56 protein-coding genes and 1 other RNA gene (1 of these 57 running past the window's edge) are annotated in these 56,173 nt (G+C 61.8%); 43 read left to right on the forward strand and 14 right to left on the reverse strand.

The features are described 5' to 3' along the window. Positions 1-240: 240 nt before the first annotated feature. Positions 241-1,020: a peroxide stress protein YaaA gene (gene yaaA, locus H620_RS0122295; protein WP_023378784.1), complete on the reverse strand. Its 780-nt coding sequence runs from the start codon at positions 1,018-1,020 to the stop codon at positions 241-243. Between the two features lie 136 nt (positions 1,021-1,156). On the opposite strand from yaaA, the gene H620_RS0122300 reads away from it, so the two are divergent. The 5 genes from H620_RS0122300 (at position 1,157) to moaE (ending at position 5,312) form a co-directional block, all read left to right on the forward strand. Further along, positions 1,157-2,293 (forward strand): polysaccharide deacetylase family protein, encoded by a 1,137-nt coding sequence (locus H620_RS0122300; protein ID WP_027908073.1) that lies wholly within the window; start codon positions 1,157-1,159, stop codon positions 2,291-2,293. 272 nt (positions 2,294-2,565) lie between these two features. Next, the gene (locus H620_RS0122305; protein WP_023378786.1) at positions 2,566-3,960 is read left to right on the forward strand and encodes a PhoH family protein; all 1,395 of its coding nucleotides are present in this window, start codon (positions 2,566-2,568) and stop codon (positions 3,958-3,960) included. A 187-nt stretch (positions 3,961-4,147) separates the two neighbouring features. Then, positions 4,148-4,618 (forward strand): cyclic pyranopterin monophosphate synthase MoaC, encoded by a 471-nt coding sequence (gene moaC / locus H620_RS0122310; RefSeq protein WP_023378787.1) that lies wholly within the window; start codon positions 4,148-4,150, stop codon positions 4,616-4,618. Further along, on the forward strand, positions 4,618-4,863 hold the full coding sequence (moaD, locus tag H620_RS0122315; RefSeq protein ID WP_023378788.1) for a molybdopterin converting factor subunit 1: 246 nt from the start codon (positions 4,618-4,620) through the stop codon (positions 4,861-4,863). Before moaC ends, moaD begins: the two co-directional genes overlap by 1 nt. 2 nt (positions 4,864-4,865) lie before the next feature. Next, positions 4,866-5,312, forward strand: coding sequence for a molybdopterin synthase catalytic subunit MoaE (gene moaE / locus H620_RS0122320; protein ID WP_023378789.1), 447 nt, complete (start codon positions 4,866-4,868; stop codon positions 5,310-5,312). Between the two features lie 108 nt (positions 5,313-5,420). Here moaE and rhlB read toward each other — a convergent pair whose 3' ends face one another. Together rhlB and H620_RS0122330 are read right to left on the reverse strand one after the other, a co-directional pair. Further along, positions 5,421-6,854, reverse strand: a complete 1,434-nt coding sequence (gene rhlB, locus H620_RS0122325) for an ATP-dependent RNA helicase RhlB (RefSeq protein WP_023378790.1) — start codon at positions 6,852-6,854, stop codon at positions 5,421-5,423. A 97-nt stretch (positions 6,855-6,951) separates the two neighbouring features. Continuing rightward, complete coding sequence (locus H620_RS0122330; RefSeq protein WP_027908074.1) at positions 6,952-7,608, reverse strand: alpha/beta hydrolase; 657 nt, start codon at positions 7,606-7,608, stop codon at positions 6,952-6,954. Positions 7,609-7,941: 333 nt separating this feature from the next. On the opposite strand from H620_RS0122330, the gene H620_RS0122335 reads away from it, so the two are divergent. The 4 genes from H620_RS0122335 (at position 7,942) to H620_RS0122350 (ending at position 12,099) form a co-directional block, all read left to right on the forward strand. Beyond that, positions 7,942-8,970: an amino acid ABC transporter substrate-binding protein gene (locus tag H620_RS0122335; RefSeq protein WP_023378793.1), complete on the forward strand. Its 1,029-nt coding sequence runs from the start codon at positions 7,942-7,944 to the stop codon at positions 8,968-8,970. Positions 8,971-9,037: 67 nt separating this feature from the next. After that, positions 9,038-10,216: an amino acid ABC transporter permease gene (locus tag H620_RS0122340; protein WP_023378795.1), complete on the forward strand. Its 1,179-nt coding sequence runs from the start codon at positions 9,038-9,040 to the stop codon at positions 10,214-10,216. Positions 10,217-10,226: 10 nt separating this feature from the next. Continuing rightward, positions 10,227-11,324 carry an amino acid ABC transporter permease gene (locus H620_RS0122345; protein ID WP_027908075.1) on the forward strand — a complete coding sequence of 366 codons (1,098 nt, stop codon included), beginning with the start codon at positions 10,227-10,229 and terminating at the stop codon, positions 11,322-11,324. A 10-nt stretch (positions 11,325-11,334) separates the two neighbouring features. Continuing rightward, positions 11,335-12,099 carry an amino acid ABC transporter ATP-binding protein gene (locus tag H620_RS0122350; protein ID WP_003251792.1) on the forward strand — a complete coding sequence of 255 codons (765 nt, stop codon included), beginning with the start codon at positions 11,335-11,337 and terminating at the stop codon, positions 12,097-12,099. A gap of 56 nt (positions 12,100-12,155) precedes the next feature. Here H620_RS0122350 and algW read toward each other — a convergent pair whose 3' ends face one another. Further along, positions 12,156-13,316, reverse strand: coding sequence for a Do family serine endopeptidase AlgW (gene algW / locus H620_RS0122355; RefSeq protein ID WP_023378797.1), 1,161 nt, complete (start codon positions 13,314-13,316; stop codon positions 12,156-12,158). 305 nt (positions 13,317-13,621) lie between these two features. On the opposite strand from algW, the gene H620_RS0122360 reads away from it, so the two are divergent. The 3 genes from H620_RS0122360 to cysN all read left to right on the forward strand — a co-directional run bounded on the left by H620_RS0122360 (position 13,622) and on the right by cysN (position 17,433). Then, a complete protein-coding gene (locus H620_RS0122360) occupies positions 13,622-14,380 on the forward strand; it encodes a Nif3-like dinuclear metal center hexameric protein (RefSeq protein ID WP_027908076.1) in 759 nt (252 codons plus the stop codon). Between the two features lie 218 nt (positions 14,381-14,598). Next, positions 14,599-15,516, forward strand: a complete 918-nt coding sequence (cysD, locus tag H620_RS0122365; protein ID WP_023378799.1) for a sulfate adenylyltransferase subunit CysD — start codon at positions 14,599-14,601, stop codon at positions 15,514-15,516. A gap of 15 nt (positions 15,517-15,531) precedes the next feature. Next, positions 15,532-17,433 (forward strand): sulfate adenylyltransferase subunit CysN, encoded by a 1,902-nt coding sequence (gene cysN / locus H620_RS0122370; RefSeq protein ID WP_023378800.1) that lies wholly within the window; start codon positions 15,532-15,534, stop codon positions 17,431-17,433. Between the two features lie 435 nt (positions 17,434-17,868). On the opposite strand, the gene H620_RS0122375 is transcribed toward cysN, so the two are convergent. Beyond that, positions 17,869-18,348, reverse strand: coding sequence for an Lrp/AsnC family transcriptional regulator (locus H620_RS0122375; protein ID WP_023378801.1), 480 nt, complete (start codon positions 18,346-18,348; stop codon positions 17,869-17,871). Positions 18,349-18,475: 127 nt separating this feature from the next. On the opposite strand from H620_RS0122375, the gene H620_RS0122380 reads away from it, so the two are divergent. Together H620_RS0122380 and H620_RS0122385 are read left to right on the forward strand one after the other, a co-directional pair. Then, complete coding sequence (locus H620_RS0122380; protein WP_023378802.1) at positions 18,476-19,672, forward strand: methionine gamma-lyase; 1,197 nt, start codon at positions 18,476-18,478, stop codon at positions 19,670-19,672. A 150-nt stretch (positions 19,673-19,822) separates the two neighbouring features. Beyond that, a complete protein-coding gene (locus H620_RS0122385) occupies positions 19,823-20,206 on the forward strand; it encodes a tail fiber domain-containing protein (protein WP_023378803.1) in 384 nt (127 codons plus the stop codon). 70 nt (positions 20,207-20,276) lie between these two features. Here the strand turns inward: H620_RS0122385 and H620_RS0122390 are convergent, their stop codons facing one another. Continuing rightward, positions 20,277-20,714 carry a Z-ring associated ZapG family protein gene (locus H620_RS0122390; protein WP_023378804.1) on the reverse strand — a complete coding sequence of 146 codons (438 nt, stop codon included), beginning with the start codon at positions 20,712-20,714 and terminating at the stop codon, positions 20,277-20,279. A 135-nt stretch (positions 20,715-20,849) separates the two neighbouring features. Here H620_RS0122390 and H620_RS0122395 point away from each other — a divergent pair, with 135 nt between their 5' ends. The 3 genes from H620_RS0122395 to zapE all read left to right on the forward strand — a co-directional run bounded on the left by H620_RS0122395 (position 20,850) and on the right by zapE (position 24,131). Then, positions 20,850-21,485, forward strand: a complete 636-nt coding sequence (locus H620_RS0122395; RefSeq protein ID WP_023378805.1) for an alpha/beta hydrolase — start codon at positions 20,850-20,852, stop codon at positions 21,483-21,485. Positions 21,486-21,510: 25 nt separating this feature from the next. Continuing rightward, positions 21,511-22,854, forward strand: coding sequence for a tryptophan--tRNA ligase (locus H620_RS0122400; RefSeq protein ID WP_023378806.1), 1,344 nt, complete (start codon positions 21,511-21,513; stop codon positions 22,852-22,854). A gap of 182 nt (positions 22,855-23,036) precedes the next feature. Then, entirely contained in the window at positions 23,037-24,131 is a 1,095-nt protein-coding gene (gene zapE, locus H620_RS0122405; RefSeq protein WP_023378807.1) for a cell division protein ZapE, read from the forward strand. Between the two features lie 38 nt (positions 24,132-24,169). On the opposite strand, the gene H620_RS0122410 is transcribed toward zapE, so the two are convergent. Together H620_RS0122410 and H620_RS0122415 are read right to left on the reverse strand one after the other, a co-directional pair. Continuing rightward, positions 24,170-25,066, reverse strand: coding sequence for a GlxA family transcriptional regulator (locus H620_RS0122410; protein WP_167332805.1), 897 nt, complete (start codon positions 25,064-25,066; stop codon positions 24,170-24,172). A 281-nt stretch (positions 25,067-25,347) separates the two neighbouring features. Continuing rightward, positions 25,348-26,388, reverse strand: a complete 1,041-nt coding sequence (locus H620_RS0122415) for an NADP(H)-dependent aldo-keto reductase (RefSeq protein ID WP_027908078.1) — start codon at positions 26,386-26,388, stop codon at positions 25,348-25,350. Positions 26,389-26,645: 257 nt separating this feature from the next. Here H620_RS0122415 and rplM point away from each other — a divergent pair, with 257 nt between their 5' ends. The 7 genes from rplM to H620_RS0122450 all read left to right on the forward strand — a co-directional run bounded on the left by rplM (position 26,646) and on the right by H620_RS0122450 (position 31,518). Continuing rightward, positions 26,646-27,074 (forward strand): 50S ribosomal protein L13, encoded by a 429-nt coding sequence (rplM, locus tag H620_RS0122420; RefSeq protein ID WP_023378810.1) that lies wholly within the window; start codon positions 26,646-26,648, stop codon positions 27,072-27,074. A 15-nt stretch (positions 27,075-27,089) separates the two neighbouring features. After that, complete coding sequence (gene rpsI, locus H620_RS0122425; protein WP_003260797.1) at positions 27,090-27,482, forward strand: 30S ribosomal protein S9; 393 nt, start codon at positions 27,090-27,092, stop codon at positions 27,480-27,482. A 263-nt stretch (positions 27,483-27,745) separates the two neighbouring features. After that, positions 27,746-28,339, forward strand: a complete 594-nt coding sequence (gene petA / locus H620_RS0122430; protein WP_023378811.1) for a ubiquinol-cytochrome c reductase iron-sulfur subunit — start codon at positions 27,746-27,748, stop codon at positions 28,337-28,339. After that, positions 28,339-29,550, forward strand: a complete 1,212-nt coding sequence (locus H620_RS0122435; protein WP_023378812.1) for a cytochrome b — start codon at positions 28,339-28,341, stop codon at positions 29,548-29,550. The genes petA and H620_RS0122435 overlap by 1 nt, the downstream gene beginning before the upstream one ends. Then, positions 29,550-30,329: a cytochrome c1 gene (locus H620_RS0122440; protein ID WP_023378814.1), complete on the forward strand. Its 780-nt coding sequence runs from the start codon at positions 29,550-29,552 to the stop codon at positions 30,327-30,329. Before H620_RS0122435 ends, H620_RS0122440 begins: the two co-directional genes overlap by 1 nt. A gap of 120 nt (positions 30,330-30,449) precedes the next feature. Then, entirely contained in the window at positions 30,450-31,073 is a 624-nt protein-coding gene (locus H620_RS0122445; protein WP_027908079.1) for a glutathione S-transferase N-terminal domain-containing protein, read from the forward strand. Positions 31,074-31,083: 10 nt separating this feature from the next. Then, positions 31,084-31,518, forward strand: coding sequence for a ClpXP protease specificity-enhancing factor (locus H620_RS0122450; RefSeq protein WP_023378817.1), 435 nt, complete (start codon positions 31,084-31,086; stop codon positions 31,516-31,518). A gap of 53 nt (positions 31,519-31,571) precedes the next feature. Here the strand turns inward: H620_RS0122450 and H620_RS0122455 are convergent, their stop codons facing one another. The 5 genes from H620_RS0122455 to H620_RS0122475 form a co-directional block, all read right to left on the reverse strand. Continuing rightward, a complete protein-coding gene (locus H620_RS0122455; RefSeq protein ID WP_023378819.1) occupies positions 31,572-31,790 on the reverse strand; it encodes a YgdI/YgdR family lipoprotein in 219 nt (72 codons plus the stop codon). 122 nt (positions 31,791-31,912) lie between these two features. Continuing rightward, positions 31,913-32,491: a BON domain-containing protein gene (locus tag H620_RS0122460; protein WP_023378820.1), complete on the reverse strand. Its 579-nt coding sequence runs from the start codon at positions 32,489-32,491 to the stop codon at positions 31,913-31,915. After that, entirely contained in the window at positions 32,488-33,081 is a 594-nt protein-coding gene (locus tag H620_RS0122465) for a phosphoheptose isomerase (protein ID WP_012274070.1), read from the reverse strand. The genes H620_RS0122460 and H620_RS0122465 overlap by 4 nt, the downstream gene beginning before the upstream one ends. Positions 33,082-33,167: 86 nt before the next feature. After that, the gene (locus H620_RS0122470; protein WP_027908080.1) at positions 33,168-33,539 is read right to left on the reverse strand and encodes a YraN family protein; all 372 of its coding nucleotides are present in this window, start codon (positions 33,537-33,539) and stop codon (positions 33,168-33,170) included. Beyond that, positions 33,539-35,356 carry a penicillin-binding protein activator gene (locus H620_RS0122475; protein WP_027908081.1) on the reverse strand — a complete coding sequence of 606 codons (1,818 nt, stop codon included), beginning with the start codon at positions 35,354-35,356 and terminating at the stop codon, positions 33,539-33,541. Before H620_RS0122475 ends, H620_RS0122470 begins: the two co-directional genes overlap by 1 nt. A gap of 187 nt (positions 35,357-35,543) precedes the next feature. Between H620_RS0122475 and rsmI the strand changes: the two genes are divergently transcribed. The 18 genes from rsmI (at position 35,544) to lpxC (ending at position 54,974) form a co-directional block, all read left to right on the forward strand. Next, positions 35,544-36,419, forward strand: a complete 876-nt coding sequence (rsmI, locus tag H620_RS0122480) for a 16S rRNA (cytidine(1402)-2'-O)-methyltransferase (protein ID WP_027908082.1) — start codon at positions 35,544-35,546, stop codon at positions 36,417-36,419. Between the two features lie 67 nt (positions 36,420-36,486). Further along, an RNA gene (gene rnpB / locus H620_RS26105) (RNase P RNA component class A) lies at positions 36,487-36,860 on the forward strand. Between the two features lie 307 nt (positions 36,861-37,167). Continuing rightward, positions 37,168-37,623 (forward strand): division/cell wall cluster transcriptional repressor MraZ, encoded by a 456-nt coding sequence (gene mraZ / locus H620_RS0122485; RefSeq protein WP_016395508.1) that lies wholly within the window; start codon positions 37,168-37,170, stop codon positions 37,621-37,623. Then, on the forward strand, positions 37,620-38,567 hold the full coding sequence (rsmH, locus tag H620_RS0122490) for a 16S rRNA (cytosine(1402)-N(4))-methyltransferase RsmH (protein WP_023378825.1): 948 nt from the start codon (positions 37,620-37,622) through the stop codon (positions 38,565-38,567). The genes mraZ and rsmH overlap by 4 nt, the downstream gene beginning before the upstream one ends. Then, a complete protein-coding gene (gene ftsL, locus H620_RS0122495) occupies positions 38,564-38,857 on the forward strand; it encodes a cell division protein FtsL (RefSeq protein ID WP_023378826.1) in 294 nt (97 codons plus the stop codon). Before rsmH ends, ftsL begins: the two co-directional genes overlap by 4 nt. Beyond that, positions 38,857-40,596, forward strand: coding sequence for a peptidoglycan D,D-transpeptidase FtsI family protein (locus H620_RS0122500; protein ID WP_162144468.1), 1,740 nt, complete (start codon positions 38,857-38,859; stop codon positions 40,594-40,596). The genes ftsL and H620_RS0122500 overlap by 1 nt, the downstream gene beginning before the upstream one ends. Then, positions 40,593-42,083: a UDP-N-acetylmuramoyl-L-alanyl-D-glutamate--2,6-diaminopimelate ligase gene (locus H620_RS0122505; protein ID WP_027908083.1), complete on the forward strand. Its 1,491-nt coding sequence runs from the start codon at positions 40,593-40,595 to the stop codon at positions 42,081-42,083. The genes H620_RS0122500 and H620_RS0122505 overlap by 4 nt, the downstream gene beginning before the upstream one ends. Beyond that, positions 42,076-43,443: a UDP-N-acetylmuramoyl-tripeptide--D-alanyl-D-alanine ligase gene (locus H620_RS0122510; RefSeq protein ID WP_023378829.1), complete on the forward strand. Its 1,368-nt coding sequence runs from the start codon at positions 42,076-42,078 to the stop codon at positions 43,441-43,443. The genes H620_RS0122505 and H620_RS0122510 overlap by 8 nt, the downstream gene beginning before the upstream one ends. Next, positions 43,443-44,525 (forward strand): phospho-N-acetylmuramoyl-pentapeptide-transferase, encoded by a 1,083-nt coding sequence (mraY, locus tag H620_RS0122515; RefSeq protein ID WP_023378830.1) that lies wholly within the window; start codon positions 43,443-43,445, stop codon positions 44,523-44,525. The genes H620_RS0122510 and mraY overlap by 1 nt, the downstream gene beginning before the upstream one ends. A 6-nt stretch (positions 44,526-44,531) precedes the next feature. Further along, positions 44,532-45,878, forward strand: coding sequence for a UDP-N-acetylmuramoyl-L-alanine--D-glutamate ligase (gene murD / locus H620_RS0122520; RefSeq protein WP_023378831.1), 1,347 nt, complete (start codon positions 44,532-44,534; stop codon positions 45,876-45,878). Then, positions 45,875-47,089, forward strand: a complete 1,215-nt coding sequence (gene ftsW / locus H620_RS0122525) for a putative lipid II flippase FtsW (RefSeq protein WP_023378832.1) — start codon at positions 45,875-45,877, stop codon at positions 47,087-47,089. The genes murD and ftsW overlap by 4 nt, the downstream gene beginning before the upstream one ends. Next, a complete protein-coding gene (gene murG, locus H620_RS0122530; RefSeq protein WP_023378833.1) occupies positions 47,079-48,158 on the forward strand; it encodes an undecaprenyldiphospho-muramoylpentapeptide beta-N-acetylglucosaminyltransferase in 1,080 nt (359 codons plus the stop codon). The genes ftsW and murG overlap by 11 nt, the downstream gene beginning before the upstream one ends. Next, positions 48,151-49,599 carry a UDP-N-acetylmuramate--L-alanine ligase gene (murC, locus tag H620_RS0122535; protein ID WP_023378834.1) on the forward strand — a complete coding sequence of 483 codons (1,449 nt, stop codon included), beginning with the start codon at positions 48,151-48,153 and terminating at the stop codon, positions 49,597-49,599. The genes murG and murC overlap by 8 nt, the downstream gene beginning before the upstream one ends. Further along, the gene (locus tag H620_RS0122540) at positions 49,596-50,552 is read left to right on the forward strand and encodes a D-alanine--D-alanine ligase (RefSeq protein ID WP_023378835.1); all 957 of its coding nucleotides are present in this window, start codon (positions 49,596-49,598) and stop codon (positions 50,550-50,552) included. The genes murC and H620_RS0122540 overlap by 4 nt, the downstream gene beginning before the upstream one ends. Before the next feature lie 5 nt (positions 50,553-50,557). Then, positions 50,558-51,427 carry a cell division protein FtsQ/DivIB gene (locus H620_RS0122545; RefSeq protein ID WP_023378836.1) on the forward strand — a complete coding sequence of 290 codons (870 nt, stop codon included), beginning with the start codon at positions 50,558-50,560 and terminating at the stop codon, positions 51,425-51,427. Positions 51,428-51,441: 14 nt separating this feature from the next. After that, on the forward strand, positions 51,442-52,698 hold the full coding sequence (ftsA, locus tag H620_RS0122550) for a cell division protein FtsA (RefSeq protein WP_023378837.1): 1,257 nt from the start codon (positions 51,442-51,444) through the stop codon (positions 52,696-52,698). Between the two features lie 55 nt (positions 52,699-52,753). Continuing rightward, positions 52,754-53,950 carry a cell division protein FtsZ gene (gene ftsZ, locus H620_RS0122555; protein WP_023378838.1) on the forward strand — a complete coding sequence of 399 codons (1,197 nt, stop codon included), beginning with the start codon at positions 52,754-52,756 and terminating at the stop codon, positions 53,948-53,950. 112 nt (positions 53,951-54,062) lie between these two features. After that, a complete protein-coding gene (gene lpxC / locus H620_RS0122560) occupies positions 54,063-54,974 on the forward strand; it encodes a UDP-3-O-acyl-N-acetylglucosamine deacetylase (protein WP_023378839.1) in 912 nt (303 codons plus the stop codon). Positions 54,975-55,173: 199 nt separating this feature from the next. Here the strand turns inward: lpxC and H620_RS0122565 are convergent, their stop codons facing one another. After that, a complete protein-coding gene (locus tag H620_RS0122565; RefSeq protein ID WP_023378840.1) occupies positions 55,174-55,626 on the reverse strand; it encodes a DUF721 domain-containing protein in 453 nt (150 codons plus the stop codon). A gap of 327 nt (positions 55,627-55,953) precedes the next feature. Here H620_RS0122565 and secA point away from each other — a divergent pair, with 327 nt between their 5' ends. Continuing rightward, positions 55,954-56,173: the 5' portion of a preprotein translocase subunit SecA gene (gene secA, locus H620_RS0122570; protein WP_027908084.1), read on the forward strand. Its footprint extends 2,516 nt past the window's final position; the window shows 220 of its 2,736 coding nt (coding positions 1-220); the start codon lies at positions 55,954-55,956; its stop codon lies off the right edge, out of view.

Below are 56,173 nucleotides of genomic sequence, written 5' to 3' on the forward strand. Positions count from 1 at the left end.
GGCGTAGGTCGATAGCGTTGTTGTGGTCTTGAGATCGAGCGCCGCCCGCGCGGCGCATCGCGAGCAAGGCTCGCTCCTACGTTTGTTTCGGGCCAGTGGGTTGTGTGGGATTTGCGCGCGACCGCTTTGGTGAAGGCCTCATTGGCCGTAAACGACCGTAGGAGCGAGCCTTGCTCGCGATGCGCCGCGTGGGCGGCGCTCGATTTCAAAACCACACGCCAACCAAAACAGGGCCGACACTCATTCCCCCGGATGATCCCGCAAGAACACGAGGTGATCCGCCTTCGACTGCTCCGCGCTGTAGTAATACCCCTGCACATCGAACTGCTTGAGCTGTGCCGGGTCGTTGACCTGCTCCTGGATCACGAAGCGGCTCATCATCCCGCGGGCCTTCTTGGCATAGAAGCTGATGATCTTGTACTGGCCGTTCTTCAGGTCCTTGAAGTCCACGTCGATCACCCGCGCCTTGAGCGCCGAGCGCTTCACCGCGCTGAAGTACTCGTTACTGGCCAGGTTCAGCAGCAGGTCATCGCCTTGGTCGGCCAGGGCCTGGTTCAGCCATTCGCTGATACGTGTCCCCCAGAAGGCATACAGGTCCTTGCCCCGGGCGTTGGCCAGTTTGGTGCCCATTTCCAGGCGGTAGGGCTGCATCAGGTCCAACGGGCGCAGCAGACCGTACAGGCCGGAGAGCATGCGCAGGTGATCCTGGGCATAGCTGAAGTCGTCCTCGCTGAGGGTCTGGGCATCCAGGCCGGTGTAGACGTCGCCCTTGAAGGCCAACAGCGCCTGCTTGGCGTTGGCGGGGGTGAAGTCCGGGGTCCAGCTGCCGAAGCGGGCGGCATTGAGACCGGCAAGCTTGTCGGAAAGGTGCATCAGTTCGCTGATCTGGGCTGGCGACAGGTCGCGCAGTTGCTGGATCAGCACCTGGGAGTCGTCCAGATACTGGGGCAGGGTGAACCGCTCGGTCACCGGCGGGGTTTCGTAGTCGAGGGTCTTGGCGGGGGAAATCACCGTCAGCATCGGTTCGGCTCCTGGAATCGTTGCCGCGAATTCTACGGATAGATGGAGATAAGTCCAAACTATGGCGACGATAGCCACAGACCATCGCCTCATCAGGCGCTATAGTGCGCGTTTCGCCGCTGCGGAGAGTCTGAACGTGCGCATCGCTGGTGCCTTCCTGGTCATGCTGTTAAGCCTGGCTACCCAGGCCGCCCCCCTTCCACCGGCCAGCCTGGACCGCCGCGTGTGGCCAGAAGCGCTGAACAGTCCGGCGCTGTTCGATGTCGCTTCGCGCGCCGAGATTCTCTCGTTTGCCCAGGTGCTGCACGAGAGCGAGCTGCTGGACGACGCGGCACTGGCCAAGCGCCTGGGCCTGCGCCAGATCAACCTGCAAAAGATTCGCGCGGTGCGGGCACGGATGTGGCAACGCGTGTTCCAGGGTTACCAGCAAGCCCAACGCAGTTGCGAGCAGGACGCCTCGTTCTGCTATCCGGTCGACTCGATGGCCGACTTACGTGCTCAAGCGGCGACGTTCGCAGGCGATGTTGGCACGTTCTACACCGGTTGGATCGAGCCGAGCCACCAGTTCCATGTGCTGTACCTGGATGAGCAGTTGCGCAAGGCGGCGCTGTTGCCGCAGACCACCAGCGAGGTCGAGCGTCTGTCGAGTCGTGAGCGCAATGGCGATGAGCTCAATGACCGTATGTTCCTGCTCACCTTCGTGGGCGGCCCGGGGCCGGAGGAGGGCAGCACCGATGCATTGAGCCGTTACCTACGTAGGCAGAAGATGCAAGGCACGTTCTTCGTGCTGGGTAACCGGCTGCAACAACGGCGCGACGGCGGCAAGGCCAATGCGCTGGCCGAGCTTTATCGGGGTCAATGCGTGGGTATCCAGGGCTGGGAGTACCGTTCCCATGCCCAGTGGCAGGACTGGCAGGATTCGCTCAAGCGCAGCCAGGCCAGGGTGCAGGCCGACCTGCCAGAGCAGTATGTGCCCCTGTTCCGTCCACCTTACGGCCAGCGGCGGGCCGATGGCGAGGCGTTCATGGCCCGTCAGCAGTTGCAGGTTTCGCTATGGGATATCGATGCCCAGGACGCTAGCGCCCTGAGCGCCGAGGCCTCGGCACAGCGTGTGCTGACCTTGATGTTGCTTTGGCGCAAGGGTGTGATCCAGCTGCATGACAGCCTGCCCAAGGCGCAGCCGGTGGTGGAGTGGCTGTTGCACAACACGGCGCAGAGCGGAATCGGCTGGGAAGGCTGCCGCGATTACGGGTATCGCGAAACGGGGGTATGACTTTTGACTGTAGTCCTCGCGAGCCTGGTCGCCAACCCCTGTTCGTCAATCGGAAAAATAAACTTCATTGACGCGTAAAAATACTTTTTTTAGTCATGGTTTTTGCGGTATGAAGAAACCAGACAGCCGATTCCTGCAGCACAGGTGGCGTCATCCAGGCCCTCCTTGCCAGGTGCGCTCCCCGCCCGTAACAACGCGGATACGGGGAGAACGGCAGTCACTCTGCGGCGCAGCGGTACGCGTCGTGTGGCTTTCACATAAGGTGACCGAGTATGGATGACCAAGGACGCAACCCTTCCTCCAACCAGCCTATCCTGTATGTGCTCGATACCAACGTCCTGATTCACGACCCCAATGCTTTGCTGAACTTCGAGGAGCACCACGTCGCGATCCCGATGACCGTGCTGGAGGAACTCGACAAGCTCAAGACAGGCAAACATACCATCGCCGCCGAATGCCGCCAGGCCATCCGCCTCATCGACCAGACCCTCGCAGACGCATCCCCCAGCGATGTCGAGCAGGGTGTGCCGATCCAGCGTGGCAAGAGCGGTCCCAAAGGGTTCCTGTCGATCCTGATGAGCCCACGCAGTGAACCCAACCGGCTGTTGCCGGAGAACCTGGCCGACAACATCATCATCAACCAACTGCTGGAGCTGCGTTCACGCCGCGCCGACCTGGACGTGGTGCTGGTGACCAAGGACATCAACATGCGGCTGAAGGCGCGTGCCTGTGGCATTGCCGCCGAGGATTACAGCACCGACCAGTTGGTCGACGACGTGTCGTTGCTGTCCAAGGGTTACCATTCGGTCACTGGTTCGTTCTGGGACCGGGTCAGCAAGGTCGATACCCGCCAGGAGCGCGGCCGCACCTGGCATCGGGTGCAATTGATCGACAACCTGCCCGCTGTGCACGTCAATGAATTCATCATCGACGAGCAAGGCTTCGTTGGCTGGATCAAGGGCATTCGCAACGATGAACTGCTGCTGCTCGACCTGCACCAGGAGCCGCTGCTGCACCAGGAGGCCTGGGGCCTGAAGCCACGTGACATCCATCAGAGCCTGGCGTTGTTCGCATTGCTCGACCCCGATATCCACCTGGTCAACCTGACGGGGGCCGCCGGCTCCGGCAAGACCATCCTGGCGCTGGCCGCAGCCATCGAGCAAACCATGGTCAGCAAGCGTTACCGGCGCATCATCGCTACCCGCAGCGTGCAGGGGCTGGACCAGGAGATCGGCTTCCTGCCGGGCACCGAGGCCGAGAAAATGGAGCCTTGGCTGGGTGCCATCACCGACAACCTCGAAGCCTTGCACATGGATGACGAAAGCACCCATGGCAGCGTCGAGTACATCCTCGAGCGGGTTCCGTTGCAGTTCAAGTCGCTGAACTACATCCGTGGTCGCAGCTTCCAGCAGAGTCTGATCCTGATCGACGAGTGCCAGAACCTGACGCCGCACCAGATGAAAACCATCATCACCCGTGCCGGCTCGGGGTCCAAGGTGGTCTGCCTGGGCAACCTGGCGCAGATCGACACCCCCTACCTGTCCGCGACCAGCTCGGGCCTGACCTACCTGACCGAGCGCTTCAAGGACTTCCCTCATGGTGTGCACATCACCCTGCAAGGGGTACCGCGGTCGGTGCTGGCCGAGTACGCCGAGTCCCATCTGTAACCTTTGCAGCCGGGCGGCCCGCCGCCCGGCTTTTTTGCCGCCACACAGACCTGTCACTGGATTGAGTGCCGGGGGTGCCTGCATGGGAGTAGGTTGACCGCGACGAGGCCAGGGCTGGCGATACATTGCACTGCTCAAACCTGACCCACAGGTTTACACTCTTCGTTCCCTTCCCAGGAGCAGAGCAGTGCTGACTCATCTCGATTCCCAGGGACGCGCCAACATGGTCGACGTCACTGAAAAAGCCGTAACCGAGCGCGAAGCCACCGCCGAGGCGCGGGTGCGCATGTTGCCGCAGACCTTGCAGATGATCGTCGATGGCGAGCATCCCAAGGGCGATGTATTCGCCGTGGCGCGTATCGCCGGGATACAGGCGGCGAAAAAGACCAGCGACCTGATTCCACTGTGCCACCCGCTGATGCTGACCAGCGTCAAGGTCGAGCTCAGCACTGACGGTCAAGACGCCGTGCGTATCGTCGCCCGCTGCAAGCTGGCCGGGCAGACTGGCGTGGAGATGGAGGCGCTGACCGCTGCCAGCGTTGCTGCCCTGACCCTCTACGACATGTGCAAGGCTGTGGACAAAGGCATGGTCATCGAGCAGGTACGCCTGCTGGAGAAGCTCGGCGGCAAGAGCGGCCACTACAAGGCGGAGGCGTGATGAAGGTCAAGGTGATGTATTTCGCCCGTTACCGTGAGCGGCTGGGCGTGGATGCCGAGCGCCTTGAAGGTGAATTCAAGGTGCTCGACGACGTGCGCCAGGCCCTGTTGGCCAAGGGCGGGCGGTATGAGGTGCTGGCCGAACAGAACCTGATGTGCGCGCGTAATGAAGAGCTCTGTCGGCTTGACGAGCCGCTGGAAGAGGGCGACGACGTGGCGTTCTTCCCACCGGTGACTGGAGGCTGAACATGGCGGTGCGAGTGCAGGAAGGTGCTTTCGACCCCGGGGCCGAGGTCAATGCCATGCATGCCGCGAATGTCGGTGTGGGAGCGGTGGTCGGCTTCGTCGGCTATGTGCGCGACTTCAACGATGGCCGGGAAGTGGCCGGGATGTTCCTTGAGCACTACCCGGGCATGACCGAGAAGGCCTTGGCCAAGATTGTGGTCGACGCCGAACAGCGCTGGCCGTTGCTCAAGGTGGAGGTGTTGCACCGTATCGGTGCCCTGGAGCCGGGGGAGCCGATCGTGTTCGTGGGCGTGGCCAGTGCCCATCGGCAGGCAGCGTTCGATGCCTGCAATTTCATCATGGATTATCTGAAGACGCGGGCACCGTTCTGGAAGAAGGAAAATACCCAGGAAGGGCCGCGGTGGGTCGAAGGGAAGCAGAGTGACCAGGAGGCGGCGGGGCGCTGGTAGGTGTGTGGTGGATGACCGGGGCTTTGCCCCGATTCCTGGGTAAACCCGCTCTCACAGGGTGGCGCTGGCCTGTGGGAGCGGGTTTACCCGCGAAAAGGTCACCACCGATCAATGATGCTTGCGCGGCACCGGCTTGAGCAGTTCATCCGGTGGCATCTCGCATTTGATCTTGCGCCCCAGTAGCGCCTCGATAGCTGGTAGCTGGTAGGAGTCATCCTCGCCGGCGAAGCTGATCGACACACCACTGGTGCCCGCCCGTCCGGTACGACCGATGCGGTGCACATAGTCATCCGGGTCTTCCGGCAGGGTGAAGTTGATCACATGGCTGATGCCGTCGATGTGAATGCCGCGCCCCGCCACGTCGGTGGCCACCAGCACGGTGATGCGCCCTTCGCGGAAGTTCTCGAGGGTGCGAATCCGCTTGTGCTGTGGCACGTCGCCGGAAAGTTGGGCGGCATTGATGCCATCGCGCACCAGCTTCTCTTCGATGCGCCGCACTTCGTCCTTGCGGTTGGCGAATACCATCACCCGTTCCCACTTGTTCTGGGTCACCAGGTTGTACAGCAGCTTGTACTTGTCGCTGCCCGCGACTGCATAGACATGCTGCTCGACCGTCTCGCTGGCCACGTTCTCCGGTTCGATCTCGACGATTTCCGGGTTGGTGGTCCACTGCTTGGCCAGATTCATCACATCGTCGGTGAAGGTGGCGGAGAACAGCAGGGTCTGGCGCTCGCTCTTGGGCGGTGTCTGGCGAATGATCTGGCGGACCTGCGGGATGAAGCCCATGTCCAGCATGCGGTCGGCCTCATCCAGCACCAACACTTCGACCATGTCCAGGTGCACTTCGCCGCGCTGATTGAAGTCCAGCAAGCGGCCCGGTGTAGCGACGAGAATGTCGCAGTGGCGCGCTTCCAGGCTCTTGAGCTGCTTGTCGAAGTCCATGCCGCCGACGAAGCTCATCACGTTCAGGCCACTGTACTTGGTCAGGGCCATCGCGTCCTTGGCGATCTGCACCACCAGCTCGCGGGTCGGGGCGATGATCAGCGCGCGAGGCTCGCCCATGTAGCGTTCCTTGGGCGGTGGTGTCTGCTGCAGCTGCGAGATGATCGAGATCAGGAACGCTGCGGTCTTGCCGGTACCGGTCTGGGCCCGGCCGATGGCGTCCTTGCCGCGCAGGGTATGGCCGAGCACCTGGGCCTGGATCGGCGTGCAGTATGGGAAGCCCAGGTCGTGGATGGCATGCATCAGCTCGTTGGAGAGCTTGAAGTCATGGAAGCGTGTCTTGCCTTCCTGTGGCTCGACCACGAAGTCTTCAGGTTTCCACAGGCTGGCTTGTGGTTTGGGTTTGCGCTCGCGGCGCGGTTTGTCTTTGGCCGGTTTGTCGGCGGCGGCAGGGGCTGTGGGTTGGGTGCTGGCCTCGACCGGAGCGGCTTCGGGTTGCACGGTAGGCGCCGGCGCGGACTTGTTCACCGGCGCTGCGGGTTCGACGGCCTGAGGCGCGGCGTCTCCCTTGCCGAATATTTTCTTGAGTGCCTTGAGCACGATCGTCTCATCAATTGGTTAAGGAATGTACGCCGGGCAGTGTAATGCAAGATTCAGGCGCGGCGTAGTGGAATGCGCAGGCAGCTACACGCTTGGCCTATTGCAGTTGCTGGCTCAACCAGTCGTGGATGTCGCCCAGTTCTTCGACCATCACTTCATGTTCCATGGGGTATTCCTGCCAGCGGGCGGCAACGCCCCAAGTATTGAGGAATTCGAAGGCCGTACGGCCCATCGAAGGGATCACCACCGAATCGTGCACACCATGCAGGCACAGGGCTGGCGTGCGTTGCTGGCACGCGCTGAGCTGATGACTGTCGGTAAAGGTTGGAGCGTAGGTGGACAGCGCGATTACCCCTCCCAGCGCCTCCTGCCACTTTATATAAGCGGTGTGCAGCACCACGGCGCCGCCCTGGGAGAAACCGGCGAGGAAGGTTCGCGACAGGCTGATGCCCTTGGCCTGCTCGGCCTTGATCAAGGCGATGACCTGCTGCGCCGACTCTTCCAATTGCCCTTCGTCGATGGCGCGGGCCGGGGTCATGGCCTTGATGTCGTACCAGCTTGGCATGGAATAGCCGCCGTTGATGGTAACCGGACGGGTGGGCGCCTGCGGCATCACGAAGCGGGTAGTGAGCAGCCGTTCCTGCAGAAATTCGGCCACCGGTAGGAAGTCGTAACGGTCGGCACCCAGGCCGTGCAACCAGATCACACAGGCGTCTGCGGTTTTCTGTGGTTCGAGAATCAGCGGGTTGGTCATGACTGCTCCGAAAGTGTGCATGCCTGGTAAGAACGTGCGTGAAAAGAAGGCCTGGCTATTGATTGTCAGAAAAAGAATGTCGCAACGATACAACTTTCCCTACTTGACTAGCGCTTAAACGCTTAAGCCGCCAACTGTGGTACGCGCTTTGCTATGGATCCGTTGAGGCAAAGGGACTATCCGCGACGGTAACACCCTTTGCACGCGAAGGCTGTCACAGAACAGCTCATTGCGCCAATTGACCCAATAACAAGCCAACAAGGGTCGGATGCGCCTCATAAGGGTGCGGTGCAATTCCGGCTCGGTACAACAAGAGCGATTTGGAGGTTGTGAATGAAGATGTTGAAAACCACCCTGGCAGTCCTGACCGCTGCCGCCGCGCTGGGAGCCACCAGCTTCGCACAGGCCGGCGCCACTCTCGATGCGGTCAAGAAGAAGGGCTTCGTCCAGTGTGGCGTGAGCGACGGTCTTCCAGGCTTCTCGGTCCCCGATGCTAAGGGCAAGATCATCGGTATCGACGCCGATGTATGCCGCGCTGTCGCCGCTGCGGTGTTCGGTGATGCCACCAAGGTCAAATTCAGCCAACTCAACGCCAAGGAGCGCTTCACCGCCCTGCAGTCGGGCGAAGTCGACGTGCTGTCGCGTAATACTACCTGGACCAGCTCGCGCGATGCCGGCATGGGCCTGGTGTTCGCCGGTGTCACCTACTATGACGGCGTGGGCTTCCTGGTCAACAAGAAGCTGGGTGTTTCCAGTGCCAAGGAGCTCGATGGCGCGACCATCTGCATCCAGGCCGGTACCACCACCGAACTGAACGTATCCGACTTCTTCCGCGCCAATAATCTCAAGTACACCCCGATCACCTTCGATACTTCCGATGAGAGCGCCAAGTCGTTGGAGTCCGGCCGTTGCGACGTGCTCACCTCGGACAAGTCGCAACTGTTCGCCCAACGCTCCAAGCTGGCTGCACCGACCGACTACGTGGTGCTGCCGGAAACCATCTCCAAGGAGCCTCTGGGCCCGGTGGTGCGTAAAGGCGACGAGGAGTGGTTCAGCATCGTCAAGTGGACCCTGTTCGCGATGCTCAACGCCGAAGAGGCCGGCATCACCTCGAAGAACGTCGAGGCCGAAGCCAAGTCCACCAAGAACCCGGACGTCGCCCGTCTGCTGGGTGCCGACGGTGAATACGGCAAGGACCTCAAGCTGCCCAAGGACTGGGTAGTGCAGATCGTCAAGCAAGTCGGCAACTATGGTGAAGTGTTCGAAAAGAACCTTGGTCAGAGCACCGACCTCAAGATCGACCGTGGCATGAACGCCCTGTGGAACAACGGCGGCATCCAGTACGCGCCACCTGTGCGCTGATGGCTGCACCCTGCGGCGGCATCCCGCCGTCGCAGGTTGTTCGGATCCCTTTTTTTCGGGGCACTTCATGCAAAATCAAATCGGCGCACCCAAGGGGTTATCCCTGAGCGATCCACGTGTGCGCGCGTGGCTGTTCCAGATCCTCACGATCGTTTTCGTGGTCGGTCTGGGCTGGTATCTGTTCCACAACACCCAAACCAACCTGCAACACCGGGGCATCACCTCCGGCTTCGACTTCCTGGACCGCAGTGCCGGGTTCGGCATCGCCCAGCATCTGATTCCTTATGTGGAATCCGACAGCTATGCGCGAGTGTTCGTCATCGGCCTGCTCAACACCCTGTTGGTGACGTTCATCGGTGTCATTCTGGCGACGATTCTGGGCTTCATCATCGGTGTGGCTCGTTTGTCACCGAACTGGATGATCAACAAGCTGGCGACCGTGTATGTGGAGACCTTCCGCAACATTCCGCCGCTGCTGCAGATTCTGTTCTGGTACTTCGCGGTGTTTCTGACCCTGCCGGGACCGCGGGGTAGCATCAACATCGACGACACGTTCTTCATCAGCAACCGTGGCCTGAACATGCCGGGTGCCTCGATGGCCGAGGGCTTCTGGCCGTTCTTCGTCGCGCTGGGACTGGCGATCGTGGCCATCGTGTTCATGGTGCGCTACGCCAACAAGCGGTTCGATGAAACTGGCGAGCCTTTCCACAAGTTCTGGGTCGGCCTGGCCTTGTTCATCGTCATTCCTGGCGCCAGCGCCTTGCTGTTCGGCAGCCCCGTGCACTGGGAAGTGCCGCAGCTCAAGGGCTTCAACTTCGTCGGTGGCTGGGTGCTGATTCCCGAACTGCTGGCCCTGACGCTGGCGCTGACCATCTACACCGCGGCGTTCATCGCCGAGATCGTGCGCTCTGGCATCCGTTCGGTCAGCCATGGCCAGACCGAGGCTGCGCGCTCGCTGGGGCTGCGTGAGGGGCCGACCCTGCGCAAGGTGATCATCCCCCAGGCACTGCGGGTGATCATTCCGCCGCTGACCAGCCAGTACCTGAACCTGGCGAAGAACTCGTCCCTGGCGGCCGGTATCGGCTATCCGGAGATGGTCTCGCTGTTCGCCGGTACCGTGCTCAACCAGACCGGCCAGGCCATCGAGGTGATTGCCATCACCATGAGTGTCTATCTCGCCATCAGCATCAGCATTTCGCTGCTGATGAACTGGTACAACAAGCGCATTGCGCTGATCGAGCGGTGAGGATACGCCCGTGAATGCCCATGTTTTCAAACCCGACATGCCGCCGCCGGTGAAAACCGTCGGCGTGCTCGCATGGATGCGTGCCAACCTGTTCTCCAGCTGGCTCAATACCTTGCTGACCCTGTTCGCCCTGTACCTGATCTGGCTGATCGTGCCGCCTCTGGTGCAATGGGCGCTGATCGACGCCAACTGGGTAGGCACCACCCGCGCCGATTGCACCAAGGAAGGTGCCTGCTGGGTGTTCGTCCAGCAGCGTTTCGGCCAGTTCATGTATGGCTACTACCCGACCGAACTGCGCTGGCGCGTGGACCTGACCGTCTGGCTTGCCGTGCTCGGTGCCGCACCGCTGTTCATCAAGCGCTTTGCGCGCAAGGCGTTTTACGGCCTGGGCTTCCTGGTGCTGTATCCGATCCTGGCCTACACCCTGCTGCACGGCGGCTACCTGGGGCTGGATACCGTGCCGACCAGCCAATGGGGCGGCCTGATGCTGACGCTGGTGATCGCCACCGTGGGCATCGTCGGCGCCTTGCCGCTGGGCATCCTGCTGGCGCTGGGCCGACGGTCGCGCATGCCGGCGGTGAAGGTGGTATGCGTCACCTTCATCGAGTTCTGGCGTGGCGTGCCGCTGATCACCGTGCTGTTCATGTCCTCGGTGATGCTGCCGTTGTTCCTGCCCGAGGGCATGAGCTTCGACAAACTGCTGCGGGCGATGATCGGCGTGATCCTGTTCCAGTCGGCGTATATCGCCGAAGTGGTGCGCGGCGGCCTGCAGGCCATTCCCAAGGGGCAGTACGAGGCGGCCGCGGCCATGGGCCTGGGCTACTGGCGCTCGATGGGGCTGGTGATTCTGCCCCAGGCGCTCAAGCTGGTGATCCCAGGCATCGTCAACACCTTCATTGCTCTGTTCAAGGACACCAGCCTGGTGATCATCATCGGCCTGTTCGACCTGCTCAACAGTGTCAAGCAGGCGGCTGCCGATCCGGCCTGGCTGGGCATGGCCACTGAGGGCTATGTGTTCGCCGCCCTGGTGTTCTGGATTTTCTGTTTCGGTATGTCCCGCTACTCCATGCATCTGGAGCGCAAGCTGGACACTGGCCACAAGCGTTAGGAGTTTCGAAATGAGTGAAGCGATCAAGCAGCCTGCCGGCCCCGAAGGCATCATCCAGATGCAGGGCGTCAACAAGTGGTACGGTCAGTTCCATGTGCTCAAGGACATCAACCTGAACGTACGCCAGGGCGAGCGTATCGTGCTGTGCGGGCCGTCTGGCTCGGGCAAGTCCACCACCATCCGCTGCCTCAACCGCCTGGAAGAGCACCAGCAGGGGCGCATCGTCGTCGATGGCGTAGAGCTGACCAACGACCTCAAGCAGATTGAGGCGATCCGCCGCGAGGTGGGCATGGTATTCCAGCACTTCAACCTGTTCCCGCACCTCAGCATCCTCGAGAACTGCACCCTGGCACCAATGTGGGTGCGCAAGATGCCGCGGCGCAAGGCCGAGGAAATCGCCATGCACTACCTGGAGCGGGTACGCATCCCGGAGCAGGCGCACAAGTACCCCGGGCAGTTGTCCGGTGGTCAGCAGCAGCGCGTGGCGATTGCCCGGGCCCTGTGCATGAAGCCCAAGATCATGCTGTTCGACGAGCCGACTTCGGCGCTTGACCCGGAAATGGTAAAAGAGGTGCTCGATACCATGGTAGGTCTGGCCGAGGATGGCATGACCATGCTCTGCGTCACCCACGAGATGGGCTTTGCCCGCACCGTGGCGAACCGAGTGATCTTCATGGACAAAGGTGAGATCGTCGAGCAGGCAGCGCCGGATGACTTCTTCGACCGGCCGCGCAGTGACCGGACCAAGCTGTTCTTGAGCCAGATTCTGCATTGATGTGACGGGGGGCGCCTTGCGGCCCTTTCGCGCTGCAAGGCCGCCCCAGCATCAACTTACTTCTCTTCTTTGGCAGCCACCGGTGCAGGTGGCGGTCGCAGCCCCACCTCGGCAACCAGTTTCAGTTGCTGCCCGTTGCGCACCACCTCGATGGTGATCTTCTCGTTGGGCTTGATCCGCGCAACTTGGTTCATCGACTTGCGTCCGTCTCCCGCAGGTTCGCCATTGATGCTCAGGATCACGTCACCCAGCTGCAACCCGGCCTTTTGCGCCGGCCCATCGCGGAAGATCCCCGCCACGACGATGCCTGGGCGGCCCTGCATACCGAACGATTCCGCCAGTTCCTGGCTCAATGGCTGCACTTCGATGCCCAGCCAGCCGCGAATCACCTGGCCATGCTCGACGATCGACTTCATCACCTCCAGCGCCAGCTTGACCGGGATGGCGAAGCCGATGCCCTGGGAACCACCAGACTTGGAGAAGATCGCGGTATTGATGCCGATCAGGTTGCCATTGGCATCGACCAGCGCACCACCGGAGTTGCCTGGGTTGATGGCCGCGTCGGTCTGGATGAAATCTTCGTAGTTGTTCAGGCCCAGTTGGTTACGTCCGGTGGCGCTGATGATGCCCATGGTCACGGTCTGGCCGACCCCGAACGGGTTACCGATGGCCAGGGAGACATCGCCGATGTGGATGTTGTCGGAACGGCCGATGGTGATCGCCGGCAGGTTCTTGAGGTCGATCTTCAGTACCGCGAGGTCGGTTTCCGGGTCGCTGCCCACGACGCGCGCCAGGGTCTCACGGCCGTCCTTGAGCGCCACCACGATCTGGTCGGCGCCACTGGTAACGTGGTTGTTGGTCAGCAGGTAGCCCTCGGGGCTCATGATCACGGCCGAACCCAGGCTGGACTCCCAGCGCCGCTGCTTGGGCAGGTTGTCACCGAAGAAGCGGCGGAACTGCGGGTCTTCGAACAAGGGATGGGCGCTCTTGTTCACCACTTTGGTGGTGTACAGGTTCACCACCGCTGGGGCGGCGAGGGTCACGGCGTCGGCATAGGACACCGGCCCCTGCATGATCCGGGTGGTCTGCGGAGCCTGCTGCAGGTTGACGTCCTGGCTGGGGAGGCCGACCCATTCAGGGAAACGCTGGATGACCAGCATGGCGATCAGCACGCCAGTAATCAGGGGCCAGCCAAAATAACGCAGAGCCTTGAGCATGAACGAATCCTGGGAGTAGGGCGGGGGCCAATTGGCAGCGCAGCGGGGCGCGAGCGCGCGCGATCATACACAGGTACAGAGCGATCGGCGATGTGCAAACCGATTTACCTGCTTCGCGGTTGAGTCCATGTCCTCCAGGGACCACGCTGGCCCCTGGGGGAGCGGGTCTGCCCGCGAATGCTGGCGCCTCGGTCTTGCCCCCATGCGACTGCCGCCGGTTTCCCCGAAGCCGGCGACGGCCCATAATGGCCGCCATTATACGGGCGTTGTGCCCGTCGAAAGCGCAGATTTCGAGGAGATTTTCCATGGCCGTCGCACTGAACACCCTGGTCGAGGAGGCCGAGCGCTACCTGGGTAGCGCGAAGATCCAGGATTACTGCCCCAACGGCCTGCAAGTCGAAGGGCGACCTCAGGTCAGTCGCATCGTCAGTGGCGTGACCGCCAGCCAGGCGTTGCTCGACGCGGCGGTCGAGGCCGATGCCGACTTGGTGCTGGTTCACCATGGTTATTTCTGGAAGGGCGAGAACCCGTGTGTCACCGGCATCAAGCAACGCCGCTTGAAAACCTTGCTCAAGCACGACATGAGCCTGCTGGCCTTCCACCTGCCGCTGGATGTGCATCCCGAAGTGGGCAATAACGTGCAATTGGCTCGTCAGCTGGACATTACCGTCGAGGGGCCGCTGGACCCGGAGAACCCAAAGGTCGTGGGGCTGGTCGGGTCGCTGGCCGAGCCAATGACAGCGCGGGATTTCGCCCGGCGCGTGCAGGAGGTGATGGGACGTGAGCCGCTGCTGGTGGAAGGCGATGTCATGGTTCGCCGGATCGGCTGGTGCACCGGAGGCGGCCAAGGCTACATCGATACTGCGATCGCCGCCGGAGTCGACCTGTACATCAGTGGCGAGGCGTCCGAGCAGACCTTTCATAGCGCGCGCGAGAACGGCGTGAGCTTCATCGCCGCAGGCCACCATGCCACCGAGCGTTATGGCGTGCAGGCGCTGGGGGATTACCTGGCGCGTCGGTTTGCCCTGGAGCACCTGTTCATCGACTGCCCGAACCCGATCTGACCTTTGGGGCCTCATCGCCGGCAAGCCGGTTCCTGCTGGCGCGCTCGTCTCAGGCGCTGGCCTGTCGGCGATGCGTTGCTCGAGCCCCAAACCCCCAGTCATATCGTTAGATTGTTTCGATCTAGTGCGGCTCCTAAATAGAATCAGCCGCTGTGATAAAGTGGCTCGCTCGAACACGGCCCGCAGGCCGTCCATAAGATCGTTTTTCGTGAGTAGCCATGGTCGACAAACTGACGCACTTGAAACAGCTGGAGGCGGAGAGCATCCACATCATCCGCGAGGTGGCCGCCGAGTTCGATAACCCGGTGATGCTGTACTCGATCGGCAAGGACTCCGCCGTGATGCTGCACCTGGCGCGCAAAGCCTTCTTCCCAGGCAAGCTGCCGTTCCCGGTGATGCACGTCGACACCCAGTGGAAATTCCAGGAGATGTACCGCTTCCGCGACAAGATGGTCGAGGAAATGGGTCTGGAGCTGATCACCCACGTCAACCCCGAAGGTGTGGCCCAGGGCATCAACCCGTTCACCCATGGCAGCTCCAAGCACACCGACATCATGAAGACCCAGGGCCTGAAGCAGGCGCTAGACAAGCATGGTTTCGACGCCGCCTTTGGTGGCGCCCGCCGCGACGAAGAGAAGTCCCGGGCCAAAGAGCGCGTTTACTCGTTCCGCGACAGCAAGCACCGCTGGGACCCGAAGAACCAGCGCCCCGAGCTGTGGAACGTGTACAACGGCAAGGTCAACAAGGGCGAGTCGATCCGTGTGTTCCCGCTGTCCAACTGGACCGAGCTGGACATCTGGCAGTACATCTACCTCGAAGGCATCCCGATCGTGCCGCTGTACTTCGCCGCCGAGCGGGAAGTGATCGAGAAGAACGGCACCCTGATCATGATCGACGACGAGCGCATCCTCGAGCACCTCACCGACGAGGAAAAAGCCCGTATCGTCAAGAAGAAAGTGCGGTTCCGTACCCTTGGCTGCTACCCGTTGACGGGTGCCGTCGAGTCGGAGGCCGAGACCCTGACGGACATCATCCAGGAAATGCTCCTGACCCGTACGTCCGAACGCCAGGGCCGAGTCATCGACCATGATGGCGCAGGCTCGATGGAAGACAAAAAACGCCAAGGCTACTTCTAATTTCAGGGTTTCATCATGTCGCACCAATCCGATTTGATCAGCGAAGACATCCTCGCTTATCTGGCTCAGCACGAGCGCAAAGAACTGCTGCGTTTCCTCACCTGCGGTAACGTGGATGACGGCAAGAGCACCCTGATCGGGCGCCTGCTGCACGACTCGAAGATGATCTACGAAGACCACCTCGAGGCCATCACCCGCGATTCGAAGAAAGTCGGCACCACCGGCGAAGAAGTCGACCTGGCATTGCTAGTCGATGGCCTGCAGGCCGAGCGCGAGCAGGGCATCACCATCGATGTTGCCTACCGCTACTTCTCCACCGCCAAGCGCAAGTTCATCATCGCCGACACCCCGGGCCACGAGCAGTACACCCGCAACATGGCGACCGGCGCCTCGACCTGCGACCTGGCGATCATCCTGGTTGATGCCCGTTACGGCGTGCAGACCCAGACCCGCCGTCACAGCTACATTGCCTCGTTGCTGGGCATCAAGCACATCGTGGTCGCGGTCAATAAGATGGACCTCAAGGGCTTCGATGAGCAGGTCTTCGAGTCGATCAAGGCCGATTACCTGAAGTTTGCCGAAGCGATCAACCTGAAGCCGTCGAGCCTGCACTTCGTGCCGATGTCGGCGCTCAAGGGCGACAACGTGGTCAATCACAGCGAGCAATCGCCGTGGTACGCCGGCCCGACGCTGATGGAAATCCTCGAAACCGTGGAAGTGTCGGCCGACCGCAACGTCACCGACCTGCGTTTCCCGGTGCAGTACGTCAACCGTCCGAACCTGAACTTCCGCGGCTTCGCCGGCACCATCGCCAGCGGCGTGGTACACAAGGGTGACGAAATCGTCGTGCTGCCTTCGGGCAAGAGCAGCCGGGTCAAGTCCATCGTCACCTACGAAGGTGAACTGGAGAACGCCGGCCCCGGCCAGGCCGTGACCCTGACCATGGAAGACGAGATCGACATCTCCCGTGGCGACTTGCTGGTGCATGCCGACAACGTTCCGCCGGTGACCGACCAGTTCGACGCCATGCTGGTGTGGATGGCCGAAGAACCGATGCTGCCGGGCAAGAAATATGACATCAAGCGCGCCACCAGCTACGTGCCGGGCTCGATTGCCAGCATCACCCACAAGGTGGATGTGAATACCCTGGAGCAAGGCGCTGCCAGTGCACTGCAGCTGAACGAGATCGGTCGCGTCAAGGTGTCCCTGGATGCCGCGATCGCCCTGGACGGTTACGACAGCAACCGCACCACCGGCGCGTTCATCGTCATCGACCGCCTGACCAACGGCACTGTCGGTGCCGGCATGATCATCGCCCCGCCAGTCCTGCCGCATGGCACCACGGGTCAGCATGGCAAGTTGGCTCACGTGTCCACTGAAGAGCGCGCGCTGCGCTTCGGTCAGCAACCGGCTACCGTGCTGTTCAGCGGCCTGTCCGGCGCTGGCAAGAGCACCCTGGCCTATGCCGTCGAGCGCAAGCTGTTCGACATGGGCCGTGCGGTCTACGTGCTCGATGGCCAGAACCTGCGTCACGACCTGAACAAGGGCCTGCCGCAGGATCGCGCGGGCCGCACCGAGAACTGGCGCCGCGCCGCCCATGTGGCGCGTCAGTTCAACGAAGCTGGCCTGCTGACCCTGGCCGCCTTCGTTGCGCCTGATGCCGAGGGCCGTGAACAGGCCAAGGCCTTGATCGGCAAGGAGCGCCTGGTAACCGTTTACGTGCAGGCATCGCCAATTGCCTGCCGCGAGCGTGATCCTCAGGGCCTGTATGCCGCTGGCGGTGACAACATCCCGGGTGAAAGCTTCCCGTACGATGTGCCGCTGGATGCCGACCTGGTGATCGACACCCAGACCACCAGCGTGGACGAGGGCGTGAAGCAGGTGCTGGATGTGCTGCGTCAGCGCGGCGCGATTTAAGCGTTAGTGCTGTATGAGAAACCCCGCTTCGGCGGGGTTTTTTTGTATTGGGGATTGGCGTCGGGGCTGTTGGGTGCTTGGCGTGAGAGGTGCGGTGCCTGTGAGATCGAGCGCCGCCCGCGCGGCGCATCGCGAGCAAGGCTCGCTCCTACGTTTGTTTCGGGCCAGTAACGCCAGTGATAGACGCGCGCGACCGCCTTGTTTGTACGACGCGATATCGCGCCAAGCGCCAAAGCGTTCGCGCGCGAATCTCACAGAAATAATTGGCCCGAAACAAATGTAGGAGCGAGCCTTGCTCGCGATGCGCCGCGCGGGCGGCGCTCGATTTGCGCACCACCTCAAAGCTCAAGTCAGGCCGTCCTCCCCAGAAAGAACCTCAACTTGTTTCCGCGATGCAATACCGCTCCTTCAGGTGTCGATCGTGGCAGATCTGTCTCAGATATGCTTTTCCGATACAGGAATCACGCGCTTTTCCTTAACCGCCTTATACGAAAAGCTCGAATATATCTCCTTCACCCCCGGCAACCGCTGCAACACCTCACGGGTGAATTCCCCAAACGACTCCAGATCCCGCGCCAGAATCTCGAGCAAGAAGTCATACCGCCCGGAAACATTGTGGCAGGCAATGATCTCTGGAATTTCCATCAGCCGCTTTTCGAACGCCAGCGCCATGTCCTTGGTGTGCGAGTCCATCATGATGCTGACGAACGCGGTCACACCAAACCCCAGCGCCTTGGGCGAAAGAATGGCCTGATAACCGGTGATGTAGCCGTTGTCCTCCAGCAACTTGACCCGACGCCAGCAGGGCGAGGTGGTTAACGCGACTTGGTCGGCAAGCTCGGAGACGGTGAGGCGGGCGTTGCCCTGCAAGGCTGCGAGCAGGGCGCGGTCGGTGCGGTCGAGGGTCGAAGGCATGTTTTGCCCTCCTGATCTGTCATGTGTTGTTTTTGTTCCAAAACTAGCCATTTCGCGTAGGAGATTTTGGAAAAAATCAGGCGGCTTGGTGGCATAAGCTTATAACAAACCACCAGAGGTTGTTGCCATGCGCGACTCCCATAACAACAGCGGTTTTTCCACGCGGGCCATCCATCACGGGTACGACCCGCTCAGCCATGGCGGCGCCCTGGTGCCGCCGGTCTACCAGACCGCTACCTACGCTTTTCCTTCCGTCGAATACGGTGCTGCCTGTTTTGCAGGCGAAGAACCCGGGCACTTCTACAGCCGTATCTCCAACCCGACCCTGGCCTTGCTGGAACAGCGCATGGCCTCGCTGGAAGGGGGCGAGGCAGGCTTGGCCCTGGCCTCGGGCATGGGGGCCATCACTTCGACGATCTGGACGTTGCTGCGCCCTGGGGATGAACTGATCGTGGGGCGCACACTGTATGGCTGCACCTTCGCCTACCTGCACCATGGGATTGGCGAGTTCGGAGTCAAGATCCGTCACGTCGACCTCAATGACATCAAGGCGCTGAAGGCGGCGATCACCAGTAAGACGCGAATGATCTACTTCGAAACCCCAGCCAACCCGAACATGCAGTTGGTCGATATCGCTGCCGTGGCCGAAGCGGCGCAGGGGCATGACCTGCACATCGTGGTCGACAACACCTATTGCACGCCGTATCTGCAGCGGCCGTTGGAGCTGGGTGCCGATCTGGTCGTGCACTCGGCTACCAAGTACCTCAGCGGCCATGGCGATATCACCGCCGGGCTGGTGGTCGGGCGCAAGGCGCTGGTCGACCGGATTCGCCTGGTAGGGCTCAAGGACATGACTGGCGCGGTGCTGTCGCCGCATGATGCCGCGCTGCTGATGCGTGGTATCAAGACATTGGCCCTGCGCATGGACCGCCACTGCGCCAATGCACAGCAGGTGGCTGAGTTCCTGGCGGAGCAGCCTCAGGTCGAGCTGATCCATTACCCGGGCCTGTCGTCATTCGGGCAGTACGCGCTGGCACAGCGGCAAATGCGCATGCCGGGCGGGATGATCGCTTTTGAGCTCAAGGGCGGGATCGAGGCCGGCCGACGCTTCATGAATGCCTTGCAGCTGTTCGCACGTGCGGTCAGCCTGGGGGATGCCGAGTCGCTAGCGCAGCATCCAGCGAGCATGACCCATTCCAGCTATACGGCGAAGGAGCGGGCGCATCACGGGATATCGGAAGGGTTGGTGAGGCTGTCGGTGGGGTTGGAGGATGTAGAGGACTTGCTTGCCGATATCGAACAGGCGCTCAAGCACTGTGTATGAGGTTGGCTGCAAACTTCCTACTTATCGATGCCGGTTTTCGACAGCGATATCAAGAAACGTCGGATAGAGCCTGTTGAGGTGGTCACTTAGTTTGGGTGTTCGCACGGAATCTGTTCCGTGCCTAGTCCATTCACCTGAACAGGCATGAGTATGAAATTCAAGAGTGTACTTTCGCACGCCGCCCTGGCGCTTGCGGTGGTTACTGCCAGTGGGGTCGCTTTGGCAGGCGATGTGGGCCAGCCATGCTGCCCTTTCAGCGATAAAAGCCTGAAGACGTCGCCAGAGGCGCTGTCGGGTTCCACTCAGCAGTTGTTGAAACTGCAAGGTATGAAGTTCACCTGGAAAGAAACGGGGCGCAAGGATATTGGGCTGATGGCGCAGGATGTCCAGGCCGTGTACCCGGAACTGGTTCATGAGAAGAACGAAAAGCTGACGGTGGACTACCAAAAATTGGTCGCACCACTGATTGAGTCGATACGTGAACTGAATCAGCGGATCGATACACTGGAGAAGGCTCAGGCCAAGACGATGTAACGCGGGTTGTTGCCGTGTTCTTCACGCAATAAGAAAGGCCTCTTCCGAGGCCTTTTTGCATTTCACCCGCTTAACGCTTGAGCCCGTAGCTCTCGTCCAGCATGCCTGGCGAGTTCGGCGCCTTCGGCGCATAGTCGCGAGGCACTTCGGCGGTGTCCTTCGGCGGGGTCAGGCGGTCACGTGGGGCCTGGGCGGCCTCGGAGTGCAGGGCGGCCAGCAGGCGCTGACGGGTAACCTCGTCCAGCGCCAGGGCATTGGCGCCTTCGGCCAGGTGGTCCTGGACATCCTGGTAGCTCTGGGTCAGCTTTTTGACCAGCACGGCAGTGCTGTTGAAGTGGGTGACCACTTCGTTCTGGTAGGTGTCGAAGCGTTGCTGGATATCGTCCAGCTGGCGCTGTGTGCTGCTCGGCGCGGCATTGGGCAGCAGGCGCGCGACGACGAAACCGACCACGACGCCGACGACCAGGGCCAGGGTCGGCAACAACCAAACAAGGAGCGAGTGTTCCACGAGTCCTTCCTCTATAAACGGCTTTGCTTTACGTTAACGGCTCAGACCTGCGCTGTATACCGCGAGCGATCGCAAATCAGAACAGAATTCCTCAGCTAGACGAATCGACCCCTCCCGAGGTCACGGAGTAGTGCCTTGCTTGTCCGCGAAACCCCCTTGTTCATCGATGGCCCCGTTGGCCAGCTGGAAGCCTTGTACCTGGACGTGGCCGATGCCCGCGGTGCGGTGCTGATCTGCCACCCCAACCCGGTTCAGGGCGGCACCATGCTCAACAAGGTGGTTTCGACGTTGCAGCGTACCGCCCGCGATGCAGGCTACGTGACCCTGCGCTTCAACTACCGTGGTGTGGGCCAGAGCGCCGGCAGCCATGACATGGGCGCAGGCGAGGTAGCGGATGCCGAGGCCGCTGCTGGCTGGCTGCGCGAAAAGCACCCCGATCTGCCCTTGGTGCTGATGGGTTTCTCTTTCGGTGGTTTCGTCGCTACCAGCCTGGCCGGGCGGCTGGAGGCTTCTGGCGTGGCCTTGCAGCAGTTGTTCATGATTGCCCCGGCGGTGATGCGTCTGACGGCCGATTTCCCGCTGCCGCAGCATTGCCCGATCACCGTGGTGCAGCCGGAGAGCGACGAAGTCGTCGATCCGCAGCTGGTTTACGACTGGTCCGACAGCCTGTCGCGCCCCCATGAGCTGCTGAAAGTGGCAGAATGCGGACACTTCTTCCATGGCAAGCTGACCGATCTGAAGGATCTGCTGCTGCCGCGCCTTTCGAACTGAGCCAAGCCTGAATAAGCGAACACCCATGACCACGCGCATTCTCACCGGTATCACCACCACCGGCACCCCGCACCTGGGCAACTACGCCGGAGCTATCCGCCCGGCCATTCTCGCCAGCCAGCAGCCCGGTGCCGACTCGTTCTACTTCCTGGCCGACTATCACGCCCTGATCAAGTGCGACGATCCGCTGCGCATCCAGCGCTCGCGCCTGGAAATCGCTGCCACCTGGCTGGCCGGTGGCCTGGATCCGGACAAGGTGACCTTCTACCGTCAGTCAGATATTCCCGAGATTCCTGAGCTGACCTGGCTGCTGACCTGCGTTGCCGCCAAGGGCCTGCTCAACCGCGCCCACGCCTACAAGGCTTCGGTGGACAAGAACGTCGAAGCCGGTGAAGACCCGGATGCCGGTGTGACCATGGGGCTGTTCAGCTACCCGGTGCTGATGGCGGCGGACATCCTGATGTTCAACGCGCACAAGGTGCCGGTAGGCCGTGACCAGATCCAGCACGTGGAGATGGCCCGTGATATCGGCCAGCGCTTCAACCACCTGTTCGGTCAGGGCAAGGACTTCTTCGCCCTGCCAGAAGCTGTGATCGAAGAAAGCGTGGCGACGCTGCCAGGGCTGGACGGTCGCAAGATGTCCAAGAGCTACGACAACACCATTCCGCTGTTCACCAGCGCGAAGGACATGAAGGACGCAATTTCGCGCATCGTCACTGACTCCCGTGCCCCAGGCGAGGCCAAGGACCCGGACAACTCGCACCTGTTCACTCTGTTCCAGGCCTTCTCCACACCAGCCCAGTGCGCTGAATTCCGTGAAGAACTGCTGCAGGGCTTGGGCTGGGGTGATGCCAAGCAGCGTCTGTTCCAGCTGCTCGACAGCCAGCTTTCCGAGAAGCGTGAGCACTACCACCAACTGATCTCGCGACCGTCGGACCTGGAAGACATTCTTTTGGCCGGTGCCGCCAAGGCACGCAAGATCGCCACCCCGTTCCTCGAACAACTGCGCGAGGCCGTAGGCCTGCGCTCGTTCCGCAGCAGCGTCCAGGCAACTGCCGAAGTGAAGAAGAAAGCCGCCAAAAGCGCCCGTTTCGTCAGCTTCCGTGACGAAGACGGCAGCTTCCGCTTCCGCCTGCTTGCCGCCGATGGCGAGCAATTGCTGCTCTCGCGCAGCTTCGCCGATGGCAAGAGCGCCGGTGCGGTAAGCAAGCAGCTGCAGCAGGGCGGTGAGGCTGATGTGCGAGTCGAAGGCCTGGGCTTCAGTCTGTGGCTGAACGGCGAGCAGGTGGCCGACGGGCCGCAGTTCGACAGCGCCGAAGCCCGCGATTCGGCTATCGAAAGCCTGCGTGTAGCGCTGCAGCCCCTGTAGGAGCGGATTTATCCGCGAACACCGGCATAACCGGTGCCAGGCACCGCGTTGTCTGTTTTGCGGGTAGGCCTTCGCCCTCAGGAATGCATACCGCCTGAGGCATTTCGCCGCAAGTCTGATTGCCATTAAGCGGGCCTGTCGCTACAGTGACGGCCCGTTTTTTGTTGCCTCGCTAACGAATCATGACGCCCCTAGAACGATATCAAGCAGATCTGAAACGTCCCGACTTCTTCCATGACGCGGCGCAGGAGACTGCTGTGCGTCACTTGCAGCGTCTATACGACGATCTGGTCGCTGCGCACAACAGCAAGCCAGGTGTATTCGGCAAGTTGTTCGGCAAGAAGGAGCAGACCCCGGTCAAGGGCCTGTACTTCTGGGGCGGTGTGGGCCGAGGCAAGACCTACCTGGTGGATACCTTCTTCGAGGCGCTGCCATTCAAAGAGAAGATGCGTACTCACTTCCACCGCTTCATGAAGCGTGTGCACGAAGAGATGAAGACCCTCAAGGGCGAGAAGAACCCCTTGACCATCATCGCCAAGCGCTTCTCCCAGGAAGCCAAGGTCATCTGCTTCGACGAATTCTTCGTTTCCGACATCACCGATGCCATGATCCTGGGCACGCTGATGGAGGAACTGTTCAAGAATGGCGTTTCCCTGGTCGCGACCTCCAACATCGTGCCGGACGGCTTGTACAAGGACGGCCTGCAGCGGGCGCGCTTCCTGCCGGCCATCGCGATGATCAAGCAGAACACCGACGTGGTGAACGTCGACAGCGGGGTCGATTACCGCCTGCGTCACCTGGAGCAGGCCGAGCTGTACCACTACCCGCTCGATGATGCGGCGCACCAGAGCCTGCGCGCCAGCTTCAAGGCACTGACCCCTGAGTGCACCCAGGCGGTCGAGAATGACGTGCTGATGATCGAGAATCGTCCGATCAATGCCTTGCTCACCTGCGACGATGTGGCCTGGTTCGACTTCCGCGCCCTGTGCGACGGGCCTCGCAGCCAGAACGACTACATCGAGCTGGGCAAGATCTTCCACGCCGTGCTGCTGAGCAACGTGGAGCAGATGGGTGTGGCTACCGATGACATCGCCCGTCGTTTCATCAACATGGTGGACGAGTTCTACGACCGTAACGTCAAGCTGATCATCTCGGCCGAGGTGGAGCTGAAGGACCTGTACACCGGTGGCCGCTTGAGCTTCGAATTCCAGCGTACCCTGAGCCGCCTGCTGGAGATGCAGTCGCACGAGTTCCTGGCGCGCGCGCACAAGCCATAAGCCTCGGAGTTCGGGGCCGCTTGCCGGCCCCGCTCATCTCAAGCTTCTTGCATGAACTGCTGCCGATACTGGTTCGGGGACAGCTCAGTGTGCTGCCGGAACAGTCGGGCAAAGAAGCTGGCATCGTCGTAGCCAACCTCGTAGCTGATGGTCTTGATGCTCTTGCGCGTGCTCGACAGCAACCCCTTGGCCGTCTCGATGCGTAGCCGTTGCAGGTAGTGCAATGGTTTGTCGCCAGTCGCGCCCTGGAAGCGACGCATGAAGTTGCGAATGCTCATGCCGTGGTTACGGGCCACGTCCTCGAAGCGGAACTTGTCGGCGAAGTGTTCTTCAAGCCAGTGCTGGATCTGCAGGATGATCAGGTCCTGGTGCAGCTTCTGCCCACCAAAGCCCATGCGTCCAGGGGTGTAGTTGCGCTGCACCTCGTAGAGGATGTCGCGTGCCACGGCGCGAGCCACGTTGGCGCCGCAGAAGCGCTCGATCAGGTAGATGTACAGATCACAGGCCGAAGTGGTGCCGCCGGCACAGTACAGATTGTCGGCGTCGGTAAGGTGCTTGTCCTGGTTCAGCCTGATCTTGGGGAAGCGCTCGGCGAAGCTGTTGAAGAAGCGCCAGTAGGTAGTCGCTTCCTTGCCGTCGAGCAGCCCGGCCTCGGCCAGCCAGAAGACCCCGCTTGCCTCGGCGCACAGTACGGCGCCGCGGGCATGTTGCTCGCGTAGCCACGGCAGCACCTGAGGGTAGCGCTGCAGCAGGTTGTCGAAGTCGTCCCAGAAGGCTGGGAGGATGATCACATCGGCATCGTCCAGGCCGCCGTCGACCGGCAACTGTACGCCGCTGAAGCTGTCCACGGGCTGCCCGTCGGGACTGACCAGGTGGATTTCGAACATGGGCTGCAAGCCCAGGCCCAGTTGCTTGCTATAGCGCAGGCTGGCCAGGTGGAAGAAATCCTTGGCCTGCATCAGGGTCGAGGCGAACACCTTGTCAATGGCCAGGATGCTGACGCGCCGCAACGACGCGGAGGGTTGGGTAAACATCATTGTCATTGTTCTTATAGGGTAGAGTGGTCGATCACCGGCTGGATCGTCTTATTTTTTGGCGATTGTGTCTACCCCGCAGATTCGCGCTACCTGCTTCGCGGGTAAACCCACGCCCACGAGGGCTGCGCGTAGCCCTACGGGAGCGGGCTCACCCGCGAAGCAGGCAATTGTGGTTCGGGTCAAGGCGCCGGATTGGGCTGCTGCTGATGAATCGCCTCGATCCCCGCCAGCAGCTCATCGCTGAGGTTCAGTGCCAGGCTATTGAGGTTGCTCTTGAGCTGATCCAGGTCGGTCGCTCCGATGATATTGCTGGTCACGAACGGTTGCCGAGTCACGAACGCCAAGGCCATTTGCGCCGGGTCCAGGCCATGATCGCGGGCCAGTTGCACGTAGCGGCTGCAGGCTGCGACTGTCTGTGGGTTGGAGTAGCGGGCGAAGCGGCTGAACAGGGTCAAGCGTGCCTTTGCAGGGCAGGCGCCATTCTCGTATTTGCCCGAGAGCATGCCGAACGCCAGTGGCGAGTAGGCCAGCAGGCCGCATTGTTCGCGAATCGCCACTTCCGCCAGGCCCACCTCGAAGCTGCGGTTGAGCAGGTTGTACGGGTTCTGGATCGACACCGCGCGCGGCCAGCCACGGGCCTCGGCCAGTTGCAGGAACTTCATGGTGCCCCACGGCGTTTCGTTGGACAGACCTACATGGCGGATCTTGCCGGCGCGAACCTGCTCATCGAGCACTTCGAGGGTTTCCTCCAGCGGGGTGAAGTGGTCCTGCGGCAGGTGTTGGTAGCCCAGTTTGCCGAAGAAGTTGGTGCTGCGTTCGGGCCAGTGCAGTTGGTACAGGTCGATGCGGTCGGTCTGCAGGCGCTTGAGGCTTTCGTCCAGCGCCGCGACGATGTGCTGGCGGTTGTGCTTGAGCTGGCCGTCGCGGATATGGCTGATACCGTTGCCAGGGCCCGCGACCTTGCTGGCGAGGATCCAGTCGTCACGATCACCGTGCTCGCTGAACCACTTTCCGATGATCCGCTCGGTGGCGGCATAGGTCTCGGGGCGGGGTGGCACCGGGTACATTTCGGCGGTGTCGATGAAGTTGATCCCGGCCTGCTTGGCCAGGGCGATCTGTTCGAAGGCCTCTTCCTGGGTGTTCTGCTCGCCCCAGGTCATGGTGCCCAGGCACAGGGCGCTGACGTGGAGGTCGGTACGGCCGAGCTTGCGGTATTCCATCGGAAAGACTCTCCTTGGCAAAGATGCCCATAAAAGCAGGTTGAATTTTCTGGCGCAATCTGGATAATTCGGCCCCTCTCCGTGTGGCGGAAGTGATGCACCACCATGCAGGAAGAACCCCGTCGAACATTGGCGTGCCCGACCCGAGCCCCCAAAAGCGTCAGCGTTCGGCTGCGCGCTTGCCCTTGGCAAGTTGTGCACTATCCAGTAAGATTCGCCGTCTATTTTTCGCTGGGCGGCCTCTGAGGCTTTAGAGAATGAAAACTTTTACTGCTAAACCGGAAACAGTAAAGCGCGAGTGGTTCGTAGTCGACGCCGCTGGCCAGACCCTGGGTCGTCTGGCTACCGAAATCGCTAGCCGTCTGCGTGGCAAGCACAAACCAGAATACACCCCTCACGTTGACACCGGCGACTACATCGTCGTTATCAACGCCGAGCAGGTTCGTGTGACTGGTGCCAAGTCTTCCGACAAAATGTACTACTCCCACTCCGGTTTCCCAGGCGGCATCAAGGAAATCAGCTTCGAGAAGCTGATCGACAAAGCCCCTGAGCGTGTTATCGAAACCGCGGTCAAAGGCATGCTGCCTAAGAACCCGCTGGGTCGCGACATGTACCGCAAGCTGAAAGTGTACGCGGGTGCAACTCACCCACACACTGCTCAGCAGCCTCAAGAACTGAAGATCTAACGGGAAAAGTTCATTATGTCGGCGACTCAAAATTACGGCACTGGCCGTCGCAAGACCGCAACCGCTCGCGTTTTCCTGCGTCCGGGCACTGGCAACATCTCCATCAACAACCGTTCTCTGGACGTGTTCTTCGGTCGCGAAACCGCTCGCATGGTTGTTCGCCAGCCGCTGGAGCTGACCGAGACCGTTGAGAAGTTCGACATCTATGTCACCGTTTCCGGTGGTGGTGTCAGCGGTCAAGCCGGTGCGATCCGTCACGGTATCACCCGCGCTCTGATGGAATACGACGAAACCCTGCGTGGCGCTCTGCGTCGTGCTGGCTACGTCACCCGCGACGCTCGTGAAGTTGAGCGTAAGAAAGTGGGTCTGCGTAAAGCGCGTAAGCGTCCTCAGTACTCCAAGCGTTAATACCGCTTCGGCAGTCAAAGAAGCCCGGTTCCTTTGGAACCGGGCTTTTTTTATGTCTTGAACTAACCTGTCAGCATGTCGGTGACAACTGGCCGCATAGACGCAGATCAAGCAAAGCGAGGGTTGTAGCCCGTTGCAGGGGTAATCACCTTGTCAGTGTGTGGTTTTGTTTCTTACCATGGCGGCCAATTTTTAGTGCCACAGACATTACCTAAGTACAGGCCTGATTCAACAGGCCAAGCAAGCTGATGGGAGAGGACTGAATGAGCAATGACGGCGTCAACGCAGGCCGGCGCCGCTTCCTCGTAGCCGCGACATCCGTGGTCGGGGCGGCGGGGGCAGTGGGGGCTGCGGTACCGTTCGTAGGGTCATGGTTTCCCAGTGCCAAGGCGAAGGCCGCAGGTGCACCGGTGAAGGTCAACATCGCCAAGGTCGAACCCGGGCAGCAGATGGTGGCCGAGTGGCGCGGCCAGCCTGTATTTATCGTCAGGCGAACGGAAGAGATCCTCGGGAATCTCAAGAAGATCGCCGGTGAGCTGTCCGACCCTGAATCGAAGGCATCGGTGCAGCCGGCCTATGTCGATCCCCAGGTGCGTTCGATCAAGCCGGAGATCCTCATTCTCGTCGGTCTGTGCACCCACCTTGGGTGTTCCCCGACGTTCCGTCCGGAAGTGGCGCCGGCCGACCTTGGTCCTAAATGGGTGGGTGGCTACTTCTGCCCTTGCCATGGCTCCCACTACGATCTGGCCGGGCGGGTTTACAAGGCCCAGCCTGCACCTCTCAACCTGCCAGTGCCGCCTCACTCTTACGAGTCGGACGACATCATTGTCATCGGCGTCGATCAGGAGAACGCATGATGAGCAAGTTCATGGACTGGATTGATGCTCGCTTCCCCGCTACCAAGATGTGGGAAGACCACCTGAGCAAGTATTACGCGCCCAAGAACTTCAACTTCCTGTACTTCTTCGGCTCCCTGGCCCTGTTGGTATTGGTCAACCAGATCGTCACGGGTGTGTGGCTGACCATGAGCTTCACGCCGTCGGCGGAAGAGGCCTTTGCCTCGGTCGAATACATCATGCGTGACGTGGAATACGGCTGGATCCTGCGTTACCTGCACTCCACGGGGGCGTCGGCATTCTTCATCGTGGTCTACCTGCACATGTTCCGCGGATTGCTCTACGGCTCCTACCAGAAGCCCCGTGAGCTGGTGTGGTTGTTCGGCATGCTGATCTACCTGGCGCTGATGGCCGAGGCCTTCATGGGCTATCTGCTGCCTTGGGGGCAAATGTCCTATTGGGGCGCCCAGGTGATCATTTCGCTGTTCGGTGCCATTCCGGTGATCGGCGATGACCTCACTCAGTGGATTCGTGGTGACTACCTGATCTCCGGCATCACCTTGAACCGCTTCTTCGCCCTGCATGTCGTGGCCTTGCCGATCGTCATCCTGGGCCTGGTCGTGCTGCACATCCTCGCGTTGCACGAAGTAGGTTCGAACAACCCCGATGGCGTCGATATCAAGAAGAAGAAGGACGAAAACGGCATACCGCTGGACGGCATTCCGTTCCACCCGTACTACACCGTCAAGGATATCGTCGGCGTGGTGGTCTTCCTCTTCGTATTCTGTGCCGTGGTGTTCTTCTTCCCGGAAATGGGTGGCTATTTCCTGGAAAAACCGAACTTCGAGCAGGCAAATGCCTTCAAGACGCCAGAGCATATCGCCCCGGTGTGGTACTTCACGCCGTTCTACGCAATCCTTCGGGCGGTTCCTGACAAGCTGTTCGGGGTGATCGCCATGGGGGCGGCCATTGCCGTGCTGTTCGTGTTGCCCTGGCTTGACCGCAGTCCTGTGCGCTCGATGCGCTACAAAGGCTGGTTGAGCAAGATCTTCCTGCTGGTGTTCTGCGTGGCCTTCGTGATCCTCGGTGTGCTGGGCGTTCTGGCGCCGACACCAGGGCGCACCTTGCTGTCGCAGGTGTGCACGGTGTTGTACTTCGCCTACTTCCTGCTGATGCCGTTCTACACAAGGCTTGAGAAGACCAAACCGGTTCCGGAAAGGGTGACTGGCTGATGAAAAAGTTGATTGCAGTATTTTTGCTGGCAGTGATGCCTGCCTTTTCCTACGCTGCCGAAACTGGCCTGACGTTGGACAAGGTCGATATCGACCTCGCCGACAAAGCGGCCATGCAGGATGGTGCTCGTACCTTCGCCAACTATTGCATGGGCTGTCACAGTGCGAAGTTCCAACGCTATGAGCGTGTGGCCGATGACTTGGGCATTCCACACGAGCTGATGCTCGAGAAACTGGTGTTCACCGGTGCCAAGATTGGCGACCACATGAAGATCGGCATGCAGCCCAGTGATGCCAAGACCTGGTTCGGCGCGGCGCCACCTGACCTGACGCTGGTTGCCCGGGTGCGCGGTACCGACTGGTTGTACACCTACCTGCGCAGCTTCTATGAAGACAAGTCGCGTCCTTATGGTGTCAACAACAAGGTGTTCCCGAACGTCGGCATGCCCAACGTGCTGGTGGGACTGCAGGGTAACCAGGTCATCGGCTGCAAGCAGGTGCAGACCGTGGTCGACGGCAAGAAGCAATTCGACCCATTGACAGGTAGTCCGCTGACCCATGAGGCTTGTGACCAGCTGACCATTACGCCGAATTCCGGTACCCTGACCACCGAGCAGTTCGACGAGAAGGTCAAGAACCTGGTGACCTTCCTGGCCTATTCGGCCAACCCGGTCAAACTGGAAAGCCAGCGTATCGGTACTTATGTGTTGCTGTACCTGGCTTTCTTCTTCGTATTCGCCTATTTGCTCAAGCGCGAATACTGGAAGGACGTGCACTGATCACGCAGTAGTTTCTGGTAGTTGAACGCGCCCTGGGCGCTCCACCGCTGACGCGGAGGGGCCTCCAGGGCGCGTTTGCATTTGCAGTTTCTTAAGCATCCCCATGCGAGGAGGCGCTACATGGGCGCAACCAACAGGTTAGCCTGCTATTCCGACCCCGCTGATCACTATTCCCATCGCGTGCGCCTGGTGCTCGCGGAGAAAGGCGTCAGCGTGCAGATCATCGATGTGGATCGCGGTCGTCTGCCACCCAAGCTGGTTGAAGTGAACCCCTATGGGAGCGTGCCGACCCTGGTCGACCGTGACCTGGCGTTGTATGAATCGACCGTGGTGATGGAGTACCTTGAGGAGCGGTACCCGCATCCGCCACTGATGCCGGTATACCCGGTGGCACGTGGCAACAGCCGTCTGCTGATACATCGTATCCAGCGCGACTGGTGTGCGCTGGCCGATACCATCCTCGATGCGCGCAGCGCCGATGCCGCGCGTACAGAGGCGCGCAAGGCGTTGCGCGAGAGCTTGACCGGCGTGTCGCCGCTGTTTGCCGAGTTCGCTTGCTTCATGAGCGAGGAGCAAAGCCTGGTCGACTGTTGTCTACTGCCCATACTCTGGCGTTTGCCGGTATTGGGTATCGAATTGCCGCGGCAGGCCAAGCCGCTGCTGGATTACATGGAGCGACAGTTTGCCCGTGAGCCATTCCTGGCAAGCCTGTCCTCCGTTGAACGTGAAATGCGCAAGCTTTAAGGAGCCGTTGATGAACTCCAGTCGCCCCTATCTGGTTCGAGCGCTGTACGAGTGGATCGTCGACAACGATTGCACCCCTCATATGCTGGTCAATGCCGAATATCCGGCGGTCCAGGTGCCGCAAGGCTTCGCCAGTGACGGTCAGATCGTCCTGAATATTTCCCCCAGCGCGGTACGCAGCCTGCACATGGACAACGAAGCGGTGAGCTTCGAAGGCCGGTTCGGCGGTGTGGCGCATTCGCTGTTCGTGCCAGTTGGCGCGATCCTCGGTATCTATGCCCGCGAAAACGGCCAGGGTATGGTCTTCGAGCTGGAGCCTCCACTGATGGATGGCGACGACGACATCGAAGATGAAGGTGTCGAGCCGGATGACGATGGCCCGCCTGAGGGAGGTGGCCAGCCGCCGCGTCCGAGTGGGCGGCCAAGCCTGAAGGTGGTCAAGTAAACAAAAAAGGCGATCCATGCGGGATCGCCTTTTTTATGGCTGCGGGCCAGGACTTACAGGTCGCTGATGCTGCGCACCTGGTCCTTGTTGACGCGGGTGCGTTTGCCGTCGAGCTGCTGGAATTCGTAGAAGCCAGCGTCCTGGTCGAACTGCGGCTCATCGACGGTCTGGAACTCGCGGCCGTCGTTGAGGGTGATCAGGCTTGGAGTGGAGCAGCCGGCCAGGGTGGCGAAGGCGCCGATCAGCAGGGCGGGCAGCAGAAGCTTTTTCATGCGGTGTTTCCTGGGTTTCTGTAGGGGTGGTGCGGAGGGAGGCCCATGCCGGCTCCGTACAGGTCGTTTCCACCTGCAGGAGCCGGTCGCCGGCGATCATTCCGGTGCGGGCAATCAAGGAATCAGTCGATGTACTCGTACAGCTTGACGATTTTCTGCACGCCCGACACGCCCTGTACCACGGCGGTGGCTGCGTTGGCCTCGCCTTGGGTGACCAGGCCGAGCAGATAGACGATACCGTTTTCGGTGATCACCTTGATGCGCGAGCTGGGTACGTTGGCGTCAGCCAGCATCTGGGTCTTGATCTTGGTGGTCAGCCAGGCGTCGTTGTTGCGCGCAAGGATGGAGGAGGGCTGCATCACTTGCAGCTCGTTGTGTACTTTCTTGACCCGCTGGACCTGGCTGGCGGTCTGTTCCGCCAGGCTCTTGAGGTCGGCGCGAGGTGTCTGGCCGGCAAGCAGCACGATGCCGTTATAGCTGCTGACGACAATGTGCGAACCTTTGTCCAGGTCCGGGCTGGCCTTGGCGATGTTTACCGCAGCCTTGGTTTCGATCAGCGAATCGTCGATCTTGCTACCGATGGTGCGAGTGCCGCGATCATCCTCGATCGGCGAGTTGCGGGTCGAGGTCAGTACCGAGCTGCAGCCGGTGACGCTCAGGCACAGGGTCAGGGCCATCAGGCCGAGGCGCTTGGGGATCATTCTTCACTCCCGAACAGTTGGCTGTCGATCAGATCGCACAGGCAATGGATCGCCAGCAGGTGGACTTCCTGGATGCGTGCAGTGACCGTCGAGGGCACGCGAATCTCGACGTCTTCGGGCAGCAGCAGTGAAGCCATGCCGCCGCCGTCACGACCGGTCAATGCTACGACAATCATTTCACGATCATGTGCGGCCTGGATGGCCTGAATGACGTTCGCCGAATTGCCGCTGGTGGAAATGGCCAGCAGAACGTCGCCCGGTTGGCCCAGGGCGCGGATCTGCTTGGAAAAGACCTCGTTGTAGCTGTAGTCGTTGGCAATTGAGGTCAGGGTCGAGCTATCGGTGGTCAGGGCAATGGCCGGCAGGCTCGGGCGCTCGCGTTCGAAGCGGTTGAGCAGCTCCGACGAGAAATGCTGGGCATCGCCGGCCGAGCCGCCGTTGCCACAGGCGAGCATCTTGCCCTCGTTGAGCAGTGCGTTGACCATGACCAGACTGGCCTGCTCGATGTGCGGTGCCAGGATGTCCATTGCCTGTTGCTTGGTGTCGATGCTGGCCTGGAACAGCCGGCGAATTCGGGATTGCATGTCCATCGGGTGACCTTAAGTGGGGCGGTGGCCGGCGCGGCGCGCAACAGAGACCAGCCCGCGAAACATAGAGCAAAAAAAATGAAGTGGGTTCAGCATTCGAAGGCGTTTTTCAGCCATTGAAGCGGTCGGCCTGCATGCTGGCTGCCCTGCAGGGCGACAACGTCGAAGCGGCAGGGTTGGTTGGCCCAACGGGACTCCTTCTGCAAGAACAGGCTGGCGGCAAGCGCCAGTCTTTTCTGCTTGCGCCCGTCGATACTGCCGAGGGCGCCACCGAAATCCGCATGCAAGCGGTAGCGGACTTCGACGAATACTACTGTATCGGCGTCGAGCATGACCAGATCAAGCTCGCCGCCTTTACATCGCCAATTGCGAGCCAGCAGTTGCAGGCCTTGCCCCTGAAGGTATTCAAGGGCTTGGTTTTCTGCGGTTTGGCCGGCATGGGTCGGCGATGCGTCCGGCATCAGCGCGCAGTGTCCGGCAGGCGCTTGATCTGGCCGCCCGAGAACTCGGCCCACGGCAGCTGACGCTCCACGCGCTGGTTGGCGTTCATGGTCAGGCTTCCGGAGAGGCCTTGCACGCGGTTATCCGGCAGTGCCTTGAGTTGGCCCAGGCGAGGCGCCAGGCTGTAGGCGTCAACGCCCATGGCGTACAGGCGGCCAAGGCTGCCGGCGGCTTGCGGCCACTGTTGGACCACTTGTTGACGCAAATTGTTGGTGGTGTCGAGCAGCCACGGGGTTTCGCAGAAGCGAATGCCGTTCATGTCGTTGTACTGGTTGACGTCACCGCTGGCGCTGTAGAGGTTCGAGGTGGCGTATACCGGTACGTCGCCCGCGTACTGGAAGTTCAGCGTCGGCTTGATCTGTTGCGCCTGTTGCGGGGTCGAGGCGAGGAAGATGAAGTCGATGTCCTGGCGACGCGAAGGCTGTGCGGCAATGTTGCCACCTACCGTGCTTTGCAAGCTCTGGGCGCGACCTTCGCTCTGGCGAAGTTGGAACAGGTCGGCGATTTGCTGGGCCAGGGCTACTGGCTGGGCGATGCGCTCGGCGGCCAGCAGGGTGCCGCCGTTGCTCTCCCAGTCCTTGCGGAAGGCGGCAAGCACGCGGTCACCCCATTCGCCGCTCGGCACCAGGGCAACGGCCCGGACCATGCCGTCGGCACGGGCGCGGCGAGACACTTCGCGAGCTTCGTCCTCGGCGGCCAGGCCGAACTGGAACAGTTGCGGTGGGGTGGCTTGCCCGGCGTCCGCGTAGTTCAGCGCCAGGGTGGTGATTGGCAGTTGCGGGTAGGCCGCGAGCTTTTTCACCAGTGGTTTTTCCAGTGGGCCGACCACCAGCTGTACGCCTGCGGCCTGCGCCTGGCGGTAGAAGTCGTCGAGGGAGGTGATGCGCGAGCTATCGAAGACCTGAACGGCGGGCGCCGGCTGGCCGGCCTGCTGGGCCTGGAAGTGCGCAGCCATGAAGCCATCACGCAGGGCGCGGGCGACACCGGCCAGTGGGCCCTCCTGAGGCAGCAGCAGGGCGATCTTGGTCAGTGGCTGGCTGGCCAGTTCCTTGAGCTTGGTCAGCGCCAGCGGCAGTTGCTGTGCTGCAGGGTGGTCAGGGTGCTGCTTGCGCCAGGTTTCGATGGCCGCTTGCTGCTGCTCAAGGGTGCCGGCGCTCTTCACTGCAAGGGCCAGGCTGGTCCAGCCGCCCAGGGTTTCGTTGCCTGCTGGCTGCTGCAGCTGTTCGGCCGGCAGTGATGCCACCAGCGCCCAGATCGAATCGTTGTTGCTGCTGGCGGCCGGGCCACTGAGCAGGGGTGCCAGCAGAACGCGCTGCTGGGCTGCGGCAAGCGCCTGGCCGTCGGCTTCGAGGGCGGCGGCATGCACATTGTAGGTGCGGGCCTGTTGTTCTTCCGGCAGCTCGGCAACGCGTTGCAGGCTCGGGTGCGACAAGGCGGCCAGCGCCGCCTTGGGCTGCTTGCGGCTCATCGCCAGTTCTGCGGCGAGGGTGCTGGCGAACACCTGCTGCGCAGGCTTGAGCGTGTCCAGTGGTACTTGTTCGAGAATGCGCGCGGCGCGCGGGAAGTCCTTCTGCTTGTAGGCCAGGTCGGCGGCGCTCAGGCGCAGCAGTGCGGCATCTTCCGCAGATTTGCTGGTGGAGGCTTTTTCGAGCAGTTGCTCGATGCTGGCGTCCGGGGTGCGTGGCAGTTCGCCCAGGCTGGATGAGGGCGAGCTGGCGCAGGCTGCCAGCAAGGTAGCGAGGCAGAGGGCTGTGAGCAGCCGCAGGCAAGCGATCATGTAAAGGTCCTGTTACTCGATCAAGTTGGCCGGCAATTGTACCCAAGCGCTGGCCGGGGCGCGATGTCGCCGATGCGGAACCTTCACTATAGGTGGCTCACCATTGGTCGTATGCGAAGTTCTTTGCGCTCTGTAACAAGCGCTCGGGCTACAATGGCGCCTTTGATCCGAAAGACAGGTGTGCGCAGTGACTGATGTGGCAGGGGCTTCCAAAACCACCGTGGGTACGCTGTACGTCGTGGCAACGCCCATTGGCAACCTTGACGACATGAGCGCCAGGGCGCTGAAGGTACTGGCCAATGTCGCCCTGATAGCGGCCGAGGACACCCGGCACTCGATCCGCTTGCTGCAGCACTTTGGCATCGATACGCCGCTGGCTGCCTGCCATGAACACAATGAACGCGACGAAGGCGGTCGGTTCCTGGGCAAGCTGTTGGCCGGCGACGATGTGGCGTTGGTCTCCGATGCTGGTACGCCGCTGATTTCCGATCCTGGCTACCACTTGGTGCGTCAGGCGCGAGCGGCAGGCGTCAATGTGGTCCCGGTGCCAGGTGCGTGCGCGTTGATCGCCGCACTGTCGGCAGCGGGCCTGCCGTCCGACCGGTTCATCTTCGAAGGCTTCCTGCCTGCGAAGGCTGCCGGTCGCCGTGCCCGGCTCGAGCAGGTAAAGGAAGAGCCTCGTACGTTGATCTTCTACGAGGCGCCTCACCGTATCCTCGAGTGCCTGGAAGACATGGAGGCTGTGTTCGGGGCCGAGCGACCGGCACTGCTTGCACGTGAACTGACCAAGACCTTCGAGACGCTCAAGGGCTTGCCCTTGGGTGAGCTGAGAGCTTTTGTCGCCAGCGATGCCAACCAGCAGCGCGGTGAGTGCGTGGTGTTGGTGGGCGGCTGGAGTGCGCCGGAGGGCGACCAGGCCATCAGCGCCGAGGCCCAGCGGGTGCTGGATCTGTTGCTGGCGGAATTGCCGCTCAAGCGCGCGGCGGCATTGGCTGCGGAAATCACCGGTGTGCGCAAGAATCTGTTGTATCAGGCCGCACTGGAAAAGCAGAAAGCCCAGTAGTGGCCTTATGCTATTCTTTGCGGTATGGCTTGTTCTTGGGCGCGCCTACCGTTAACCTTGGCGGCGGAGAGTCGATCGGACAGTCGCTGCCTGCTTTTGTTCCGCAACTTTTGTTGCGTGACGGCAGGGGGAGGAAAGTCCGGGCTCCATAGGGCAGGGTGCCAGGTAACGCCTGGGAGGCGCGAGCCTACGGAAAGTGCCACAGAAAACAACCGCCTAAGCACTTCGGTGCCGGTAAGGGTGAAAAGGTGCGGTAAGAGCGCACCGCACGGCTGGCAACAGTCCGTGGCTAGGTAAACCCCACTCGGAGCAAGACCAAATAGGGTTCCATTAGGCGTGGCCCGCGTCGGAACCGGGTAGGTTGCTAGAGGCGTCCAGTGATGGCCGTCGTAGAGGAATGACTGTCCTCGACAAAACCCGGCTTACAGATCGACTCTCCACCTTCCTCTCCTGCTTGAATCGATAGCAGATCCCTCTTGGTAATACCGAAAAATTCTTACTCTTAATAAATCACTTTAACTTCAAACTCTATCCGTCTGGGAGCGTTTGATTTTCCCCGTCTTTTTTTCTTTCCGGCAGTGCTTCCTTCTTCCCTTGTTGCGCTAAATCTCGGTCCTGTAAGGGTTTTCCTTATGAACGTGCCTTGACGGTGCAGCGGGCGGATTCCTATAGTGTGCGCAAGTGGCAGAAAGTGGGATGAAGTGGGTTTTCTGGCACAAAAAAGCTAACATTGTGGGGAATCGCAGCCGTGTTCCGCGGAGCCAACGCCGTCAGCCTCGATGCAAAGGGCCGTCTCGCAATGCCGAGCCGGTACCGTGACGAGCTCGATTCGCGTTGCAATGGCCAGCTGATCGTGACCATCGATGCCGTTGATCCCTGCTTGTGCGTATACCCCCTCGATGAGTGGGAACAGATAGAAGCCAAGTTGCGTGCCTTGCCGTCGTTGCGTGAGGAAAACCGCCGCCTGCAGCGTCTGCTGATCGGCAATGCGGTTGACCTGGAGCTCGATGGCAGCGGGCGTTTCCTGGTACCGCCCCGTTTGCGCGAATACGCCAAGCTCGACAAGAAGGCGATGCTGGTGGGGCAACTGAACAAATTCCAGTTGTGGGATGAGGATGCCTGGAACGTGGTTTCGGCAGCCGACCTCGCAGCTATTCAACAACCGGGCGCCATGCCCGACGATTTGCGTGACCTGATCCTGTGACCATAGATAGCGGCTTCAACCACATTACCGTATTGCTCGACGAAGCTGTCGAGGCATTGGCCCTGCGCGCCGACGGTTGCTATCTGGACGGCACCTTTGGCCGTGGCGGACACAGTCGGCTGATTCTCAGCAAGCTCGGGCCGCAAGGTCGCTTGCTGGGCTTCGACAAAGATCCACAGGCGATTGCAACCGGGCAAGCGCTGGCGGCCGAAGACGGCCGCTTTGTCATTGTGCAGCGCAGCTTTGCCGAGCTGGGCTCGGAGGTGGCCGCGCGCGGGCTGGATGGCAAGATCAGCGGCATCCTGCTCGACCTGGGCGTGTCTTCGCCGCAGCTGGACGACCCCGAGCGCGGTTTCAGCTTCCTCAATGATGGCCCCCTGGACATGCGCATGAACCCGGACCAGGGCATCAGTGCCGCCGAGTTCATCGCCACCGCTGCCGAGGAAGAGATCGCCCGCGTCTTCAAGGAATACGGCGAAGAGCGTTTCGCCAAGCGCATGGCCCGTGCCGTGGTGCAGCGTCGCGAACAACAGCCGTTCACCCGCACCGCCGATCTCGCCGAAGTGCTCAAGGTGGCCAACCCTGCCTGGGAAAAGGGCAAGAACCCAGCGACCCGGGCGTTCCAGGGCCTGCGCATTCACGTCAATAACGAGCTGGGCGACCTCGAAGCCGGCCTGGAGGCTGCAATCGATGCGCTTGAGGTCGGTGGCCGCCTTGCCGTCATCAGCTTCCACTCACTCGAAGACCGTATCGTCAAACTGTTCATGCGCAAGCTGGCCAAAGGCGAGGCGGACAATCTGCCGCGCAACCTGCCGGTGCAGCACAAAGCCTTCGAACCGAAAATCCGCCTGATCGGCAAGGCGCAATTCGCCTCCGAAGCAGAGCTCAAAGCCAACCCGCGGGCACGCAGTGCCGTCATGCGGGTGGCGGAGAAACTGCGGTGAGCCGGCTTTTTGCCAAGCCTCTTCCAGGTGGGAGCTTCCTGATGCTTCTGCTGTTCGTCGCTGTCCTGATTTCGGCCATCGCGGTGTCCTACAGCGCCCACTGGAACCGTCAGTTGCTCAACACGTTGTACGGTGAGTTGAACGAGCGCGACAAAGCCCAGGCCGAATGGGGGCGCCTGATCCTCGAACAAAGTACCTGGACTGCTGCCAGCCGTATCGAGAGCCTGGCTTCCGAGCAGCTCAAGATGCGCGTTCCTGCGGCTGACGAAGTGCGAATGGTGGCGCCATGATGAAGCTCGAAGGCGCACTCTACCCCTGGCGCTTCCGGGTCGTGATCGGCTTGCTGGCTTTGATGGTCGGTGCCATCTGTTGGCGTATCATCGACCTGCAGGTGGTCGATCGTGACTTCCTCAAGGGCCAGGGCGACGCACGCAGCCTGCGCCACATCCCGATTCCAGCACACCGTGGTCTGATCACCGACCGCAACGGTGAGCCGCTCGCCGTCAGTACGCCGGTCACCACCTTGTGGGCCAACCCCAAGGAGATGCAGGCATCCAAGGACCGCTGGCCTCAACTGGCTGCTGCGCTTGGGCAGAGTGCCCAGCAATTGACCGAGCGTCTGACCCAGCAGGCGAACAAGGAATTCATCTACTTGGTGCGCGGCCTGACCCCGGAGCAGGGCCAGCATGTGCTCGACCTCAAGGTGCCGGGTGTCTACGGCCTGGAGGAGTTCCGCCGCTTCTATCCAGCTGGCGATGTCACCGCGCACATGGTCGGTTTCACCGACCTGGACGACCACGGTCGCGAAGGGGTCGAACTGGCCTACGACGAATGGCTGGCCGGAGTGCCCGGCAAGCGGCAAGTGATCAAGGACCGGCGTGGCCGGCTGATCAAGGACATTCAGGTAACCAAGAACGCCAAGGCCGGAAAGACCTTGGCGTTGTCGATAGACCTGCGCCTGCAGTACCTGGCGACCCGCGAACTGCGCAACGCCATCGCCGAGCAGGACGCCAAGGCCGGCAGCCTGGTGATCATGGACGTCAAGACCGGCGAAGTCCTGGCGATGGTCAACCAGCCGACCTACAACCCGAACAATCGCCGTAGCATGTTCCCGGCCGCGATGCGCAACCGGGCGATCATCGACGTGTTCGAGCCGGGCTCGACCGTCAAGCCGATCTCCATGAGTGCGGCACTGGAAAGCGGTCGCTGGAAGCCTACCGACAAGGTCGAGGTGTATCCGGGCAGCCTGCAGATCGGCCGCTACACCATCAAGGACGTGTCCAAGAGCGAAGGCCCGATCCTCGACCTGACCGGCATCCTGATCAACTCCAGTAACGTGGGCATGAGCAAGATCGCCTTCGACATTGGTGGCGAGGCGATTTATCGGGTCATGTCCCAGGTTGGCCTGGGCCAATACACCGGCCTGGGCTTCCCGGGCGAGCGCGTCGGCAACCTGCCGAACCACCGTGAGTGGCGCAAGGCCGAAACCGCGACCCTTTCCTATGGCTACGGCGTTTCGGTCACCGCCTTGCAGTTGGTGCACGCCTACGCGGCGCTGGCCAACGACGGCAAGATGGTGCCGCTGTCGATCCTCAAGGTCGACAAGGCGCCTGAAGCCGTGCAGGCGATTCCCAAGGAAACCGCCGAAACCATCCAGGGCATGCTGCAGCAGGTCATCGAAGCGCCGCGCGGCGTGTTCCGTGCCCAGGTGCCGTTCTATCACGTCGGTGGCAAGTCCGGTACGGCGCGTAAGGCCACGGTTGGCTCCAAGGGCTACACCGAGAACGCCTACCGTTCGTTGTTCGCCGGCTTCGGGCCGATGAGCGACCCGCGTTACGCCATCGTCGTGGTCATCGACGAGCCGAGCAAGGGCGGTTACTTCGGCGGTCTGGTTTCGGCGCCGGTATTCAGCAAGGTCATGTCGGGCACCCTGCGCCTGATGAACGTGCCGCCAGACAACCTGCCGCCCCCAGCACCCGTTGAAACATCGCAAGTCAATGCAGCAGCCGCCAAGGGAGGGCGTGGATGATGACAATGCCATTGAGCAAGCTTTTCGCCCATGCCAGCCGCGATCCGCTGATTCGTGAGCTGACCCTGGACAGCCGCCATGTGCGCCCTGGTGACCTGTTCCTGGCTGTGCCAGGCGCGAAGGTCGATGGTCGTGATCATATTGCCGATGCCTTGGCCCGTGGCGCTGCCGCAGTGGCTTATGAAGAGCGTGGCGCCAATGTGCTGCCGCTGACCGACGTGCCGCTGATCCCGGTCAAGGGCCTGGTTGCCCAGTTGTCCAAGATTGCTGGGCACTTCTATGGTGAACCCAGCCGCCAGTTGAACCTGGTGGGTGTTACCGGCACCAACGGCAAGACCAGTGTCACCCAATTGGTGGCCCAGGCGCTCGATCTGCTTGGCCAGCGTTGCGGCCTGATAGGCACCCTGGGTACTGGTTTCTATGGCGAGTTGCAGAGCGGTCGGCTGACCACGCCAGATCCGATTGCCGTGCAGTCGACCCTTAACGATCTCAAGAAGGGTGGCGCCAAGGCCGTGGCCATGGAGGTGTCCTCCCATGCGTTGGAGCAGGGGCGTGTCGCTGCGCTGGAATTCGACATCGCGGTCATGACCAACCTGTCCCGCGACCATCTGGATTACCACGGCAGCATGGAGGCATACGAGGCCGCCAAGGCCAAGTTGTTCGCATGGCCCAGCCTGCGTTGCCAGGTGGTCAATCTGGATGATGATTTCGGTCGACGCCTGGCCGAAGACTATGCCCGCCGCCCGAGTGTCGACCATGTCGAGACCCGGCTGCTCAGTTACAGCCTGGAAAACCCGGACGCTTCGCTGTTCTGCCGCGAAGCGCATTTCGATGATGATGGCGTGCGCGCCACACTGGTCACTGCCCAGGGCGAACGTATCCTGCGCAGCCAGCTGCTGGGCCGCTTCAACCTGAGCAACATGCTCGCCGCTGTTGCCACGCTGTTGGCGCTCGAGTACTCGCTTGACGAGATTCTCAAGGTCACCCCTGACTTGCACGGGCCGGTCGGTCGCATGCAGCGCCTGGGTGGCGGTGACAAGCCGCTGGTGGTGGTCGATTACGCCCACACCCCGGATGCGCTGGAGAAGGTCCTCGAGGCCCTGCGTCCGCATGCTCACGGCAAGCTGCTATGTCTGTTCGGTTGTGGTGGCGACCGTGATCGCGGTAAGCGCCCGTTGATGGCCGACGTGGCCGAGCGCCTGGCCGACCGCGTGCTGGTCACTGACGACAACCCGCGTACCGAAGACCCCCTGCGCATCTTCGACGATATTCGCCCCGGTTTCAGCAAGCCGGACGCCGCCGAATTCGTCGCCGGTCGCGGTGAAGCCATCGCGCACCTGATCGCAACTGCCGCCGCCGATGACGTGATCGTGCTGGCCGGCAAGGGGCACGAGGACTACCAGGAGATCAACGGCCAGCGCCACGATTTCTCCGACCTGGTCGAAGCCGAGAAGGCACTTGCAGCCTGGGAGGCTCCGCATGCTTAAACCCATGATACTCAGCCACCTGACCACTGCACTGAATGCGCGGTTGGTGGGTACCGATGCCAGCTTCAACGGTGTCAGCATCGACAGCCGCAGCGTCAGCGCCGGCCAACTGTTCGTTGCCTTGACGGGGCCGCGTTTCGACGGCCACGACTACCTGGCTGATGTAAAAGCCAAGGGCGCGGTTGCTGCCTTGGTCGAGCGCGAAATCGCCGATGTCGAACTCCCCCAACTGGTCGTGGCCGATGCCCGGCTGGCCCTGGGACAGTTGGGTGCATTGAACCGCGCCGAGTTCGACAAGCCGGTCGTGGCGATCACCGGTTCCAGTGGCAAGACCACGGTCAAGGAAATGCTGGCGGCTATCCTGCGTACGCGTGGGGTAGTACATGCGACCCGTGGCAACCTGAACAACGACTTGGGCGCGCCGCTGACACTGCTGGAAATCGCCCCCGAGCACAGCGCCGCCGTCATCGAGCTGGGCGCGTCGCGCATTGGCGAAATCCGTTACACCGTGGGCCTCACCCAGCCACAGGTGGTCATCATCAACAATGCCGGTACTGCCCACGTGGGTGAGTTCGGTGGGCCGGAGAAAATCGTCGAGGCCAAGGGTGAAATCCTCGAAGGGCTGGGCGAGGGCGGCACCGCCATCCTCAACCTGGCAGACAAGGCCTTCGAGATCTGGCGCAAGCGTGCCGGCACTCATCGGGTCCTGAGCTTCGCCCTGGACAACCCGCAGGCGGACTTCCATGCCAGGGATATCGGGCGTGATGCCCGGGGTTGCCCGTCCTTCACCCTGGTGGGGCCAGATGGCAGCGTGCCAGTGCAGCTCAACCTGCTCGGCACACACAACGTCAGCAACGCCCTCGCGGCCGCGGCCGCGGCCCATGCCGTTGGTCTGAGCCTGCACGGCATCGCCGTCGGGCTGGGCGCCGTGCAGCCGGTCAAGGGCCGGACTGTGGCGCAGATTGCGCCGAACGGCGTGCGCGTCATCGACGATAGCTACAACGCAAATCCCACCTCCATGTGCGCGGCCATTGATATACTCGCCGGCTTTTCCGGGCGCACCGTTCTGGTGCTTGGGGATATCGGCGAATTGGGCCAATGGGCCGAGGAAGGTCACCGTCAGGTGGGCGACTACGCGCGCGGCAAGGTCGATGCCTTGTATGCGGTGGGAACCAACATGACACACGCGGTCAAAGCGTTCGGCGCCAATGGCCGTCACTTCGCAACGCAAGCTGAGCTGATCGACGCCGTTCGCGGCGAGACGGCCAGCGACACCACAATCTTGATCAAGGGCTCGCGCAGCGCTGCGATGGAAAACGTCGTGGCGGCTTTGTGCGGTGCCAGCGGGGAGAAACATTAATGCTGCTGCTGTTGGCTGAGTATCTGCAACAGTTCCACAAAGGCTTCGCAGTCTTTCAGTACTTGTCCCTGCGCGGGATTCTCGGTGTACTGACCGCGTTGTCCCTGGCGCTGTGGCTGGGTCCGTGGATGATCCGCACCTTGCAGATTCGCCAGATCGGTCAGGCTGTCCGTAACGACGGCCCGCAATCGCACCTGTCCAAGTCCGGCACCCCGACCATGGGCGGTGCCTTGATCCTGTCCGCCATCGGCGTCAGCACCCTGTTGTGGGCCGACTTGAGCAATCGTTATGTGTGGGTCGTGCTGATCGTCACCCTGCTGTTCGGTGCCATCGGTTGGGTCGACGACTACCGCAAGGTGATCGAGAAGAACTCCCGCGGCTTGCCGAGTCGCTGGAAGTATTTCTGGCAGTCGGTGTTCGGCCTGGGAGCCGCGGTCTTCTTGTACAAGACCGCTCCGACCAGCATCGAGACCACCCTTATCGTGCCATTCCTCAAGGATGTCACCATCCCGCTGGGTATCGGCTTCGTCGTGCTGACGTACTTCGTGATCGTCGGCTCCAGCAACGCGGTCAACCTGACCGACGGCCTGGATGGCCTGGCCATCATGCCGACCGTGATGGTGGGCGGTGCCCTGGGTATCTTCTGCTACCTGTCGGGTAACGTGAAATTCGCCGAATACCTGTTGATCCCGTACGTGCCGGGCTCGGGCGAGCTGATCGTGTTCTGCGGCGCGCTGATCGGTGCGGGCCTGGGCTTCCTTTGGTTCAACACGTATCCGGCCCAGGTCTTCATGGGCGACGTTGGCGCACTGGCACTGGGGGCCGCGCTGGGTACCATCGCCGTGATCGTGCGTCAGGAAATCGTGCTGTTCATCATGGGCGGCGTGTTTGTCATGGAGACCTTGTCGGTGGTGATTCAGGTCGCCTCCTTCAAGCTCACGGGCAAGCGCGTGTTCCGCATGGCACCGATCCACCACCACTTTGAACTCAAGGGTTGGCCCGAACCGCGGGTGATCGTCCGTTTCTGGATCATCACCGTGATTCTGGTGCTGATCGGCCTTGCAACCCTGAAACTGAGGTAGATGAGCGTGTCACTGATCGCTTCCGACCAATTCCGCATCGTTGTCGGCCTCGGCAAGAGCGGCATGTCCCTGGTTCGCTTCCTGGCGAACCAGGGCATTGCCTTTGCGGTCGCCGACACCCGCGAGCAACCACCGGAACTGGAAACCCTGCGCCGTGAGTACCCGCAGGTGGAAGTGCGCTGTGGCGAGCTGGACGTGGACTTCCTGTGCCGCGCCAACGAGTTGTATGTGAGCCCAGGTCTTGCGCTGTCGACCCCGGCGCTGCAGCAGGCGGCCGCGCGTGGCGTGAAATTGTCGGGTGACATCGAGCTGTTCGCTCGCCACGCCAAGGCGCCGATCGTCGCGATCAGTGGTTCCAACGCCAAGAGCACCGTGACTACCCTGGTCGGCGAGATGGCGGCCAAGGCAGGAAAGCGAGTGGCAGTAGGCGGCAACCTCGGCACGCCGGCGCTGGATCTGCTCGCTGATGATGTCGAGCTGTACGTCCTGGAGTTGTCGAGCTTCCAGCTGGAAACCACCGACCAGCTCAACGCCGAAGTGGCCACGGTACTGAACATCAGCGAAGACCACATGGACCGCTACAGCGGGCTGCCGGCCTATCACTTGGCCAAGCACCGTATTTTCCGCGGCGCCCGTCAGGTCGTGGTAAACCGCCAGGATGCGCTGAGCCGCCCGCTGCCGATCGAAGGTCGCCCCTGCTGGACGTTCGGTCTCAATGCGCCTGACTTCAAGGCATTTGGCCTGCGCGAAGTCGACGGCGAGAAATACCTGGCCTTCGAGTTCCAGGCCTTGATGCCGGTGCGCGAGCTGAAGGTCCGTGGATCGCACAACCAGAGCAATGCCCTGGCTGCCCTGGCCCTTGGCCATGCTGCTGGCCTGCCGTTCGAGCCCATGCTCGAAGCCCTGCGTGAATTTGGTGGCCTGGCCCACCGCTGCCAATGGGTACGCGAGCGCAACGGGGTGAACTGGTACGACGATTCCAAGGCCACGAACGTGGGGGCGGCCCTGGCGGCCATCGAGGGCCTGGGGGCCGACATCGACGGCAAGCTGGTGCTGATCGCGGGTGGCGACGGCAAGGGTGCCGATTTCTCTGCCCTGCGCGAACCGGTAGCGCAGTACTGCCGCGCCGTGGTGCTGCTGGGCCGTGATGCCGAGCGCTTGGCCGAGGCTTTGGGTGATGGCGTGCAGTTGGTGCGGGTCAAGACGCTGGACGAGGCCGTGCACCAATGTGCCGAACTGGCCCGGTCCGGTGACGCCGTCTTGCTGTCGCCTGCCTGCGCCAGCCTCGATATGTTCAAGAACTTCGAAGAACGCGGGCGCCTGTTCGCCCAGGCGGCGGGAGGGCTTGCATGATCTTCGGCATCCTCAAGCCATACCCGTCGCCGCTGATCAGCGGACGTGGCATCGACCTCGATTTCCCGCTGCTGGCCGGGTGCCTGGCGCTGCTCGGCCTGGGCCTGGTGATGATCACCTCGGCTTCCTCGGAAGTGGCTGCGGTGCAGTCCGGCAATCCGCTTTATCACATGTTCCGCCACCTGGTTTACGTGGTCCTGGGGCTGGTGGCGTGTGGGGCGACCATGATGGTGCCTATCGCTACCTGGCAACGCATGGGCTTCATGATGCTGCTTGGCGCCTTCGGCCTGCTGGTACTGGTGCTGGTGCCAGGTATCGGTCGCGAAGTGAACGGTTCCATGCGCTGGATCGGCTTCAGTTTCTTCAACGTCCAGCCTTCGGAAATCGCCAAGGTGTTCGTGGTCATCTACCTGGCCGGCTACCTGGTAAGGCGGCAGACCGAGGTGCGCGAGACCTGGATGGGCTTCTTCAAGCCCTTCATCGTCCTGCTGCCCATGGCCGCGTTGCTGCTGATGGAGCCGGACTTCGGCGCCACCGTGGTCATGATGGGCGCAGCGGCGGCCATGCTGTTCCTCGGCGGGGTGGGGCTGTTCCGTTTCAGCTTGATGGTGGTGCTGGCGGTAGTGGCGGTGTTCGTGCTGGTGCAGGCACAGCCGTACCGGATGGCCCGTCTGATCACCTTCACCGATCCGTGGTCCGATCAGTTCGGTTCCGGCTACCAGTTGACCCAGGCGCTGATCGCCTTCGGCCGTGGCGAGTGGCTGGGCGTGGGGCTGGGCAACAGCGTGCAGAAGCAGTTCTACCTGCCCGAAGCGCATACCGACTTCGTGTTCTCGGTCCTGGCCGAGGAGCTGGGCGTCGTCGGTTCGCTGGCGACCATCGCTCTGTTCGTGTTCGTCACCGTGCGCGCCCTCTACATCGGCTTGTGGGCCGAGAAAGCCAAGCAGTTCTTCGCCGCCTACATGGCGTTCGGTCTGGCCTTCCTGTGGATCGGCCAGTTCCTGATCAATATCGGGGTGAACGTCGGTCTGTTGCCGACCAAGGGCCTCACCTTGCCGTTCCTCAGCTACGGAGGCAGCTCGCTGGTGATCTGCTGCGCCTGCGTGGGGTTGTTGCTGCGCATCGAGTGGGAAAGCCGCACGCACCTGGGTAGCGAGGAACATGAATTCAAGGAAAGCGATTTTGCCGAGGAGACCAGCCATGGCCGCTAACGGCAAAAACGTACTGATCATGGCGGGTGGCACCGGCGGGCATGTATTCCCGGCCCTGGCCTGCGCCCGTGAATTCCAGGCTCGCGGTTACAGCGTGCACTGGCTGGGCACGCCGCGCGGCATCGAAAACGAACTGGTGCCACAGGCCGGTCTGCCACTGCACCTGATCCAGGTCAGCGGCCTGCGCGGCAAGGGCAAGCTGTCGTTGCTCAAGGCACCGTTCACGTTGATCAAGGCTGTGCTTCAGGCACGCCGTATCATTCGGCAGCTCAAGCCGGTATGCGTGCTGGGCTTCGGTGGCTACGTGACCGGCCCGGGCGGTGTCGCTGCGCGTCTGTGCGGCATACCGTTGGTCATTCACGAGCAGAACGCCCGCGCCGGCACTGCCAACCGCCTGCTGGTACCGCTGTCGGCACGCGTTTGCGAAGCGTTTCCGAACACCTTCGAGGCCAGCGACAAACGTCGCACCACGGGTAACCCCGTGCGCCCTGAGCTGTTCATGGACGCTCAGCGTGCGCCTTTGGCCGAGCGCCGGGCCCGCCTGTTGGTCATGGGGGGCAGCCTGGGTGCGGAACCCTTGAACAAATTGTTGCCTAAGGCCCTGTCCGAGGTGCCCGCGAACCTGCGGCCCGAGGTATTCCACCAGGCCGGCAAGCAGCACGCGCCGATCACCGCCGAGCGTTACCGCGAGGCTGGGGTCCAGGCTCAGGTCGAACCGTTCATCAAGGACATGGCCCAAGCCTATGCCTGGGCCGATATCGTGGTCTGCCGGGCCGGTGCCCTGACCGTCAGCGAACTCGCGGCGGCTGGCCTGCCTTCGATGCTGGTGCCCTTGCCCCATGCCATCGACGATCACCAGACCCATAACGCCCAATACCTGTCTCGGGAAGGCGCGGCCTTCCTGATGCCACAAGCGACAACTGGCGCAGCGCAGCTCGCTGAACGCCTGAACGAGGTGCTGATGCAACCCGAGAAACTCAACACCATGGCCAGCACCGCACGGAGCCTGGCCAAACCTGCTGCAACCAGCACCGTGGTCGACATCTGCCTGGAGGTGGCACATGGTTGAAAGCCAGAAAGCCATGCCCCAGCCGAAAATGGGTCGGATCAACCGTATTCACTTCGTCGGTATCGGCGGTGTGGGCATGTGCGGTATTGCCGAAGTGCTGCTCAACCTGGGCTACCAGGTGTCCGGTTCCGACCTGAAGGCCTCGCCAGTTACCGAGCGCCTGGAATCGTTCGGTGCCCAGATCTTCGTCGGCCACCGTGCCGAGAACGCCGCCAATGCCGACGTGCTGGTCGTGTCCAGCGCCATCAATCCGGCCAACCCGGAAGTCGCCACCGCACTGGAGCGCCGCATTCCAGTGGTGCCGCGCGCTGAGATGCTTGCCGAGCTGATGCGCTATCGCCACGGCGTAGCGGTTGCCGGTACCCACGGCAAGACCACCACCACCAGTCTGCTGGCCTCGGTGTTCGCCGCGGGTGGCCTGGACCCGACCTTCGTCATCGGCGGGCGCCTGACGGCGGCCGGGACCAACGCGCAGTTGGGCACCAGCCGTTACCTGATCGCCGAAGCCGATGAAAGCGATGCCAGCTTCCTGCACCTGCAGCCGATGGTCGCGGTAGTCACCAACATCGACGCCGACCACATGGCCACCTATGAAGGCGACTTCAACAAGCTGAAGAAAACCTTCGTGGAGTTCCTGCACAACCTGCCGTTCTACGGCCTGGCCGTGATGTGCCTGGACGACCCGGTAGTGCGCGAGATCCTGCCGCAGGTCAAGCGCCCGACGGTCACCTACGGTTTCAGCGAAGAGGCCGACGTGCGCGCCATCAACGTGCGCCAGCAGGGCATGCAGACCCACTTCACCGTGCTGCGCCGCGACCGCGAGCCGCTGGATGTGTCGGTGAACATGCCCGGTAACCACAACGTGTTGAACGCCTTGGCCACCATCGCCATCGCCACTGACGAAGGCATCAGCGACGAAGCCATCGTCCAGGGCTTGTCCGGCTTCCAGGGCGTGGGGCGGCGCTTCCAGGTCTACGGCGAGCTGCCAGTCGAAGGCGGCAGCGTGATGCTGGTCGACGACTACGGTCACCACCCGACCGAAGTGGCTGCGGTCATCAAGGCCGTACGTGGCGGCTGGCCAAGCCGTCGACTGGTGATCGTCTACCAGCCGCACCGCTACAGCCGTACCCGTGACCTGTACGACGACTTCGTGCAGGTGCTCGGCGACGCCAACGTGCTGCTGTTGATGGAAGTCTACCCGGCCGGCGAAGAGCCGATTCCGGGTGCCGACAGCCGTCAGCTCTGCCACAGCATCCGTCAGCGCGGCAAGCTCGACCCCATCTATATCGAACGTGGCGTGGAACTCGCGCCGTTGGTCCAGCCGCTGCTGCGCGCCGGCGACATCCTGCTGTGCCAGGGTGCCGGTGATGTCGGCGGTCTGGCCCCGCAATTGATGAAAAGCCCGCTGTTCGCTGGCGCCAAGCAGGAGAAGTCGAAATGACCAGCGCCTACGACAAGCTGCATTCCACCCTCGACGTCAAGGCATTCGGTCGTGTCGCCGTGCTGTACGGCGGCAAGAGCGCCGAGCGCGAGGTGTCGCTGAAGTCTGGCGCCGCCGTGATCGATGCGCTGACCACTGCCGGTGTGGACGTGGTAGGCATCGATGTGGGTGATGACCTGCTGGCCCGCCTGCAGAGCGAGAAGATCGACCGCGCCTTCATCATTCTCCACGGCCGTGGCGGTGAAGACGGCAGCATGCAAGGCCTGCTCGAGTGCCTGGGCATCCCTTACACCGGTAGCGGGATCCTGGCGTCTGCCCTGGCCATGGACAAGCTGCGCACCAAGCAGGTGTGGCAGAGCCTGGGCATTCCGACCCCGCGCCACGCCGTGCTGGCCAGCGAGAGCGATTGTGTTGCCGCCGGTGCGGAACTGGGCTTCCCGTTGATCGTCAAACCGGCCCATGAAGGTTCAAGTATCGGCATGGCGAAGGTGAACAGCGTGCAAGAGCTGGTCGCCGCCTGGAAGGACGCCGCCAAGTACGATTCGCAAGTTCTGGTCGAGCAATGGATTCACGGCCCGGAGTTCACCATCGCAGTGTTGCGCGGCCAGGTGCTGCCTCCGATTGCGCTGGGCACCCCGCACGTGTTCTACGACTACGACGCCAAGTACATTGCCAATGACACCCAGTACCGCATTCCGTGCGGCCTGGACAGTGCCAAGGAAAAGGAACTGATCGACCTGACCGCGCGCGCCTGCGATGCCATCGGCATCGAAGGCTGGGGGCGGCTGGACGTGATGCAGGACGAGCAGGGCCGGTTCTGGCTGCTCGAAGTCAACACCGCACCCGGCATGACCGACCATAGCCTGGTGCCCATGGCGGCGCGCGCGGCCGGCCTGGACTTCCAGCAACTGGTGCTGGCGATCCTGGCTGAAAGCGTCGTGACGCGAGGTTAAGAGCCATGCAAGGCGCGATGATACGTCAGCAGCAACCCGTTACCGGCCGTAGCAAGCCGGTGCCGCGTGGTGCCAGCCGACTGGTGGCCGACGAGCCCGTATCGGCGCGCCTGCCTCGGCCAAGCCTCGGTGGTCTCAAGCGCCTGCTGTGGCCCGTGCTGCTGGTGGCGGCGGGCTTTGGTGCCTACGAAGGCGCCATTCGCCTCATGCCTTACGCCGACCGGCCGATCACCAAGATCGCCGTACAAGGCGACCTGAGCTACATCAGCCAGCAGGCGGTGCAGCAACGGATCGCGCCGTACGTGGCGTCGAGCTTCTTCAGCGTCGACCTAACGGCGATGCGCGCAGAGCTCGAGCAGATGCCATGGATCGCCCATGCCGAGGTTCGCCGGGTATGGCCGGACGAGGTGGTGATTCGCCTTGAGGAACAGTTGCCGGTTGCGCGCTGGGGGGACGAAGCCTTGCTCAACAACCAAGGTCAGGCCTTCACCCCGCGCGAGTTGGCCAACTACGAGCACCTGCCGCAGCTGTTCGGGCCGCAGCGCGCTCAGCAACAAGTCATGCAGCAGTATCAGGTATTGAGCCAGATGCTGCGCCCCCTGGGCTTTTCCATCGCTCGCCTGGAGCTGCGCGAGCGGGGCAGCTGGTTCCTGACCACAGGCGCGGGTAGCGCCGGGTCGGGTGTCGAGCTGCTGTTGGGGCGCGATCACCTGGTGGAGAAGATGCGCCGTTTCATTGCCATTTACGACAAGACACTCAAAGAGCAGATCACCAACATCGCCCGCATTGATCTGCGTTATTCCAACGGACTTGCCGTTGGTTGGCGGGAACCGATTGCACCGACGACGGCCCAACCCGCCGTTGCGAAGAATTAGAGAGAGGCAGGACCATGGCAAACGCGCATAGCGGCAAAATGATCGTCGGGCTGGACATCGGCACCTCCAAGGTGGTGGCGCTGGTGGGTGAAGTGGCCGAAGACGGCACCCTGGAAATCGTGGGTATCGGCACCCATCCGTCCCGTGGCCTGAAGAAAGGCGTGGTGGTGAACATCGAGTCCACCGTGCAGTCGATCCAGCGCGCGGTGGAAGAAGCGCAGCTGATGGCCGGTTGCCGCATCCACTCCGCATTCGTCGGCGTGGCCGGCAACCATATCCGCAGCCTGAACTCCCACGGTATCGTCGCCATTCGCGATCGCGAAGTGAGTCTCGCCGACCTTGAGCGGGTACTCGACGCTGCCCAGGCCGTGGCCATTCCGGCCGATCAGCGTGTGCTGCACACCCTGCCGCAGGACTACGTGATCGATAACCAGGAAGGCGTGCGCGAGCCGCTGGGCATGTCCGGCGTTCGTCTGGAAGCCAAGGTCCACGTGGTCACCTGCGCAGTCAATGCGGCACAGAACATCGAGAAGTGCGTGCGCCGCTGTGGCCTGGAAATTGACGACATCATCCTCGAGCAACTGGCCTCGGCCTACTCGGTGCTGACCGACGACGAGAAAGAGCTGGGCGTGTGCCTGGTAGACATCGGTGGTGGCACGACCGATATCGCCATCTTCACCGAAGGCGCCATCCGCCACACCGCGGTGATCCCGATCGCGGGCGACCAGGTGACCAACGACATCGCCATGGCCCTGCGCACGCCCACCCAGTACGCCGAGGAAATCAAGATCCGTTACGCCTGCGCCCTGGCCAAGCTGGCCGGCGCTGGCGAGACCATCAAGGTGCCAAGCGTGGGCGACCGTCCTCCGCGCGAGCTGTCGCGTCAGGCCCTGGCCGAGGTGGTGGAGCCGCGTTACGACGAGCTCTTCACCCTGATCCAGGCCGAGCTGCGTCGCAGCGGCTACGAGGACCTGGTGCCAGCCGGCATCGTCCTTACCGGTGGCACCGCGAAGATGGAAGGTGCCGTGGAACTGGCCGAAGAAATCTTCCACATGCCGGTACGCCTTGGCGTACCGCACAGCGTTCGGGGACTGAGCGACGTGGTGCGCAACCCGATCTATTCCACTGGCGTGGGCTTGCTCACCTATGGCCTGCAGAAGCAGACCGAGGACTTGCCCCTGACCGGTAACAGCAGCAGCAACAGCTATGGCGATGAACCGAAGGCCCCAGTGCTTGAGCGCTTCAAGCGGTGGGTCCAGGGCAACTTCTAAGTTTCAAAGCAGTAGTGGTAGGCGCGACAACTAGAGAACTGTAAGGAGAGGGAAAATGTTCGAGCTCGTAGACAACGTCCCGCAAAGTCCGGTCATCAAGGTGATCGGCGTTGGCGGTGGCGGCGGCAACGCCGTCAACCACATGGTGAAGAGCAACATCGAAGGCGTCGAGTTCATCTGCGCCAACACCGATGCTCAAGCGCTGAAAAACATCGGCGCGCGCACCATCCTGCAACTGGGTACCGGTGTGACCAAAGGCCTGGGTGCCGGTGCCAATCCGGAAGTCGGTCGTCAGGCCGCGCTGGAAGACCGTGAGCGTATCGCCGAGGTGCTGCAGGGCACCAACATGGTGTTCATCACCACTGGCATGGGGGGTGGTACCGGTACCGGTGCGGCGCCGATCATCGCCGAAGTGGCCAAGGAAATGGGCATTCTCACCGTTGCCGTGGTGACCCGTCCGTTCCCGTTCGAGGGCCGCAAGCGCATGCAGATCGCCGATGAAGGCATCCGTATGCTGGCGGAAAGCGTTGACTCGCTGATCACCATCCCTAACGAAAAACTGCTGACCATCCTGGGCAAGGATGCCAGCCTGCTGTCTGCCTTCGCCAAGGCAGACGACGTGCTGGCCGGCGCCGTTCGCGGTATTTCCGACATCATCAAGCGTCCGGGCATGATCAACGTCGACTTCGCCGACGTGCGTACCGTGATGGGCGAGATGGGCATGGCGATGATGGGCACTGGCTGCGCCAGCGGTCCGAACCGTGCTCGCGAGGCGACCGAGGCAGCCATCCGCAACCCGCTGCTCGAAGACGTCAACCTGCAGGGCGCTCGCGGTATCCTGGTCAACATCACCGCAGGTCCCGACCTGTCGCTGGGCGAATACTCCGATGTGGGTAGCATCATCGAAGCCTTCGCCTCCGACCACGCGATGGTCAAGGTCGGTACCGTTATCGACCCGGACATGCGCGACGAGCTGCACGTCACCGTGGTCGCCACTGGCCTGGGCGCTCGTATCGAGAAGCCGGTCAAGGTGGTGGACAACACCCTGCAGACCGCCCAGCAGGTATACGAGTCGTCCAACCCTGCGCCTGCGCGTCAGGAGCAGCCAGCGGTCAACTACCGTGACCTGGAGCGTCCGACCGTGATGCGCAACCAGGCCCATGCAGGTGCCGCCGCGGCAGCTAAACTCAACCCACAGGATGATCTGGACTACCTTGATATTCCGGCATTCCTGCGTCGTCAGGCTGATTAATGGAATTTATCAGGGGTATAGGGGTGATTGGTGTTCAGCAAAGGCCGGGTCTGTTATCATCCCCAGCCTTTGTTGATACCTGTTCGCAATTTGCGCTGAAGCGGCCAATGCCATGATTAAACAACGCACCCTGAAGAATACCATCCGTGCCACAGGTGTCGGTCTGCACTCCGGGGAGAAGGTCTACCTGACCCTCAAGCCTGCGCCTGTTGACACCGGCATCGTCTTCCGTCGCGCCGACCTCGACCCTGTGGTCGAAATCCCGGCGCGCGCGGCCAACGTCGGTGAGACAACCATGTCGACGACGCTGGTCAACGGTGACGTCAAGGTCGATACGGTCGAGCACCTGCTCTCCGCCATGGCGGGCCTGGGCATCGATAACGCCTACGTCGAGCTCTCCGCCTCGGAAGTGCCGATCATGGATGGCAGCGCCGGTCCCTTCGTATTCCTGATTCAGTCTGCTGGCCTGGAAGAACAGGACGCAGCCAAGAAGTTCATCCGTATCCTGCGCGAAGTGACAGTGGAGGAGGGCGACAAGCGCGCTACCTTCCTGCCGTTCGACGGGTTCAAGGTGAGCTTCGAGATCGACTTCGACCACCCGGTGCTGCGCAACCGGACCCAAAGTGCCAGCGTCGACTTCTCCAGCACGTCGTTCGTGAAGGAAGTCAGCCGCGCCCGTACCTTTGGTTTCATGCGTGACATCGAGTACCTGCGCAAGCACAACCTCGCGTTGGGCGGCAGTGTCGAGAACGCCATCGTTGTCGACGAAGACGGCGTGCTGAACGAAGACGGCCTTCGCTATGAAGACGAATTCGTCAAGCACAAGATCCTCGATGCCATCGGCGACCTTTACCTGCTGGGCAACAGCCTGATCGGCGAGTTTAAGGGCTTCAAGTCCGGACACGCGCTGAACAACCAGCTGCTGCGCAAGCTCATTGCTGAAAAAGATGCCTGGGAAGTGGTCACTTTCGAAGATGCCAGTACGGCACCGATCTCGTACATGCGCCCTGTTGCGGCCGTGTAAGTTCGAACACTCTCTAGTTCATTGAGGCCACCTTCGGGTGGCCTTTTTATTGCCTGGATCGTGTGGTGTCGGGAGGAAGGGCTCCCACCTCTGTTTCGGGCCAGTCATGCCTGCGGGATGCGCGCGCGACCGCTTCGGCGCCTGGCACGTTATCGCGCGCATCTTCGGTAGAAGCGAGCCTTGCTCGCGATGCGCCTGGCTACTTCTCTCGGGCGTGCGCGGCCAGTCGTTCCAGTGCGGCGCGCAACTTGGGGTCAGCAATGCCCTCGGCGGTGTCACGCAAGCTCTCGGCCGCCGTGCTCGACAGCTCGATGGCATGTCCGCCACGCTTGGCAGGCACCAGCGGCGGCTGCACCTTGAACAGGATACGGGAGAGGTTGCCGAACGCTTCCATGGCCTGTAGCTGGCGCATCAGGCGCTTTTGCTGATAGCGCAGGCGTGTAGCCCAATGACCGTCGGTCACCACCAGTAACAGCGTGCCGTCGCGCCACGATGCCACATGGCAGTGCTCGCGGGCGGCTGGTTGCAGCTGGCTTTCCAGTAGGCGCTGCAAGTGCTCCAGGCGCTCGGCCTGGTTCAGTAACAAGCGCAGCGGGCGGTTCTGGCGCAACAGGGCAGAGGGCGGCTGGGCGGGAGTGGGTTTGTAGGCCATGGGGTACGCACGCGGTTACAAGATCGGCAGTCTAACATTTCCGGCACCCTGGCTGGCCTCATCGCCGGCTGGCCGGCAATACGTCGGTGCAGACCCTGCGGGATACGAGTCATTCGCGATACGTTTCATGAACACAAGGGTTGAACTCAGTGAAAATGACCCTATCTTAGAAACGCCCCCGCCAAAGCGCTGTGCCAGCATCGTGGAAATCCACCACTTTCCTCACCATCGTTTCCGGGTAGAATGCTCGTTCGCATGCGGCCTCAGGGCTGCACGGGCGACTCATGGGGCCGCCCTCCATCCCTACGTGTGGAAGATCCTGCCGATATGTTTGCGCCTTTGTTAAAGAAACTTTTTGGAAGCAAGAACGAGCGTGAAGTCAAACGCATGCTCAAGACGGTGAACATCGTCAATGCTCTCGAAGAGAAGATGGTGGCCCTCTCCGACGAGCAGCTGCGGGGCAAGACCGCAGAGTTCAAGGAGCGCCTGGCCAAAGGCGAGACACTGGACCAATTGCTGCCCGAGGCCTTCGCCGTTGCCCGTGAGG

The organism is Pseudomonas taiwanensis DSM 21245 (genome assembly GCF_000425785.1).
Taxonomy (GTDB): domain Bacteria; phylum Pseudomonadota; class Gammaproteobacteria; order Pseudomonadales; family Pseudomonadaceae; genus Aquipseudomonas; species Aquipseudomonas taiwanensis.

Coding starts and splice junctions, on each gene's coding strand:
- yaaA (WP_023378784.1), bottom strand. CDS start 1,020: ATGCTGACGGTGATTTCCCCCGCCAAGACCCTCGACTACGAAACCCCG.
- H620_RS0122305 (WP_023378786.1), top strand. CDS start 2,566: ATGGATGACCAAGGACGCAACCCTTCCTCCAACCAGCCTATCCTGTAT.
- moaD (WP_023378788.1), top strand. CDS start 4,618: ATGAAGGTCAAGGTGATGTATTTCGCCCGTTACCGTGAGCGGCTGGGC.
- moaE (WP_023378789.1), top strand. CDS start 4,866: ATGGCGGTGCGAGTGCAGGAAGGTGCTTTCGACCCCGGGGCCGAGGTC.
- H620_RS0122330 (WP_027908074.1), bottom strand. CDS start 7,608: ATGACCAACCCGCTGATTCTCGAACCACAGAAAACCGCAGACGCCTGT.
- H620_RS0122335 (WP_023378793.1), top strand. CDS start 7,942: ATGAAGATGTTGAAAACCACCCTGGCAGTCCTGACCGCTGCCGCCGCG.
- H620_RS0122340 (WP_023378795.1), top strand. CDS start 9,038: ATGCAAAATCAAATCGGCGCACCCAAGGGGTTATCCCTGAGCGATCCA.
- H620_RS0122350 (WP_003251792.1), top strand. CDS start 11,335: ATGAGTGAAGCGATCAAGCAGCCTGCCGGCCCCGAAGGCATCATCCAG.
- algW (WP_023378797.1), bottom strand. CDS start 13,316: ATGCTCAAGGCTCTGCGTTATTTTGGCTGGCCCCTGATTACTGGCGTG.
- H620_RS0122360 (WP_027908076.1), top strand. CDS start 13,622: ATGGCCGTCGCACTGAACACCCTGGTCGAGGAGGCCGAGCGCTACCTG.
- cysD (WP_023378799.1), top strand. CDS start 14,599: ATGGTCGACAAACTGACGCACTTGAAACAGCTGGAGGCGGAGAGCATC.
- cysN (WP_023378800.1), top strand. CDS start 15,532: ATGTCGCACCAATCCGATTTGATCAGCGAAGACATCCTCGCTTATCTG.
- H620_RS0122375 (WP_023378801.1), bottom strand. CDS start 18,348: ATGCCTTCGACCCTCGACCGCACCGACCGCGCCCTGCTCGCAGCCTTG.
- H620_RS0122380 (WP_023378802.1), top strand. CDS start 18,476: ATGCGCGACTCCCATAACAACAGCGGTTTTTCCACGCGGGCCATCCAT.
- H620_RS0122385 (WP_023378803.1), top strand. CDS start 19,823: ATGAAATTCAAGAGTGTACTTTCGCACGCCGCCCTGGCGCTTGCGGTG.
- H620_RS0122400 (WP_023378806.1), top strand. CDS start 21,511: ATGACCACGCGCATTCTCACCGGTATCACCACCACCGGCACCCCGCAC.
- zapE (WP_023378807.1), top strand. CDS start 23,037: ATGACGCCCCTAGAACGATATCAAGCAGATCTGAAACGTCCCGACTTC.
- H620_RS0122415 (WP_027908078.1), bottom strand. CDS start 26,388: ATGGAATACCGCAAGCTCGGCCGTACCGACCTCCACGTCAGCGCCCTG.
- rplM (WP_023378810.1), top strand. CDS start 26,646: ATGAAAACTTTTACTGCTAAACCGGAAACAGTAAAGCGCGAGTGGTTC.
- rpsI (WP_003260797.1), top strand. CDS start 27,090: ATGTCGGCGACTCAAAATTACGGCACTGGCCGTCGCAAGACCGCAACC.
- petA (WP_023378811.1), top strand. CDS start 27,746: ATGAGCAATGACGGCGTCAACGCAGGCCGGCGCCGCTTCCTCGTAGCC.
- H620_RS0122435 (WP_023378812.1), top strand. CDS start 28,339: ATGAGCAAGTTCATGGACTGGATTGATGCTCGCTTCCCCGCTACCAAG.
- H620_RS0122440 (WP_023378814.1), top strand. CDS start 29,550: ATGAAAAAGTTGATTGCAGTATTTTTGCTGGCAGTGATGCCTGCCTTT.
- H620_RS0122445 (WP_027908079.1), top strand. CDS start 30,450: ATGGGCGCAACCAACAGGTTAGCCTGCTATTCCGACCCCGCTGATCAC.
- H620_RS0122450 (WP_023378817.1), top strand. CDS start 31,084: ATGAACTCCAGTCGCCCCTATCTGGTTCGAGCGCTGTACGAGTGGATC.
- H620_RS0122455 (WP_023378819.1), bottom strand. CDS start 31,790: ATGAAAAAGCTTCTGCTGCCCGCCCTGCTGATCGGCGCCTTCGCCACC.
- H620_RS0122460 (WP_023378820.1), bottom strand. CDS start 32,491: ATGATCCCCAAGCGCCTCGGCCTGATGGCCCTGACCCTGTGCCTGAGC.
- H620_RS0122465 (WP_012274070.1), bottom strand. CDS start 33,081: ATGGACATGCAATCCCGAATTCGCCGGCTGTTCCAGGCCAGCATCGAC.
- H620_RS0122470 (WP_027908080.1), bottom strand. CDS start 33,539: ATGCCGGACGCATCGCCGACCCATGCCGGCCAAACCGCAGAAAACCAA.
- H620_RS0122475 (WP_027908081.1), bottom strand. CDS start 35,356: ATGATCGCTTGCCTGCGGCTGCTCACAGCCCTCTGCCTCGCTACCTTG.
- H620_RS0122500 (WP_162144468.1), top strand. CDS start 38,857: ATGAAGCTCGAAGGCGCACTCTACCCCTGGCGCTTCCGGGTCGTGATC.
- H620_RS0122505 (WP_027908083.1), top strand. CDS start 40,593: ATGATGACAATGCCATTGAGCAAGCTTTTCGCCCATGCCAGCCGCGAT.
- H620_RS0122510 (WP_023378829.1), top strand. CDS start 42,076: ATGCTTAAACCCATGATACTCAGCCACCTGACCACTGCACTGAATGCG.
- mraY (WP_023378830.1), top strand. CDS start 43,443: ATGCTGCTGCTGTTGGCTGAGTATCTGCAACAGTTCCACAAAGGCTTC.
- ftsW (WP_023378832.1), top strand. CDS start 45,875: ATGATCTTCGGCATCCTCAAGCCATACCCGTCGCCGCTGATCAGCGGA.
- murG (WP_023378833.1), top strand. CDS start 47,079: ATGGCCGCTAACGGCAAAAACGTACTGATCATGGCGGGTGGCACCGGC.
- murC (WP_023378834.1), top strand. CDS start 48,151: ATGGTTGAAAGCCAGAAAGCCATGCCCCAGCCGAAAATGGGTCGGATC.
- H620_RS0122540 (WP_023378835.1), top strand. CDS start 49,596: ATGACCAGCGCCTACGACAAGCTGCATTCCACCCTCGACGTCAAGGCA.
- H620_RS0122545 (WP_023378836.1), top strand. CDS start 50,558: ATGCAAGGCGCGATGATACGTCAGCAGCAACCCGTTACCGGCCGTAGC.
- ftsA (WP_023378837.1), top strand. CDS start 51,442: ATGGCAAACGCGCATAGCGGCAAAATGATCGTCGGGCTGGACATCGGC.
- ftsZ (WP_023378838.1), top strand. CDS start 52,754: ATGTTCGAGCTCGTAGACAACGTCCCGCAAAGTCCGGTCATCAAGGTG.
- lpxC (WP_023378839.1), top strand. CDS start 54,063: ATGATTAAACAACGCACCCTGAAGAATACCATCCGTGCCACAGGTGTC.
- H620_RS0122565 (WP_023378840.1), bottom strand. CDS start 55,626: ATGGCCTACAAACCCACTCCCGCCCAGCCGCCCTCTGCCCTGTTGCGC.